We start from the raw sequence: 57,169 nt of genomic DNA on the forward strand, positions 1-57,169 counted from the left end.
AGCGTCATTGAACACTAAAGGACTACAATCTATAGTGTTCATTTTTGGTTCGAGGTAGCCCGTATGTTCGTGACCCATCCAGGCGCTGAGCTACGCGGTAACCTGCGATTCGCTGACGGCAGCAGGCAATGGGCGATCGTCGAGCAGGAGCTGGCCGTACCTTGGCTGTATGTGTGCATAACCCAGTTAGATGAGAGCTTCGATTTTCAGCGCATGATGCTAGTTTCGTGCGTGGAGCATTTTCGTCAGCTGCTGGAAGGGCTTCCGGCCAGCGCAACCGTGACGCGCATCATGAGCGTTTTGCCCAGCCAGGATGGCTCCGGAATGTGGTCCATGGTGCCTGTTCAGGCAATCGAATTGAGTGAGCAAGATGAACGACCAATGTTCATGATCAAGCTTGCCAACGACCTGCACTACGAGGAACCGGTCAGGATGCAGACGTCACTTCCCGATCAGCGGATAATATATCGCGCAGAATGACGTGACCGTCATCTATAACCGCGAATTGCAAAGCTACGCCCTAGCTTAACCTGTGAGCATGTACTAAATCGCAAAGGCGTTATGATCCACCAAAATCACTACTTATGCGGCCAACTTGGAACACCCAAGGATTATGATCTAGCGCGAAACTCTGCGAACATTTCGCTCTTGGCTTTAGCCTCCATTTCCTCAGTATAGCCATATCGTCGGGCTATTGGCATTGTGATCGAATCAAGTTTAGCTGCAGCCTCACGAAAAAGCTCAGTCGCCTCTTGCAATTCCTCTATCATGTCGGAGCGACCCGACTCATGCATGAATTCGATAGCTCTACTAGAAAAATAACTATGTGCAAGCCAGTTCCGCCTTTGCAACACCGACCCAAGTAGAGTCGAAACTTCTTCAGTGGGCTGCCCTTCGTTTTTGAGCTTTTGAAGCAGTCTCCCCATAGTTTTACCGAGTTCGACTTCCTCATACCTGTCGAAATCCGAAGCCCACTCAGCCGCGTTACTAAACCCCTTCAGCTTTTTAGGAAAAAACTCCAAAAACATGAGATGAATAAACATGGACTGCTCTACACATTGAGACCAGTACATGGCCAATCCATAGTAAGCATAAACATCGCGCACCTGCTCCTCTTCATTCATATTATTCGCACCCCATCAAATTCCTCATGATCTACAAGAAGTCAGGAAGCGCCCACCTAAATTCTCAAGTGTTCGGAGCTTCTCATCTTCCACGCTGGCGATGAATAGTTGAAAAAAAATCCTTAAGCCGCTGCGATTTATTAAATGTTTTCTTCTCCGGCGCGGACTGGAATCCTGACAACCAGCTTTCGTAGTCCTCGTCCTTCGGCAACAAACCTTCCTGCTCCGCCTTTTCCCAGGCGAAGCTACTAACACCTAGAGACTCTTCCCGAAACTCTTTCTTGTATTTCTTGGCTACGTGAATGCCGTGTTTTCGAAGGTCGTCACAAAGCTTCATGCTGAAAAAAATTGCATCATTTGTATACAATGATAGCGCCTGAACATAGCATCCATACTCTAGATTAGCCTTACCTTTCGCATAAGGAATGCCAAAGTAAAAGTGATGTATTTCTGCTCCCGCTGGCAGCCTATCCTCTTTGATTATTAAGATAAGCTCGTTCCGCCCCTTTAGGGCGTCATTCAAATTTTTCACAGCATCAGCTAATGCTGTAACCGACGCGATAGCTCGTCCTGTAGTGGATATTTTTCCCATTACGATATCTTGAAGGGCTGAGATGGGTGGCGTGATCTCATCCAGCCGATTAAGATTAGGCGCCATCTGAAAAGCAGTTGGTCCGTTGCCCATAGCCACTTTTTGCTTGTAAAGCTCGAAGGCTTTGCAGTCTTCATCGTACGATTCTTTCATTGCCTTGATATGCTGCTTCTTGAGTGCGTAAGCAAGATTAGCAATCGTATGCGCCAGCATAATACCAGTATTGGTGCTCCGCAGCTCTTTCTGTAATTCGTCGCGAAGTTTGCTCCTACCCGCAATTCGCTGAGCTGCCCAAGCACCAAGCCACGCACCGATCAACGCTGTAATGAGGGCTGCCGTAGCTGTCATAATGAACGGGAACCATTCGAATTTATCCCAAAAATCCGATTTCGTTCCCCACGATGCAGAGGCTGTAAACACACCGTTGACTGGTTCCCACAACCCCGCCATTGAAACTCCCTCATGCTATTCGCGACATATAGCCAACAATCATAGTAGTAGCCCATTAAATGTGATAGAGCTGGTGAGAACAAGCGGGTGCCCTACCGGCATTGGGCAACCTTTACTCTCAAAATAGCAACTAGGAGGAGCCACCATAATGCGTACTTCAGTTGGTGTGGTGGCCCCGTCAACTAAGCGTAAACAACAGAGCTCTGGCTAGACGCTCTCGCTTTGCAAACTATATCGCGGCCCGCTGACGTGCCTCCTCTCTTGTCTGCAACTGCAGAGCCAGGGTGGCTTGAATCTCGGTGTATAATTGTGCCTGCTCGTTATCGCGGTCTGACACCGTCACTACAAGCGCGTAGGGCTCTTCAACCAGCACATCCGGATGATTCCACTCCCGATCCTGGCGAATTACCACCACGAACCACTTCTCGTCCGGATTGCGCTGCTTAAAGGTCCATTTTGAGGACTGCACAGTGCCTCTGCTTCTCAGCTGCGCAGAGATATCCCGATTGGTCGCTGCATCGTCATTTCGTGTCTCTGCTTCGTCCTGGTTTTCCTTGTTGAAGTGAGCCTGCACTTCATCAAGCGACTTACCTTTGACCAACCTGTAGCTAATCTGCGTGGCAAGATAATCCAACCGCGTGGTTCTCACAGCTGGCGAATAAGCGAGAGTCACGCTCAATTCCCTCAGCCCTCTCGCTTTGCGCAGATAAGACGCTGGCAGTGGCAACTCGAAGAACTGACAGGCGTCTTTTTCAATCGTCTCCTCGCACATTAGCACGACGCAGTGATCCGAGGATCGGAACAAATCGCTTTCGTTCACCTGCCCATAGCCGGCAACGTCGCGAGAAATCTCACGGTTATAGGTGGCTTTGTTGACCTTGTATCCCTTCCTCATTTCGTCAGAGAAAGTGGTCTCAATCTCGCTCGGCAGCGAGGCATGATTCACCAGCATCGCTCGAAGCAAGTTAGCCGAGGCGTCCGGATATTCATTGAGTAAACGGCCGGAAAGGTAGGTGATGTAGGGGGCAGAGAAGCTCGTACCGCAGATTTCTTTGAACAGCGTATTGCCCTGAAACTGGTAGTTCAAGGTCAGAACACCCAGGCCGCGCATTTCCGTCTTCCACTGGCTATTCCTGAAATGCACCGGGCACGCCAGGTTTCCTCCATGAGCCACCAGCTCCGGCTTCAACGCGCCTTTAACCGACGGGCCATGACGCGTGAATGGCGATGGCTGATTCTCACAGGAAGGAGATAGCTGATGAATTTCAGGATAACGCTGACTGTCCACGGTAGCATCGTGTCGAGCAATACTCCCGACCGTTAGCACGTTCATTGCCGGTGCTGGATCAATGATGACGCTGGTCTCGTGCAACAGGTACTCGGGGTACTCTTCGCGCCAGCTATTGATAGGTACAGCAGGGTCAGATGACCCCATGAAATTACCGGTCGAGACTACGAACAGGACGTTGTGCTTACGCGCAAGCACATCCAGGATGTAAGCCAACCCGCGAACGTGGCTGCCGTCATAGGGAGCATTACTGTTCCCCAATGAAAGGTTGAAAATTCTGCACCCTAAACCTACGAAGTGCTCAACAGCCTCCGTCAGAGTGGCCTCAACGGTGTGCTCGTCGTAAATAGGATTCTCGGTATCTGGGCATTTCCGCATGACCTTGCCGTTATAGAGCCAAAACTCCGGCCGCCAGTAGTTACTGCGGTCACAAGCTTCAACGTCACCATACAGAGCGATGCCGGCTACAGCGGTACCGTGCCCCACTTCATCGAATTCGTCTTGGCCTTCAACGAATGATTCACTCTCGGCAATTGCGGATCTAAGAAGTGGATGGTTGGTGTTGATCCCACTGTCGAGAATGCATACTCGTGCTGCTTCGAGGGCAGGTTGCGGAATGTTGCCTGGAAGCTCAGATATATCTCGGTTCAGCTGGGCATAAGTGATGCCGGTCTGCGGTATCCGATCGACCAGACGCACATCGCTGTGATTCAAAAGCAGGTCAGCCTGCGCCTGAGTAGTTTCAACGCGATACATGACCAAGCTGTCGTAATTCAGCTTGTGCACAGTCTGGATACCAGACTCTTCCAACCATTTCTCAAAACCCGTGACGAGGCGAATCCGCGCTGGATGATTCATGACGTAGTGAGGCCATAGCTCAACATCCAGCTTAAAGTTCTCGCCATCTGGGAGGCCAAGATTGCGCAGCGCCCAGCTCTTCCTATCCTCTGCAGACCAGGCATCAATACCCTCGATGGCTTCGAGAATCTGCTTATAGCTTACGGTTTGACCCAGGACGCCGAGCTTGTTCAGGTGGTCTTGGAAAACCGCTAAGCCCTGCTCGGTGGCGAACACGACGCACACCTGCTTGCCTTCCTGACTGATGAACTCCAAGCCATGCTTTTGGAGATTTTCGAAGGTCATCGCGCCGTCATACTGCAACTTAAGCACGAAAGGGGAGTTTTCTGCGGACTTAATTTGCTGGCGCGCAATGCCTGCGGCAGTGGCGAAGTAGCCGTTCAGCTTTTGACCATGCCCGCGCAAGTCACCTCGTTTGGCGAACTTTGGCGGATTTTTTGTCCGGCGGGCATTGTCGAGATTTTCGCGCTCAAAGCTCAGGTGCTTGTACGTTGCCATTCATCATCCTTGACTGCAGCGGATCAGTGTTTTCGAAGCCCCTCTCGCACCAATGCACTACGAAGCTCTTTGATGGTGAGGAACTCTTGGTTTCGCAATATCATACGCTTAATGGCACGCCGAACAACTCGTTCGACATCGGCACCACTTTTCCCTTCAAGCTCTGCCAGCAACTCGCCGTCATCTAGCTCAAATTGTCGGCGAATACCCCGCAACTTTAGCTGCAACAATGCGGTAAGCTGTTTTCTATCAGGAAGTGGAAATTCAATGGCGTCATCAAACCGGCGCCAAATTGCTGAGTCAAGAATACTTTCGTGGTTGGTCGCTGCCAAAATGAGGCTCTGGCCATCGTAAGCATCCATCATCTGCAATACAGCATTGACCACACGGCGGAGCTCACCGTGATCAGAACTATCACCACGCTCTTTGCCAATCGCATCAAACTCGTCAAACAAAACAACCAACTGATGCTTCGAAATGAACTCAAACACCTTTCGCAGGTTGGCGGCAGTTTCTCCGAGGAACGACGACACCAGTGCGTCGAGCCGCACGATAGCCAATGGCCGGTCCAGCTCGAAGGCGATCACTTCGGCCGCAAGAGTCTTACCGCAACCTGGTGGACCGAAGAAAATGACCTTGCCTGAGGGCTTCATACCGTAGCTGCGAAGGACCTCAGAGCGGCGATGCTCCTCAAGCATCTCCTCGATCATGACGGCACTGCTTTCAGGTAGGATGATCTCTTCGAGCGATCGCTTGGGCGGCCTAATATCGAGAAGCGGAAGTCCACGCTCCTTATCTACAGGAATGTCAGCGGTAAATTGCGGTTTACGTGCAGACTGAACATGCATGTCGCCGCCGTAAAGAATCTGTTCCAGATCATTGGCCAGAAGGTGGTGCTGTTTTTGCCGCTCTTCTTCGATAATAGCTTCCGAAGCACGACGGAAGGCCGCCTGATCCCCGAGTGTTCCGGCCTTGAAGAGCTGCCGTAGTATTTTTCCGTTAGCCATTTGATAGGTCCTGCAATTAGGTTGTTTCTCAGAGTCGTCAACTCATGAAACCAATTCTTGCCCTAAGCAGTACAACTAACAGGCTGAATCAATGAGAGCTAACATGAACGGACTCCTTTCCAATAATCACTATAGTGCAAACTCTAAAAACTCTTACACTAAGCCTACTGCAAGAGTATCGCCTAGGGTGGCTATTTGTCCAGTATTTCCAAAGCCTCAGCTCGGATTTTCAATGACAGTCGACGAGCGGCTTTGCTTGCGAGGACGATGAGCCGCCCTCTGTAAAAACGCCACTCCAAGGATAGTCAGATACCCGCACACCCAGCATGCTGGCCGGGAGAACCTGCAAGCATCTGCAACTAGATAACTTTCTCGCTAAAACTAGAACGTCGAACACTAAGCATGATCCATGCGTGCACCACAACACCTAAAAATTCTGCAATCTTATACCGTTATCAAACTTCTCAGCTGTTTGTTCAGCCTGCAGGGTGCTTAAGACCTGTAATTGAAGAGATTGGAGTTGCGCTACACATGCGATGACCGGCGAAGCGGGCTTGGTGCCAGATGAAAAAGTTAAGTTTCGAGGCTACATCTGGCCCGAAAAGCGCCAAAAGTTTACTAAAAAATTATACAAAGCAACGTTTTTACATTTCTTGCCGTTGCCGACAGGCTGGAGCCCAGAATTCTAGGGGGGAAAATTCTCAATCACAAAACGCAACCAAAAACTAATAGCGCAGATCGGGGTATTGAGCCAAAACCAAGCCCTCTAAATAGATAGATAAAGACATCGACGATCGCCCCGGCAAGTGGCCCGGGCGATGTGTTTACGGGGTGTGATTGAACAAAGGCGACCATTCTACGCCAACCTGCGGCGTTTCACAGGGTGGTCGGATGGTGGGGCGGGTTGGGGCCGCTTCGCGGCCCATTCGCCGGCAAGCCGGCTCCCACAGAAGGCCTGTGGCGAACCTGTGGCTGCCGGCTGCCACAGAAGGCCCTTGGCGAACCCGTGGGAGCCGGCTTGCCGGCGATGAGGCCAGCACAGCCTCACATGAATCAGACGTGACGCTGCTTGGCCTTGCCCCGCGGCAACCGGCAACGGTCACCCTGCTCGGCCAGGCGCGCGGCATAGGCGGCCTTGACGCTGAAGCCGCCGCTGCGGGCAGGCTGTTCAACGGCCTTGGCCGGCTTGGCGGCGGGCGCGCTGGCGGCCTTGGCCGCAGGTTTGGCCGCGGCCACGACCTCGGCCGGTGCTGCAGCCGCCTTGGCGGTCTTGCGCAGTTCGGCCAGCGACGGCGTCTTGTTTTTCGCGGCAGCTGCCGCTTCAGGCTTGACCAGCGAGCGCTGGCACGACTTGCACGATACGTCCTCGGTCACGGCAGTGCTGACAAGGGTCTGACTGCTGCGCCCACAGGCGGAATCGAGGCCATTGGTGGAAAAGTGAGTAACCAAAAGCGAACATCTCCGAAGCGTTGTCATTGAAGCGGCCGGCATTCTCGCACAGGAAGCAGGGTCTTGCCGAACCCAGCGCCGGCACCACGACTACCGGCAATCGATGACCGGGCTGGCACTTTGCCATAATGCCAGGCATGCTAGCCCGTTTCGGGTGTCCGGCCTTATAGTGCGCCACCACGGTCCCGGCCCCTGTAGGCACCGGCATGCACCGTGCATAACAAAACCTGCCATCGCCAGCCCAATCGCAGGACCAACGCTTGACCAATCTCAATCATCCGTCGTCGCTGTGCCCTGCAACCTCGGCTCCGGTCGCGTCCCTGCGCGGTTCGGTAAAGGGTGCGTTGGCCCTGCTCGCGCTGGTGTTGCTGGGCCTGCTGCTGTGGCAACTGTTCGCCCAGTTCAGCCATACCCAGGACGACCAGCGCCAGCAGAACCTGGAAGCCAGCGCCGAGCTTGCCGACCACCTGACCCTGAACATGGCGCTCAAGGCCCAGCAGGCGCTGAATGTGGTACAGCCCTACGTCAAGGCGCCGACACCGGCCGCCCTACCGAGCCTGGTCGCCACCTTGCGCGAACGCCTGCCGAGCCTGCGCGAGCTGGCCTGGATCGACCACAGCGGGCAGCTGCGCGGCGACAGCCTGGCCGGCAGCCCCGACCGCCAACTGATTGACGAGCTGCTGACGCTGAACCAGGGCCAGGGCTTCTTCTTCTCCAACTCGCCCGACAACCGCACGATCTACCTGCTGCTGCGCCAAACCAGCGAACAGGACCGCGGCTACTGGCTGCTGCGCCTGTCCAGCGACTACTACCAGGCCCTCACCGTGCACCTGGACGGCCCCAGCCACCCACTGTGGCTGCTGGAAAACAGCCGCAGCGGCGAGGTGCTGCAGCGCCATGGCCCGGTGGCCACCAGCAACGAGCCGCTACAAAGCGTGATGCTGGCCTTCATCGACAACAGCACCTGGCAGCTGCGCGGCCTGTTCGACGCGGGCCTTGCGCGCCAGAAGCTGCTGCCGGCGCTGCTCGGCAAATGCCTGCTGGCGCTGTTCTGCGCGCTGCTGCCGGTACTGGCGCTGATCAACATGCGCCGCCGCCAACGCGCCTTGCAGGAAGACCGCCGGCGCTACCAGGAAATCTTCGAAGGCACAGGCGTGGCCCTGTGCGTGCTCGACCTGTCCAGCCTGCCCGGCCAGCTCGACCGCTACCACCTGCGCAACCTCGCCGCGCTCAAGCAGAGCCTGGCCCTGGACGGCAACCTGCGCCGCACGCTGCTGCAGGAGCTGAAGATCACCGAAATCAACCAGGTGGCGCGCCAGCTGCTCAACGTCGACTGCCACGAAGGCGCCTGGCAGCGGCTGATCGACGGCAGCGGCGATGGCCGCGACAGCGTGGGCATGCAGCTGATCGACGCGCTGATCGAACAGCGCCCTTCGCTGGAGCTGGAAGTGCGCCTGCCAGCGCCGCTGGGCGGCGAGTTACACCTGTGGCTGATGGCGCGCCTGCCGCAGCAGCGCCGCGACTACCAGGCAGTGATCCTGAGCATCAGCGACATCACCAGCCGCAAGCAGGTGGAGCTGTCGCTGCTGGAGCGCGAAAGCTTCTGGTCGGACGTGGTGCGAACCGTGCCCGACCAGCTGTACGTCCAGGACGTGCTCAACCAGCGGATGATCTTCAGCAACCGCCACCTCGGCGAAACCCTGGGCTACAACCGCATCGAGCTGGCGCAGATGGGCGAGCGCTTCTGGGAGCTGCTGCTGCACCCCGAAGACGCCGCCAGCTACCAGGCCATGCGCCAGCAGCAGCGCGACACCGGCCACAGCCAGGCGCTGCACACCCAGCTGCGCTTCCGCCACCGCGACGGCGGCTGGCGCTGCTACGACATCCGCGAACAAGTGCTGACCCGCGACAGCGACGGCCTGGTCACGCGCATCATCGGCGTGGGCAAGGACGTCACCGTGCAGATCGAGGCCAGCCAGTCGCTGCGCGACAGCGAACAGCGCTACCGCATGCTCGCCGAAAGCATCAGCGACGTGATCTTCTCCACCGACAGCAAGCTGCAGCTCAACTACGTCAGCCCCTCGGTGCAGGCCGTGCTGGGCTACCCGGCCGACTGGATCTTCGACAACGGCTGGCAGTCGATCATCGCCAACCCCGCCCAGCTCACCGGCATCTACAGCCTGATGGAACGGGTCAGCCGGGCCATGGGCGACAGCGAAGAGCTGGCGCAGTTGCGCCAGCGCCTGCCGACCCAGCTGTTCCTGTTCGACTGCCTGCGCGCCGATGGCCGCAAGATCCCCATCGAACTGCGCCTGGTGCTGATCTGGGACGACCACGAGCGCTTCGAAGGCGTGCTCGGCGTGGGCCGCGACATCAGCCAGCAGCGCCGCGCGGAAAAAGACCTGCGCATGGCCGCCACGGTTTTCGAGCACTCCACCTCGGCCATCCTCATCACCGACCCGGCCGGCTACATCGTGCAGGCCAACGAAGCGTTCAGCCGGGTCAGCGGCTATGCGGTGAGCGAGGTGCTCGACCAACTGCCCGGCATGCTCACCGTCGACGAACAGCAGGAAGGCCACCTGCGCTACGTGGTCAAGCAACTGCACCAGCGCGGCAGCTGGGAAGGCGAAGTGTGGCTCAAGCGCCGCGACGGCGAGCGCTACCCGGCGTGGGTCGGCATTACCGCGGTGCTGGACGACGAAGGCGACCTGGCCAGCTACGTGTGCTTCTTCACCGACATCAGCGAGCGCAAGGCCAGCGAACAGCGCATCCACCGCCTGGCCTACTACGACGCCCTCACCCACCTGCCCAACCGCACGCTGTTCCAGGACCGCCTGCACACCGCCCTGCAACAGGCCGAGCGGCAGAAGGCGTGGGTGGTGCTGATGTTCCTCGACCTCGACCGCTTCAAGCCGATCAACGACTCCCTCGGCCACGCCGCGGGCGACCGCATGCTCAAGGACATGGCCCTGCGCCTGCTGGCCTGCGTCGACGACGACGACACCGTGGCGCGCATGGGCGGCGACGAGTTCACCCTGCTGCTGCAGCCGCGCGCCACCCGCGAGATGGCGCTGAACCGCGCCATCCACGTGGCCGAGAACATCCTCGGCAGCCTGGTGCGCCCGTTCGTGCTGGAGAACCGCGAGTTCTTCGTCACCGCCAGCATCGGCATCGCCCTCAGCCCGCAGGACGGCAGCGAGCTGAGCCAGCTGATGAAGAACGCCGACACCGCCATGTACCACGCCAAGGAGCGCGGCAAGAACAACTTCCAGTTCTACCAGGCCGAGATGAACGCCAGCGCCCTGGAGCGCCTGGAGCTGGAAAGCGACCTGCGCCATGCCCTGGAGCAGAACGAGTTCATCCTCTACTACCAGCCGCAGTTCAGCGGCGACGGCAAGCGCCTGACCGGTGCCGAGGCGCTGCTGCGCTGGCGCCACCCGACTCGCGGCCTGGTGCCACCGGGCGACTTCATCCCGGTGATCGAAGAGCTGGGCCTGGTGGTAGACGTCGGCGACTGGGTGCTGCGCGAAGCCAGCCGCCAGCTCAAGGCCTGGCACAAGGCCAAGGTGCGCGTGCCGAAGGTGTCAGTGAACATCTCGGCGCGGCAGTTCTCCGATGGCCAGCTAGGCAACCGCATCGCCACCATCCTCGAGGAAACCGGGCTGCCGCCGGCGTGCCTGGAGCTGGAGCTGACCGAAAGCATCCTGATGCGCGATGTGAACGAGGCGATGCAGATTCTCGACAGCCTGAAGGTGCTGGGCCTGAGCATCGCGGTCGACGACTTCGGCACCGGCTATTCATCGCTCAACTACCTCAAGCAGTTCCCCATCGACGTGCTGAAGATCGACCGCACCTTCGTCGACGGCCTGCCCGAAGGCGAGCAGGACGCGCAGATTGCCCGGGCGATCATCGCCATGGCCCACAGCCTGAACCTGGCGGTGATCGCCGAGGGCGTGGAAACCCACGAGCAGCTGGAGTTCTTGCGCGAGCATGGCTGCGACGAGGTGCAGGGCTACCTGTTCGGCCGGCCGATGCCGGCCAACCAGTTCGAGGCGCAGTTCTCCAACGAGACGCTGTTCATGTTCCATTGAGGGAGCCTGCTCAGCGGAGCGGGAGGGGGCTTTGAGGCGGGCGCGGTCCTTGTGGGAGCCGGCTTGCCGGCGATGGGGGCAAAGCCCCCCAAAACCGGACCTCAGAGTCAACTCCCGCCCCCACGCCAGCCCAGGCGCGGCGCGGGATGCAACATGAAGCCCATTGGTCCGCGACTTGACGCCAGTTCATATGCCAGGCGCGAATCAATCGGTTAGAATGCCCCCCCAATCCCGCCCGATCCTTGAGGACCGTTATGTTCAGCCGTGATTTGACCATTGCCAAGTACGACGCCGAGCTCTTCGAAGCCATGCAGCAAGAAGCTCTGCGCCAGGAAGAGCATATCGAGCTGATCGCTTCGGAAAACTACACCAGCCCCGCCGTCATGGAAGCCCAGGGTTCGGTGCTGACCAACAAGTACGCCGAAGGCTACCCAGGCAAGCGCTACTACGGTGGTTGCGAGTACGTCGACGTGGTCGAGCAACTGGCCATCGACCGCGCCAAGGAGCTGTTCGGCGCCGACTACGCCAACGTCCAGCCGCACGCCGGCTCCCAGGCCAACGCTGCCGTCTACCTGGCCCTGCTGTCGGCCGGTGACACCATCCTGGGCATGAGCCTGGCCCACGGTGGCCACCTGACCCACGGCGCTTCCGTCAGCTCCTCGGGCAAGCTGTACAACGCCATCCAGTACGGCATCGACGCCAACGGCCTGATCGACTACGACGAAGTCGAGCGCCTGGCTGTGGAACACAAGCCGAAGATGATCGTTGCCGGCTTCTCGGCCTACTCGCAGGTGCTGGACTTCCCGCGCTTCCGCGCCATCGCCGACAAGGTAGGCGCCTACCTGTTCGTCGACATGGCCCACGTCGCCGGCCTGGTTGCCGCTGGCGTGTACCCGAACCCGGTGCCGTTCGCCGACGTGGTCACCACCACCACCCACAAGACCCTGCGCGGCCCGCGTGGCGGCCTGATCCTGGCCCGTGCCAACGCCGACATCGAGAAGAAGCTGAACTCCGCTGTCTTCCCAGGCGCCCAGGGCGGCCCGCTGGAGCACGTGATCGCCGCCAAGGCCATCTGCTTCAAAGAAGCCCTGCAGCCTGAGTTCAAGGCTTACCAGCAGCAAGTGGTGAAGAACGCCCAGGCCATGGCCAGCGTGTTCATCGAGCGCGGTTTCGACGTGGTTTCCGGCGGTACCGAGAACCACCTGTTCCTGCTGTCGCTGATCAAGCAGGAAATCTCCGGTAAAGACGCCGACGCCGCCCTGGGCAAGGCCTTCATCACCGTCAACAAGAACTCGGTACCGAACGACCCACGTTCGCCGTTCGTCACCTCGGGCCTGCGTTTCGGCACCCCAGCCGTCACCACCCGTGGTTTCAAGGAAGCCGAGTGCAAGGAACTGGCCGGCTGGATCTGCGACATCCTCGCCGACCTGAACAACGACGCCGTCATCGACGCCGTGCGTGAAAAGGTCAAGGCCATCTGCAAGAAGCTGCCGGTTTACGGCAACTGATCGGCAACCGCCTGATGTGAAAAAGCCCGGCCTAGTGCCGGGCTTTTTCGTACCTGGGCGCGGAAGCCGTTCCGCATGGGCTGCCCCGCCTGGGCCGCCTAGCCTTGGCGCTCCTTCAACCTGGAGCACGCCCATGAGCACCGATATCGACCGCTCGTTCATCGCTACCCTGCAACACGACGGATCGCCGATCAACGTCTTCGACACCATGACCACCGGCCCTGTGATACTCGCAAGCCCGTACCAGGCCCCGGCCTTCACCCTCGACGGCACACGCACACTGGGCTTGCTCAATGGCAACGAGGATGACTGGCAACATGGCCGGGAGATGGGGCTGGTCACCTTCGACAAAGGCCCGACACCTGACCCCTTGATGCTCTACTTCCGCTACAGCCAGGCGGGCTACCGGCTCTACGTGCGCAGTGGCAGGCACCTGGGCGAAGGCGTGTTCTGCGATGCCTATGGCGTGGTGAACAGCCAACCGATCGAAGCGCCCGATCCCGCTTTGTGGCACGTGACCCTTGAACAAAACGGCGAGCCTTTCGACCTGACTGAAACCGAGGGCGACAGCCACGATATTCAACTGACCAATCTCCACGGCCACCCACTGCAGGTTCACGGCCTGTATCCCGTAGGTGGTTACCTGACTTGCTACCCTGCGGCGCGCAAGAGCACGCTGCGGCTGATCATCCTGGCGCGCAACATCGATTGGCTGAACGCCGATTGACCGCCCCCAAGCCCAGCCCTGCAGGCGCGTGGTGCGCCTGCAGGGCCTCCACATTTGACGCGCCCCTGCCGCCTTTTCGTATTAACCTGTGCCGTTTCAGCCCCCTATGCACAGGCCCCGCTTTGACCAGAGAGCAACTCGAAACCCAGCAGATCCCGATCTACTTCGCCGCCGTGCTCGCCGCCGTCGCCTTCGGCCTGCTGGCCCCCGGCAGCGCACAGCACCTCGAAGCCCTGGTCACCCCCGCCATTGCCGTGCTGATGTATGCGATGTTCCTGCAGATCCCCTTCCTCGACCTGCGCCAGGGCCTGGGCAACCGCCGCTTCATGGCCGCCCTGCTGCTCGCCAACTTCATCCTCGTGCCACTGCTGGTCTGGGCCATTACCCGCGGCCTGGTGGCCCACCCGGCGATCCTCATCGGCGCCCTGCTGGTGTTGCTGACCCCGTGCATCGACTACGTGGTGGTGTTCACCCACATCGGCAAAGGCGAATCCCGCCTGACCCTCGCCGCCACGCCCGTGCTGCTGTTGGTGCAGCTGGTGCTGCTGCCGGTGTACCTGGCGCTGATGCTCGGCGACGGCAGCGAGGTGACGATTGCCATCGCACCGTTCGTGGAAGCCTTCGTGTTGCTGATCGTGTTGCCGATGGTCCTCGCCGTGCTCACCAGCGCCGGCGCTCGGCGTTCGCACGCGGTGTCGGCGTGGAATGATGGCTGGGCGTGGATGCCGGTGCCGGCGATGGCACTGGTGCTGGTGGCGGTGATCGGCTCGCAGATTGCCGTGGTGTGGCGTGATTTCGACCGGTTGTTGCCGGTGATTCCGGTGTATGTCGGCTTCATGTTGCTGGCGCCGGTGCTGGGCTTTATCGCCGCGCGGCTGTTGCGCTTGCCGGTGGCCGAAGCGCGCTCGGTCACCTTCAGTGCCTCCACCCGCAACTCGCTGGTGGTGTTGCCACTGGCCCTGGCCCTGCCGGAAGACCTGCGCGGCCTAGCCGCAGCGGCAGTAATTACCCAGACGCTGGTGGAGTTGGTGAGTGAGCTGATCTACGTGCGCGTAGCACCAACACTAATCCGCTAGCCCCTCTGTGTGCCCCTGTTGGCTCCTGCTGGCTTCTGTGGGAGCGGGCTTGTCCCGCGAACACCGGCAAAGCCGGTGCCATCCAACACCTTGCTCGTACCTAAGGCCCGCTGTCACAGCAAAGCCACTTTCAAGGTAGCGGCGATGAACATGTGAAAGCGGGCCACCCTGATTATCCCTCCCCTTCTTCCTCCATCAACGAGCTCACCTTCCCACACTGCTCACTGGCCAACCGGCTGATGATCCGAATCGCCTGGTGGATGCCAGCGGTGTTGCGAAAACTCAGATGAGGGTTGTGCTCGCACTCGAGCATCTCGTCGTGCTGCACCAAGGCTTCGCCTAGCAGCTCGAGCGTCCAGGCGTAGCTTTGGATGGTGGATAAGCGTTCGTGGTCAGTCATGGGGCACCTGCCTTGGGCTTGGGCGCGATGTGTTGCAGATGGGGTAGAAACGGTGGGGTTTGGGAGGCGCCGGAGGGGTGCGGCGGCGGAGAACGAATGCGAGGTTCCTGGATAGATTTAAGGTGAGCATGCATGAGGTCCTTTTCGGTTAAAGAACCACGCTGACCGTCGCCAAACGGTTAGGGTGGCAGCTGTACGCAGGTTGGCGAACCGAGGAAAAGGAACCCGGCAGACCCGAAGGTCTCCCACGCACAGCCGCCATTACACGAAACTGCGAACGCAAAAAAAGCGCCTGCAATCGTGATCGGGGCGCCGTTGCGCCTTTTCGTACGGGTCGCCAAACCCGGTCGCGGAGTTTGCCGCGGCCTCGGCAATCTATCCCTGTGTGGCTGTTTACGCAAGTTCCTCGGGACACCAAAACGCTACACGCATCGTGGGAAATTACGGCGTTTAGTATTGGCTCTCACGCACCTTGCAGGTATAAAGCACTTTGCCACTAGCCAAACCAGCTTTAGGAGAGGGGTCTTCATGAGAACAGCCCTCACCTTCCGCGATGCATCTCCACGCAACATGGCGTGAAGACTCTGAGAAGAAGATCATGAGCGATAATGGAAAATCAATTTTGGATCTCAGCAACCTCACCCAACCAGCCTCAATATTGATTGAGAAAATATCAAACGCGATAGGCGTATTATACGAACCAAAAAAAATAATTAAACTTGCGCAAGCACAAGCCCATGCTGACCTAATAAAATTCAACAGCAAAGCGCAACTTTCGGAACTAGAACAAAGAGCAATACACAACTTAATACAGCGCGAAACAATAAAACAGGACAACATCGAAAAAATCACTGCAAATGCGATCTTGTCGTTGCCCCCAGACGCCAATCCAGAGGACATCAGCAAGGACTGGCTGAGCTATTTTTTTAATCACTGCGACTCTGTGAGCGAACCAGAAATGCAGCGCGTATGGGGAGAGATTCTTGCAAGAAAATCCTCTGACCCTTCAAGCTACTCAAAAAAAACGATTAGCACTCTCGGCATATTAGAAAGCGATGACGCAGAAATTTTCACCAGATTTTGCTCCTTTGCTTTAACTCAAGAGGGCTCACCGGAGCTTTATATCCTAGACACTGACGACAGCTACTTCCGCGACCAAAATATAAATTACGGCTCAGCGTTGCATTTGGAGTTCTTAGGACTCATTCACTACTCATCTGAGGGGTTTGCGCTGTCCCTTGCCCCTGAAAACAATGAAAACACACCAGAAGACTGTCATACAGTCTCCATGAAATATTTTGAAAGGGAACTTGAAATAATAGTCCCTCGAACGAATATGGATAACTTATCTGAAGACAGGATTCAAATCTCCACAGGCCAAGTAAATTTCACTACCGTTGGCCAAGAGCTATTCACTCTCTGCCGTGCCGTCCCTTCTGCCACTTTTATTGATTACCTGAGAAAAAAACTTAAAGCGCAAAAGACTCAGATAGTTGAAATAATCTAACCCCATTCTCAGGCGCTTACACCGCGCAGCCTGACGGAAAAGCGAGCTCTCGTAGAAACTCTGCTGCGTCAGGGCTTTGCGAAGCGGATGGCATATTCCGTGACGTCGCTTCGCGGCTAAACCCGTTCCTACGGGCCATGAAACGCGTTGTTCATATCTGTTTTCCATCCATCACGGCTTATCAAGGGGCTCAGGAATAAAGCCCTGTTCTCTCAACGCTTTGATCACCCCACGTATCAGGTAATTGTTGGAGAAACCGATCGTGTACTGCCTTGAACCTGGGCTAACCGGTACAAGCATACCCTGGTCCACCAGCTTCCTGATCTGGTAGGTCCGTTGACTGGACGTGAGCTTGGGCAAAACCTCGGCAATGTCGGCAGATTTAACGACCTTCATTTTTATCGCACTCGTCAGAATCTGCTCCTCTACTTCAGTGATCCACTCCCGACTGCGCGCAAAGCTCACCGCTGGAAACAAGATACTTTTCGTGAGATAGCCATAGTTGGTGAGCTTATCCACCTTTTCCAGCTCGTCGCGAATGCCCTGCAGAACGTAGATACACCACGACTCCAAGCCCGCCGTGGTACCGGTGTGGGCCATCCCCAGCATGGTGTAGTAGTTCTCCCGATCATTGCAGAACACCGCCGTGGGGTTCAGCACCCTTCCGCCCACATTCACATTGAAGCCGTACTTCATCAGCAGCGCGTAAGTGAGCAGCCTCACCACGCGCCCGTTGCCATTCCCGAAGGGGTGGATCCAGCCGAAACGGTGGTGCGCCAACGCGACTTTCATTAACGCATATTTCGGGGAGTCGTCACGATTGATGAAACTGACCAGTTCCTGCATGTATTGAGGCACCAGCACGGCATCCGGCCGGGTGTGTTCCGACTGGGAGATCCTGACCGGGCCTTCACGGTAGGCCCCGGGGGTCTTGTCTCCCTCGCGGCGCAAACCGAGCACGGTCATGGCATGCAGCTCTCGGATGGTGTGCTCCGTCAGGGCTACATCAGGCTTCATCACCTCTTCGATGTAGTCCATGGCTTTCTCGATATTGGCGATCTCCAGCAACTGGTCGGTGCTTTCGGCCTTGCCTTCGACCTTGCTGTCGATGTAGTCCGCCAGTGTGGTGTGGTTACCCTCGATTCGAGCGGATCCCAAGCTCTCCAGCGTGTGGAACAAGTCCTTGAGCTGGAAGAAAACCTGCGGTGGCGTATCGCCCTCCAGCCTCAGCCTGCGCAGGAATTCAAGCTCGCTCAGCACGTCAACCAGAGGCGAGTCGAAGGACGGGTTCAGCAGCTGGAGATCGTGATGAGAAAACGTGGCCATCTAGACATTATCTCTAAACAGGAAAACAACTATCATTAAAATTTTCGCAAAACACCCCGAAAATATTGGGTGAAAGCTGAGCTCAAGGTAAGCATTATCTTGAAAGCCGTGCAACCGGAAGTGAAAAGCGGCCTACCGTTAACTCGAAACTAGTCGTGAGCTGGAGCGGCCAGAAGGGGAATGATAGAGACAAAAAAACCCGCACAAGGCGGGCTTTTTTGGAGGGGCCGGAAACAAGGAAAGCTGCATCGGGCCAACTGAATATGGTGCGGAGACAGGAGTCGGATAAGGGCCCAAGGGCCCAAGGGCCCAAGGGCATGATTTCAAACATTATTATTATTGAAGATATCTGATTCTATCCCTAAAACTACCTCAAACAATCTGTACGGCTGCTCGCAGGGAAAAATCGAAAAAGCAGGAAAAAACACAGCTTAAAGTCCGAACTTATGGCATATAGACATAAACTGAAAAGTGATCCACCGAACGCGTAACAACGGCCCGACAATATCTTGCCACATATTCGAATACATGGCTTCGACCACAGCCACCAATCGCAACTAGCAGCTGTGGACTATGTAAACTCTATTAAAATCCGCTACCTGGCTCAGACTACTCACTGCCAATAGATGATCACAATTACAACCTATGAAACTATGAGAGAAGTTGAGCACTATACTTAATTCGGCATCAGATCAGCTCAAATTTTCCGAGCTTCGATACCACACAAGTCTGCCCCATCTACTATCTCAAAATACTCCACATCACTACCAATGAATTCACTAACAAGATTTCTGTAGTGCTGCTTCCGATCATTACTCATCCTCATCCCAAACACAACCTGACTCAAAGCACCAGGGAAGTCAAACAACCCATGACTCTCCTCTACGTATCGCCACTCCTTCTCATACTCCCAGACAGGGGTCTTAGTACTTATTGCCGCTCTAAACACATCATCTTCAAATGACACTCTCTGAACATTAGGCATACCGCTCCCGGGAGCCATAATTTGCACTTCATTTTTAAAGCCATTTTTGAACATAGGTTTTTCTCTAGCATAACTCACAGGCAAGCAATGCCTAGAACTTGCCAACTTGGAGCCTGGTGTGATTGAAAACCCAAGCGCTATGCCTTGATGGCAAGCACCATAGTGCGCCCACATCAACTCACTACAGCAAGTCTCACTAAGACTGAATATACCAACTGCAGAAATTCGGGTGCGCATATCCTTGAATACACTTTCAGGTCTAGATAGCTGTATCCCATGCTCGGAATACAGTTCTCGCATGGCCTTCATCTTCCTAGGATGATCTAATTTTTTTAGGCGCTTCAACCATTGTTTGGTTTCTCGCTCACTCAGAGAAAGGATATTTTTAGGAGGTTCAAAAAATGGCGGACGAGCTATCATACCCATTAACTGGGCCCCTTCCATGGCTCGGATATTACTAGCTTCCCACTCCTTAGGAATTTCACCAATTCGGCATTCTAGAGGATCATTCAGCTGAGCCGCTGATGATAACCAAATTTTCTTTTCTTTAAAAATACTCTCTGTGCGCCCAGAGTCATCCCTGTACTTGAATAAAACATTAGGGATGGGTTTTTCACCGCTAGCCATCGATAACACCCGTACACTCCATGAGAATTCATAAAATTTCTAACCACTAACTAGCCGAGCCGGCACTGCAGAACAACATAAAACAGAATTATTATAACCCAACAAATTCCGTTACGCATAGCATTATAATGCCATACCAAAACTTATCTCTCGCGATATCTATAGCCCCTTCAAAAGCATCGGTTTTTCTTAACTGGCGACAGCTATCTCCCTAGCACGTTACCAACTTTTGCTCATTGGGGCCGACCGTGAAAACAATATGGGCATCCTTATCCACCCGAACACCCATGACTTTTCCAACCGACTAGCGAGCAGCCGCACAGTCAGTAAGTAGTAGTACCGCGTCGCCTCACTCCGCCCGTTTAGACGACGATCGAGAAACCAAGACAAATGCTTTCTCTGCCAAGCCCAAGGTGTTTCTCGTTGCCAGCGCTTTGCGATTTCAGTCTGGATAGTTTTCGCCTGGCGCAAATGGCGTTGCCGGGTCGCGTGCGATCCGTTCAGCACGCCAGACAGGAACAGTTCCATGTCGAAATGTCTGCTCATGGCCGGCCACCAATGTAGGCCGCGACAACATTGATCCGACCATGCCCCAGTTCATAGCTAATTTGTCGTCGGGCCTCACGATCAAGGTCCCTTACCACCTGGTAGCGTTGGCCGCCGTAGATAGGTGCGTGGTGTTGGGTGATTTGCTCATAACGCTCGCATGCGTACGCCGCACGTAGCTCGTGGAAGCCCTTGAGGTTGAGTGCATGCAGGATGTCCCGCGCCGGGCGGATAATTTGTTGCAGAAGACTTAGGTAGCTTTCGTATGGCGCAATCATGTTGCGGCTACCCGCAGGCAAAACCTGCTGTGCAAACCCAAGCGCCTCGCGAACATGGTCGTTCACCGCAATCCACCGTGGCGCCGATGCGCCGGCGCGGCCGCCTTTGGTGCCATCCTGAATGTTAATCCTACCTAGATCGTTAGCCTCACGGCTTAGTCGTGGCAGATCCGCCAAGATGGCCTCCCGCAAACGCATGCCGGTGGCTCGCGTTAACAGAACAATTGCGGCGGCCCGTTGCTGATGATGGAGGCAAAGCGCATGGGCGATCTGCTGAACCTGTTCGCGGTCTTGGCCTTGCGGCACCGATTGGCGAACGCCAGTGCGCTTCATGCCCAACGCCTTGCTCAGGCTGGACAATTTCACGCACTGATCACCGCGAAGCGCCGCCATGGTTCTGTTAACGCTGGATAGCCGGTTTTGTGCGGTGCTGACGGCGAGGTCACCGCGCCCAACTAGGTCACGCAGATACGCCGCATAGTCGGCCAACACTTTTCGATCAATGTGCCGCGCATCATTGATACCGGGCCCTTGTTCGGAGCGGCACCATTTCACGAATGCCTGCCACCGATCAGTGTGCGCCTTGACCGTGCCGTAATGACCGCCGCCGAACATGTCTTTCAGCGCCTGCCGCCCTGCGTAGCTCAACTGCCTGCCATAGCCGAAATTACGACCATCGCGTCTACCCACCAATGCCATATTGGTCACCTCATCTGCCGTTCTCCGATCCTCGCCCCACGTCATCCCGCCAAGAATGTTGAGTGTTATCAGGGATCAAGGCCCCTGCGACCTGTGGGGAATGTCCACTACGCGGGACTGACGGCTCCTTACAACCGGGAGCAAGGGCATCTCATGATCTGGCCTCCTTAACACCGTTGCCGGTGGGCGGGTGGAGGCAGTGCTGGCTGACTAAATCAGCGCCTGAAGATCCTGAGCCGGGTGAATGCAGCAATGCGATGACTGGGGCATGCCTGATTGTCAGTCAGGTGCAGTCCATTCCCTGGTCTGCGGCACCATCATCTACAAGGCTGTTGCTGGTGACATCGGCGTTTGTCACGCCGATTGTCACGAGGGGGATTGCCGCAAAGCCATGTGCGATCAGGGCTGCAGCAGTGTTAGAAGTGCCCGTCTCTTTCCAGAAAAAGAGACGGGCACAGGTTGGCGCAAGATTCGGCCAAGCGGATAGGCTGCTGCAGCGCAGCGAGATACGGTGTTTCTAGCGCACGAGGGCCACATGTGTAAGAGCATCCATCACCGGGGAGGCGACCGGGCGAGCTGCCGAATGCGAATCGCCCTTGGGGAGAACCACCGCGAGAGCGGCGTGACCTTGAAGGCTCGGGTCACCTGGGGGGCTGTCAACGACAGCCTTTGCACTGTCTTTTCTACGCCCGCAATCCGAGAGGGTCAAGCGACTCGCCGGCTGGATTTTGCGGTTGAAAATTGCATTGGGCGTGTACGGAATCCCGTGACTTCCAGTGGCCGATTGGGTGCTTTTGATTTTTTAGGTGAGGTCCATCCAAACAGGGCGGCTGTGCAGCCCTGTTTGGATGGACCCGCATGGAAAGCAGATCATCGAAACCTCAAAGCCGTGCGTTGGATCGTGCGCTCACTGCCAGCGTCCGGGCACCCCGTCTTGCGGAGATGACCCGGATGCCGATCTCAAGAATGTGCCGACGCAGCGGGCCTGCCGGCGCCGGCACGCATATCCGCGGACTCGGTCGCAGCCAAATGGTGTCGATGCGGACCAACGTATCAGCTCTCAGAAAATGCTGGTACGAGCAGGAGCATTGTCGGCGGGCCAACTCACGTTGATGGGCGTGCATGGATGCTGGATTTCAATGCAAATGCTGGGAGGTTGAGCTTGTGATCCAGGCGAGAGCATCTGACTATGTGGGTGACCAAGCAGATGGCGCATAGCGATTGGGCTATGATTGCGAAGGTTTTTGGTAGGTGGATGCCTTCCGATGTAGATGCCGCAGCATCCAAGGCTGTCTACCAGTTCGAAGAACAAGCAAACGGCAAAAACCTCCGAGCGGTTGAAGGCGAAATGCCATGCTTGAGGTATAGTGCGCACCTGACGTATGGATGGGATGCCTATGAGCCACCGTGTAGTAGAATTGCACTGCATCATGCCAATCGAGAATCTTCCATCAGTGTTCCAGCACGGAATTCTCTGCCACGACCGAGCTGCAGCGCTTCCGCATTCATCGGTAGCCGCCCAAGCAATTCAGGATCGTAGGGTAGGCAAGACAGTCCCAAACGGAATGCGTCTGCATCAGTATGCGAATCTTTATTTTTGCGCCCGCAATCCAATGCTATACCTCAGGAAAAATGCTCATCCAGACCTTTGTGTTGTCAGGGTCAGCCGTGGAGTGCTAGAGCTCCCCAATGTAGTAGTGAGCGACCAGAATGCTGCCTCGGACTACGTAAGGTTTCATTCCTATCCTGACGGTATGGCAAGAATCAATTTCGACTACGTGTTCGCGGACTCCTGGAAAGATCAGGAACAGATTGTCGAATGGCAAAAAAAGGCTGCGAAATGTGCTGAAACCCTTGTTCCTGGGGCTGTGGCCCCTGGCTACATCACAGGGTTCTACACTTGTGACGACCCAACGAAGCAAAAAGTTGAGACTGTACTCGCTGGGTTGAACTGGCGAATCCCAGTAACGTCCAACCCTCATCTTTTCTTCAGGTGAACAGCGTGATCAGAGTTCTTATAGGCGACATGTTCCAAAGCAACGCGCAGACGTTGGTCAATACCGTGAACTGCGTCGGCGTGATGGGCAAGGGCGTAGCATTAGAATTCAAAAAACGCTGGCCGGGCCTAATGCAAGACTACGTGGAAAGATGCTCACAAAAGCTTGTCAAACCCGGCATACCTTACATTTACACGGACATCCTCGGAACTTCAATTATAAATTTTCCAACCAAAGACCACTGGCGCTCCCCCTCCAAACTGGTGGACATACAAAACGGGCTAGTGATTTTTGTTGAAAACTATAAAACATGGAATATCACATCCGTAGCCTTTCCTCCTTTGGGTTGTGGAAATGGCGGACTGGAGTGGGAACTGATAGGGCCAATCATGTATAAGATGCTTTCGAAGATTGACATTCCGGTGGAAATGTACGCACCATTTGGTACTCCAGTGAGCCAACTCACTACCGACTTTCTTAGCCCGTCACAGCAAAATCTTTTCGAAGTATCTTCGCACAAAGGCTCGAAAAACCAGAAGATAAATCCAAACTGGATTGTGCTATTAGAAGTTCTACACCAACTTGAGTCTCAACCATACGCACCTAAAGTTGGACGTACCATTTTTCAAAAAATTTGTCATGCCATCACAGCTTTGGGCGTTGACACCAATCTAGACTTCAAAAAAGCAAGCTACGGTCCTTTCTCTGAAGAAGTACAAAAGCTTTTGAGCACCTTAGCGAACGCGAATCTCATAAGTGAAGTTCAATTAGGACGAATGAATTCACTAAGAACTGGGCCAGAATATAAATCTGCGCGCGATAAATTTAAAGATGTACTACAACGCAACGATAGTAAAATATCAAAAACCGTTGATCTTTTTAGTAGAATTAAAAACACAGAACAAGCTGAAGAAGTGGCGACCGTTTTTTATGCGGTAAGCAAGCTCAAAGAAGACCAGAAAGTTACAATTGTGCCTGAGCGAGAGGTTTTTGATTTCGTCCTGTCGTGGAAGAAGGCTTGGAATACCGAATCCAAACGAGAAGCTATCGCCTCTGCGATCCGTAGTCTTGCGATCCTTGGATGGATTCGAGTCAGCTCCAGTGACTGCCTACCAGTAGCGAAGATCAGCTGTGACGAGTTTAGTTTCTGCTAAATGACAGCATTTCACCGCAAGCCCTCCCATTTTTAATTGGTTCGGGCTCAAAGAGTGAGGGGGTGCACAATCAAGATTTTGTTGCCCCCTACCTCAGTTAAACACGAGCTGCAATGGCTGCGATCTGGGTAGTGAACTCGTGTATTTCACCAATAACCGACTGCAAGTGATGACTAGTGTCATAAGCGATCCAATCAGTTGGGCTACCTACTATCTTACCTAAACTACATTGCTTGATCATGGCATCGCCCCAGCTGAAGTTGGGCTGCCTGTAGTGAAGTGAGCTCACAATTGTTTTCGCAAGGGTTTGACTTTGAGCAAAGCCGCCCTCGCCTTTCACAGAGTGACCGCGAACTACAAAGAATGCATTATTTACTGTATATCTAATCTTAGCATTCATATTTGGCGCAATATTATCTGAAGACCGAGGACTCCTGACTCCATAATCACCAAAATAGAGAGAGGCTCGCGGATTAGCGGATAGAAAACCTTTCCATACAATCATTTCCTTTCGCTGAACCAAGCCACTTGAGTCGCGATCTTTTACTGCTTTATCAATAGTGTCTGGTATCGAACTTGCGTTTATGATGATTTTCTCAAAACCTAGGCCTTTCATGTGCCCGTAAGCAGACTCTATGACTTCCATCAGTTCCTGCATTGGCAACCTGGTCACATCGCCGATATCAATGATTACTGGAGTGCTGGACTCATTCAGCCCCGCACTCAGTATCATATCTTCAATTATCTCGTTGAGGTGATCAGGGTCTCCAAGGTCCTCAATAGCCAAGTTATCCAGCCTGATACAGAAAAATGCGTCATTCGGCAAATCCATAGCCTTGATGGTTTCTCGGTACTCTACCGCATCCCATCTGTCATATCCGATCACAGGGCAAACAACAACCCCCACGTCGTTCAGCCTATTGCAAACATAACTCAATACTTGTTCACCACCTTCGGTAGTGAACTCGGTAGGCCATTGCGAGACATCGAGCATTACGCGCTTACCCCTAAATACCTCAGCGATCTCATGCGCACGCTTATCTAGATAGTACTCATAAGGGGTAACGCTTTTCTTACATGCGACTTCAAGATCTCTACCTTCAAGCTTGGTGATCTCAAATATAGGCGTACAACGCTCAAACGAAGACTTGTCCAACTTTTTCAAGTAAGACAGCGCCTCCATCTCACCAGATTTAGCTCGAACGATGGGGAAATACTGATTATTCATATTTCATACCTCATAGATTTTCGAGTTGAGCCCTAACCATTCCTTGGCCTATTAGATCGGTAAACTGGTTATAATTACCCGCTTCTTTTCTAAGGCGACCAGCTATAATCGCTGGGTGTATCTTAAGCTCTTTAGCTAAGTTAATAATCGTCTCTCTGCTTGGTTTCAAATATGCATCGGTACGCTTCCACATCGCCCGGGGTATGAATGCATCTCGTGCTATTCTATTAGCCTCTGACTCTCTTTTGTCGGTGCTGCCGTGCTCCAAATCATCTAGGATAGCTTCACTGGCGTCATCGATATGTTTCCAAACGTGGACCATTTCATGCACCAGAGTAAACCAGAAATTGTCGACCCTGTCATACCTCAAGGTCAGCGCAATAATAGGGGTACCGTCTACCTCTTTAAGAGCAGCACCATCAAGCATTGTACCTTTTAGCTGAGGCTCAATAATTACTGCTATACCATGTTTTTTAAGCAACTCCACTGCCATTCGAGGCCCTTCCTCAAAACGACTGAGCTGAACGACCTCTTTGATTAAGGCTTCACCGACTTTTGTCTTATCGTACTCCGGAAGCTCACTTTTCATCTGCCGCGTTCTTTGTATAACCCTAGCCAGCCATGCATAAAGCGCATAAGTTGTCGTTGGAGTAGGTGAGTCACCTGAAAGCGTACGCCGGAAAGAAGCTCCACTTTCTTGCAGCCCCATTTCCGCTATAAATCCCTGAACGATGTCCTCTACAGCTTTCTTTGTTTTACTAGTGATGGTGTCAATCCAGCCCCTAGCAACCATTTCCTTAACAGGGAACTTTGACCAGTCTACATTAGACTTATTTTGGCTGCTCCCAACTTCATCAAGCCCAACCAAGGTGTCAGCTGAAATACCAAGCCCTACTGCCAGAGCTCTAATCATAGGCACTGTGAGAGGTCGTTTCCTCGCTAATACTTCTGACACTCTACTTCTGGTCCCAAAATATGGAACCAAATCGGCTTGCTTCAATCCCTTTTCGGTCATACGAAAAAGAATAGCGTCAATTGGATCAGGAGCCTCTACTGGATATTTTTGCTTCTCATAGTCCTCTATGAGCATCGAAAGCAGTTCGAGCCTATCACTTTCCTCCGAACCAAGTCTCGGAGAAGAAATTATCAGAGAATGCACCTCATGAAAGTATTCGAGGTATTGTTCCTCTGTTTTGATAATTTTAGGGCTCAAGATTTTCATAATTTTTTCACTATTGCAGTGATTATTGCAATTCCTTGGGCAAAAGCGATCTTCAACTCTAAGAATGTGTTGGACTCACAGATAGAGAAGAGAAAGGTATCTTCGGAAGTTGAAAGGGCATTAGGGTACTGTTCGAGTAGCTCGGCTGGAACCTTCCACTTTGCGTGACCGATCTCACTCACCCATACACAAATCCATTTGCGGATATGCTCGCTTTCCCCCTGAAGAGGAGGCAGTTTCTCTCTACCAAGCAATCTCATGATCGTCGCTTTGTTCCCAATTTGGGAACAAGCTACCTCAACCCCTACCACACGTCAAGGGAGTGTTCCCAAATTGCGAACAAAAGCCGGCTGCCACACGCACCTCGTTACGCTCACGAGAAAAGACGAGCTGACTTACACGCTGAATTTCTATCTTCCCCAGGAGATACTGGCGATAAACCTGCCTCTTTACGCTAGCGGGTCAGGGCAGATAAATCTGCAAGGAATTGGCGGCACACGCTCAACCGGCGTAATTTAAGCAATTGATTCATAAGGTTTTTGTTGTGAAATCACCAATCAAATACATGCACGGGCGTGTTTTCTTACCTGCTATCCGATAAATAAGCTCACTCGACTGCGCCACGCCTCGCTCTGAGGCGAGAAACGTTTGCCCCGGTCTGATTCGCGAACTCATGCGGCGAGATATGCTCCTGCCGGTTCGCTTCGAGGTAACGGCTCCACCAGCTCATGATCATTCGCCGTTCCTCCAGGAACTCAGCCTTGTGGATATACGCCGCCCGAACATTGTTGCGCTCCCTGTGGCTCATCTGCCGCTCGATAGCCGTCTCTGACCACAGCCCGGATTCGACCAAGGCACTGCACGCTATGGAGCGAAAGCCATGCCCGCAAATTTCGGTCTTGGTGTCGTAGCCCATGTTCCGCAAAGCGCTATTGACCGTGTTCTCGGACATTGGCTTCCACGAGCGAGCGTCACTGGTGAACACCAGATCGAAGTACCCCGTGATCCCATGAATCTGTTCGAGCAACGCCACCGCTTGCGGTGAAAGCGGGACCAGATGGATGTCGCCCGCCATCTTCGTGCCTCTGGTCGAATACGGGACGCCATCCAAAGCGGGCCGCGTGTCAGGTATCTCCCATATGCCGCGCTTAAGAGCGAACTCACTCCAACGTGCGAAGCGCAATTCGCTGGACCGGACAAACACATGCAGGGACAGCATGACGGTCAGCCGAGTCAGCGTACGTCCCTTGTAGTTCTCGATGCGGTCCATCAACTCAGGCAGACGTGACAGCGGGAGTGCAGGCCGGTGCGTAACCCGTGGCGCGCTGATGAAGCCCTCAAGGTCATATGCAGGGTTCACGGTGATCAACCTCAGTCGCTTCGCCTCACGCATGATGCTCTGAAGGTAGTTTTGTACCCTTAAGGCCACATCGATCGTGCCGCGCTTCTTGATCGCCTCAAGCGGCTGCATGAGGTCGAAGGTATCCAGATCAACGATGGCGCGTGCGCCTAGCAGCGGGAATACGTGAGTCTTCAAACGACTCAGAACGGTCCTCGAATGGCCAGGCGCCCACTTCACGGACATTTCCTTATGCCAGTCCAAGGCAACGCGCTCGAATGTGTGGCCTCTGACAACCGCCTCGGCCTTGGCCTGTTGCTTGGACTCAATCGGATCAATGCCCTCAGCCAGCATCCGCTTGGTCTCCAGACGCTTCTGCCGAGCATCTGCGAGACCAATAACGGGATAGTTGCCAAACGAGGTCAGCCCCTCTCGCCCATCCGGTTTCACATACCGGAAGCGCCAGCCTTTGCGGCCATTGGGGTAAACGAGGAGGTAAAGACCGTCGCCATCGAAAAGCTTGTAGCCGCGGTCAGTAGGTTTGGCCGAACGGCAGGCGGTGTCGGTCAGGGGAGCAGTAGTACGAGCCATAAGGGTAAACCCCTTTATCGAATCGACTTTATCCCAAACGTTACCCCTAAATCGGCTGGCAGCTGTCGGATTCCGACGGAATGCCATAACGAAAAAACCCGCCAGAAGGCGGGTTTTACGGGGGTTCCAGAGATTTTGGTAGCCTTCGCTGGAACCTGAACTGGTGCCGGAGACAGGAATCGAACCTGCGACCTTCGCGTTACGAGTGCGCTGCTCTACCGACTGAGCTACACCGGCGTGTAGCGCAACGTACCACTGCCGCAGCCGTTACGCAAACCCCTGTTTCCCCTCGCTAATTCCCCTGCCCTCAAGCTCCCTTGCAGCCCGTCGGCGCAAGGTCTTCCTCGATGTTGGTCGCGCAGCTCCAGCCGGTGGCCGAGCGGGTCAGGGTGAGGGTCTTGCCGAGCACGATGGCCGGTGCATCGGCCAGGGTGCAGCCGATGGTGGCGCTGCCATTGGCGGCGCTGCCCTGGGCGGTGATGGCGCAATGGGACGTGGCCGCCTGGCCGCCCAGGGCGGCGACGTCGGCCACGTCCTTGCCTTCGTTCAGGCGCAGGTCCATCGCGGTCTTCAGCGCGGAGATTTCCAGCAGGCCGGCGGACGCTTTGGCGCGGGCCTGGTGGTTGGTGTACATCGGGATGGCGATGGTCGCCAGAATGCCGATGATCGCCACGACGATCATCAGTTCGATCAGGGTGATACCGCGTTGCCCTTTCATGAACGTTTTCCTTTTTGATTCGCATACTCGGTGGGGTCAGGCTCGACCCCAGACTCGCAGCGGCGCAGTAGGCCTGAACGGACACCTTTTGTCACCCCTGCCCGTCTGGGCGTCATGCTCGCTGAACTACTCTAGTGAGCCTCAGGGAAGCGTGCCCCTCCAAGGACGCGGCAAGCTGTTTCCAGGCTTGTCGCAACGGCAAAAAGGACCTTTGCATGAAGCATTCGACTCAGCGATACGCCTGGCACGGCACCGATGCCAGTGGCGCAGCCGTCAGTGGCCAAACGCGTGGGCGCAGCCCGGCGTATGTGCGCGCCGGGCTGTTGCATCAGGGGATTCACGTTGCGCATTTACGCGCCGTTGGCGAGTGGGCCTGGCGCTGGCCGAAGGGGCGGGGCAAATGCGACCCGGCGGGCTTCAGCCGGCAGTTGGCGACATTGCTGAAAGCGGGTGTGCCGCTGCTGCAGGCGTTCGAGGTGATGGGCCGCAGCGGCTGCGATGCCGGGCAGGCGGCGTTGCTGCAGCGCTTGCAACAGGATGTGGGCGCGGGGCTTGGGCTGGCGGATGCCTTGCAGCGTCACCCGGCCTGGTTCGATGCGTTGTACTGCAACCTGGTGCGGGTGGGCGAGCAGTCCGGCACGCTGGACCGGCAACTCGAACAGCTGGCGGCGATGCTGGAGCAGCGTCAGGCGCTGCACAAGAAACTGCGCAAGGCGATGCTCTATCCGCTGCTGCTGTTGCTGACAGGCCTGGGGGTGTCGGCAATCTTGTTGCTGGAAGTGATTCCGCGTTTCCAGGCGCTGTTCGCGGGCTTTGATGCGCCGCTGCCTGCCTTCACGCAGTGGGTCATCGACTTGTCCACAGGGCTGGGGCGTGTGGCGCCGCTGTTGTTGATAACTGCCGTTGTGCTCTGCCTGGGTGGGCGTGCGCTGTATCGCAAGCATGTGCCGGCCCGCCTGTGGATATCTCGGCAGGCGCTGCGTGTGCCGGTATTCGGCACGCTGCTCGGGCAAGCCGCCCTGGCGCGCTTCGCCCGCAGCCTGGGCACGGCGTATACCGCCGGGGTGCCGTTGCTGGATGCACTGGGCACGGTGGCCGGGGCCTGCGGGGGCGACTTGCAGCAACGGGCCGTACTGCGCCTGCGCCAGGGCATGGCCAATGGGCAGGGGCTGCACCAGGCGATGACGGCCGAGCCGATGTTTCCACCCCTGCTGATACAACTCACCGCCATCGGCGAATCCAGCGGCACGCTGGAGCAGATGCTGGATAAAGCCGCCAGCCATTACGAGGAACAGGTCAGCCAGGCGCTGGAGCAGTTGACCAGCCTGCTCGAGCCGGCCATCGTGGCGGTCCTGGGCGTGCTGGTAGGCGGCCTGGTGGTGGCGATGTACCTGCCGATCTTTCAGTTGGGTAGCTTGATCTGAACATGACTTTATGGACTTTGCTGGCTGAACAGCCGGCGTACTTCATCACCTTGGCGACCTTGCTCGGCCTATTGGTGGGCAGCTTCATCAATGTGCTGGCGTATCGCCTGCCGATCATGCTGGAGCGCCAATGGCAGCGGGAGGCCCAGGAGGTACTGGGGCTTGAACCTCACCGGCACGAGCGCTTCGACTTGTGCCTGCCTGCATCCCACTGCCCGCATTGTGCGCATCGCATTCGGGCGTGGGAGAACATCCCCCTGCTGAGTTACCTGATGCTGCGCGGGCGCTGCTCGGCCTGCAAAGGCGCCATCAGTGCCAGGTATCCGCTGGTGGAAACCGTTTGTGCGGCGCTATCGCTGGTGGTGGCCTGGCACTTCGGCCCCTCGCTCGCGGCGTTGTTCGCACTGCTTTTGACCTGGAGCCTGCTGGCCCTGAGCCTGATCGATGCCGACCACGGCCTGCTGCCGGATGTGCTGGTGCTGCCGGTGCTGTGGCTGGGGCTGATCGTCAACGCCTGCGGCATCTTCGTGCCGCTGAGCCATGCCTTGTGGGGCGCGGTGGCCGGGTATCTGAGCCTGTGGACGGTGTACTGGCTGTTCAAGCTGGTGACCGGCAAGGAAGGCATGGGCTATGGCGACTTCAAGCTGCTGGCCCTGATCGGCGCCTGGGCGGGCTGGCAGGTACTGCCCCTGACCCTGCTGCTGTCGTCGGTGCTGGGGGCGGTAATCGGCCTGAGTTTGCTGCGCCTGCGCCAACGCCCGGTGAGCATGGCGATACCCTTTGGCCCTTATCTGGCCATTGCGGGGTGGATTGCTGTGCTCTGGGGTGATGAAATATACGCTTCCTACCTGCAACTGCTTGGATTCTGATGACCACTGCGGCCTTCACACCTTGGATTCTCGGCCTTACCGGCGGCATCGGCAGCGGCAAGAGCGCAGCCGCCGAACGCTTCGTCGAACTTGGCGTGCACCTGGTCGATGCCGACCAGGCGGCGCGTTGGGTCGTCGAACCCGGCCGCCCGGCCCTGGCCAGCATCGTCGAGCGCTTCGGCCCCGGCGTGTTGCTGGAAGATGGCCAGCTCGATCGCGCCGCCCTGCGCCAGTTGATCTTCGCCGACCCGGCGCAGCGCAAATGGCTGGAGCAGCTGCTGCACCCGCTGATCGGGCAGGAGATTTTCAGTTACCTGGCCAAGGCGCAGTCGCCTTATGCGGTGTATGTGTCGCCGCTGCTGATCGAGTCTGGCCAGCACTTGAAGACCCAGCGTGTGCTGGTGATCGATGCGCCCCAGGCATTGCAGGTGGCGCGCACCTTGCAGCGTGACAACACCAGCGCCGAGCAGGTGCAGGCGATTCTCGACGCCCAACTGGCCCGCGAGGAGCGCCTGCGCCATGCCGATGATGTGGTGGTGAATGACGGCGACCTGGCGGCTTTGCACCAGCAGATCGACCGTTTGCACCACTTTTACCTGACTTTACGAGGAGGCCAGCCATGAGCAAGCCATTGACCGTCGATTGCCCGACCTGTGGCGCACCTGTGGAATGGAACGAGAAGAGCGCGTTCCGGCCGTTCTGTTCCGATCGCTGCAAATTGATCGACCTGGGGGCCTGGGCGGCCGAGGAGCACAAGATTCCGGGGGCTGAAGAGTCCGAGGATGAGCTGTATTCAGGGGATCTGGAGCCTCGGCACTAAGCCTGTAGGAGCGGCCTTGTGTCGCGAAAGGGCCGCGCAGCGGCCCCCAAGATTTCCCCGCAATGTCAAAGATCCGGGGGCCGCTTTGCGGCCCTTTCGCGGCACAAGGCCGCTCCTACACGCGGCTTCATACCGCGTAGATCACCGCTCATCCTCCTTCCACGGCGCCTGCAGATACCGGGTGCGGTTGAACGTCTCCAGCCATTCTGGGCAAAACACCACCAGCGCACTGATCACCATGCCGTTGATGAACGCCTCCGGGAACATCATCAGCCACAGGTAGCCCACAAAGTCGCTCAACCACTCCGGCATGGCGAAACGCCCATCCAGCCACAGCAAACCCAGCGCCGCCAACACGCAGACCAGCACCGTGAGCGCAGCCGGGAAAAACCCCGAGCAGAAGATGTACACGAACAGGTTGCGCGGCTGCGCCCGCTCGACCAGCAGGGCACACACCTCGGTAATCAGCACCGGCAAACCCACCAGCAACAACCCGTTCACCCCCAGCGCGGCCAGGTCCTGCCGCCCCAGCGCCAGCAACCCGAGCTGGGCGAAGAAGCCCCCCAGAATCGCCAGCGGCCAATCCAGCAGCAGGGTCACGGCCGTCATGCCGATGAAGTGGTACGACACCCCGGTATCGAAGTCGCGCCGCACCAGCCACAGGGCAAACAGGCAGAACACCGTGCCAAACAGCAGGTGCTGCCGGCGCCGGTCGGTGAACAGCTCCACCCAGCGGGTACGGCTGGCCGCCCACACCAACAAAGGCACATAACCCAGCCAGCCAAGGCTTAGGCTGGTATCGGACAACACCTGCGCGCTGATCACCTGAGGCATACCCCTTGCCGGCCTGTGGATAAGCTTGAGTCTACACCCATTGAAAACAGCATCTTATCGTCATGGATTAGCGACTAAGCTTGTGGCATGGATGACTCAGACTACCTGCGCCTGCTCACCATCCAGGCCGAACAAGCCAATGCCTTCCTCTCCAATGCACGCAAGTGGGAGCGGGAGCGTTGGGTATGCCAGCGCCTGCTGCAGGGGCTGAACATCCCCTATCGCAGCGAGGATTTCACCCCGGCTGGCCAGGAGCCGCCGGACGTGCTGTTCCGCGATGCGGCCTTCGAGGTGTTTTTCGTGCTCGATGAAGGGCGCCGGCTCAATGACGAATGGCGCGAAGAATTGCAGCGCAGGCGCAGCGCCTTCTCCCTGGCCCAGCTGGTGCGCCGCGAAGCGCGGCCCCGGCGCATCGCCGCCAGCGAGCTGCTGGCGCGCCTGGCCCCGACCTTGCGCAAGAAGGCGCACAACTACCGCGAACGCGGGCTGGAGCTCAACGAGCTGGACATCATCGCCTTCGCCAGCCTCAAGCGCGAGGTGCTCGACCTCAACACCCACTTCCCGCCGCCCACCGAATACCTGCGCCAGGGCTGGCGGTCGCTGTCGCTGGTGGGGCCGACCTTCGCCCGGGTGCTGTTCGCCCACCCCGATGCGCCGGATTTCTTGCGCGGCAACCTGGGGCGCAGCATCGTGTTCGACGTGGGCATCAGTCTTTGATCCAGTGCCGAGAGTCTTTGCGATGGCGTACACTCGGCGCCAGGGATAGAAAGCATTATCATTTGTTTCAAGCGCTTGCATGAACGCTGTAGCGTGCATGCAGTCACAAACGTCTACCTGACGAGGCCCACCATGACCAGCCGCCTGAATCCTGAAGATCAGCGTCGTGTCGATGAGTATCTGCGAGCCCCCCAGCATCAAGTCGAGCGCAGGCCCTTCCGGCCTTGGTTGCTCCTTGCGCTGGTGCTGGCGGTGACCATCGGGTTGGGCCTCATCAGCCGCCTGCTGAGTGGACTGGTGCTATGAGCTGCCTTGCGCTCGCCCTCCCCTCGTGCAGTTTGCGGCCGGCCGGCACGGCCACGGATTCCGTAAACCTTATGAGATATTCCCATGACTCATCGCATCGTGATTGTCGGCGGCGGCGCCGGCGGCCTGGAACTGGCGACCCGCCTGGGTAAAAGCCTGGGCAAGCGCAAGCAGGCCGAGATCACCCTGGTCGACGCCAACCTCACGCACATCTGGAAGCCGCTGCTGCACGAAGTGGCCGCCGGCTCGCTCAACTCCTCGGAAGACGAACTGAACTACGTGGCCCAGGCCAAGTGGAACCACTTCAACTTCCAGCTGGGGCGCATGAGCGGCCTGGACCGTGAAGGCAAGCAGATTCAACTGGCCGCCACCCTCGACGAAGAGGGCCGCGAGCTGCTGCCTGCGCGCACCCTGGCCTACGACACCCTGGTGATCGCCGTGGGCAGCAACACCAACGACTTCGGCACCCTGGGCGCGGCGCAGCACTGCCTGTTCCTGGACACCCGCAAGCAGGCCGAGCGCTTCCACCAGCAACTGCTCAACCACTACCTGCGTGCCCACGCAGGCGACGTGGCCAGCGAGCAGATCAGCGTGGCAATCGTCGGCGCCGGTGCCACCGGTGTCGAGTTGGCGGCCGAACTGCACCACGCGGCCCACGAGCTGGCAGCCTATGGCCTGGACCGCATCCAGCCCAAGGACATGCACATCACCCTGATCGAAGCCGGCCCGCGGGTCCTGCCTGCCCTGCCCGAGCGCATCAGCGTGCCGGTGCACAAGACGCTGGAAAAACTCGGCGTGAAAGTGCTGACCAATGCCGCGGTCAGCGAAGTGACCGAGGACGGGCTGAAAACCAAGGATGGCGAAGTGATCCAGGCCAGCCTGAAGGTGTGGGCGGCGGGTATCCGTGCGCCGGGCTTCCTCAAGGACATCGATGGCCTGGAAACCAACCGCATCAACCAGCTGGTGGTCAAGCCAACCCTGCAGACCACCCGCGACGACAACATCTTCGCCTTCGGTGACTGCGCCGCCTGCCCGCAACCGGGTAGCGACCGCAACGTACCGCCTCGGGCGCAGGCGGCACACCAGCAGGCTTCGATGCTGGCGCAGAGCCTGAAGGCGCGGCTGGAGAACAAAGCCCTGCCCACTTACGAGTACAAGGATTACGGCTCGCTGGTGTCGCTGTCGCGCTTCTCGGCGGTGGGCAACCTGATGGGTAACCTGATGGGCAGCGTGAAACTGGAAGGCTGGCTGGCGCGGATGTTCTATGTGTCGCTGTACCGCATGCACCAGATGGCGCTGTTTGGGTTCTTCCGCACGGCGCTGATGATGCTGGGCAGCAAGATTGGGCGCGGCACCGAGCCGCGGTTGAAGCTGCACTGATGTAGCGAGCGGCATGAGGCCAGGTTGTCTGCACTGGCCTCATCGCCGGCAAGCCGGCTCCCACAGGGGCATGCGAACTGCACCGAAAGGTGCATTTTTTTTGCGTGGGATAAATTCTAGGCAAAAGAAAAAGGGCATCTCTTTCGAGATGCCCTCTTTACATGGTGGGTCGTGTAGGATTCGAACCTACGACCAATTGGTTAAAAGCCAACTGCTCTACCAACTGAGCTAACGACCCTGAAAATGGTCGGGGTGAGGGGATTCGAACTCCTGACATCCTGCTCCCAAAGCAGGCGCGCTACCGGACTGCGCTACACCCCGAGATTGGCTCCGCGACCTGGACTCGAACCAGGGACCCAATGATTAACAGTCATTTGCTCTACCGACTGAGCTATCGCGGAACTGAACTTCGGTACAACTTCGAAGGCTGTGTTAGCTTCGAACTCTTTAGCTTCTTCGCTTTCGCTTTGTCGCTGCTGAGGCCGGCTATTCTACATTCTTCGTTTTGCTTGTCAACCCCTTTTTTTCATTCAACTTACTGATTTGTAAGTTGTTTTGCGATCACCGTTGTTGCTGGTGATTCGCTTAGTGGCTGACAACGCGGCGTATATTAGGGGCACTCGATTTTAGATGCAAGCAAAAATTTCAAAATTTTCAGCAAGTTATCAAAAAAGGTTGGGAGGCCCAGGTTTTGCGGGGTTTGGGCGGACCCCTTCGCCGGCAAGCCGGCTCCCACACTGACCGCAGCTCGGCTTCGAAAGCATGTGGGAGCTGGCTTGCCGGCGATGGGGCCCGGCCCATTCAGGCAAAAAAAAGCCCCGCAGAAGCGGGGCTAGTTTTTTCAAGCAGCGTTATCAGGCAAACACGATGTCCTCGCCTTGCACCGTGGCAGTGATCGCCGAACCCGGCAGGAACTTGCCAGACAGGATCAGTTGCGCCAACGGGTTCTCGATCCAGCGCTGGATTGCCCGCTTCAGCGGCCGTGCGCCGTACACCGGGTCGTAACCTACGGCAATCAGCTTGTCCAACGCCTCCGGGCTCAGGCTCAGCGACAGTTCGCGCTCCAGCAAACGGCTGCGCAGGCGGCCCAGCTGGATCTCGGTGATACCGGCGATCTGCTCGCGGCCCAGTGGCTCGAACACCACCACTTCGTCGATACGGTTGATGAACTCCGGACGGAAGTGCGCACCCACCGCATCCATCACCGCCGCACGCTGTGCCTCGCGGTCGCCTGCCAGTTCCTGGATCTGCGCCGAGCCCAGGTTGGACGTCATCACGATCACCGTGTTGCGGAAGTCCACCGTGCGCCCGTGGCTGTCGGTCAGGCGGCCGTCTTCCAGCACCTGCAGCAGCACGTTGAACACATCCGGGTGGGCTTTTTCCACCTCGTCCAGCAGCACCACCGAGTAAGGCTTGCGCCGTACCGCTTCGGTCAGGTAACCGCCCTCTTCATAACCTACATACCCTGGTGGGGCGCCGATCAGGCGAGCCACGGAGTGTTTCTCCATGAACTCGGACATGTCGATGCGCACCATGGCCTCTTCGGTGTCGAACAGGAACTCGGCCAGCGCCTTGCACAGCTCGGTCTTGCCCACCCCGGTCGGGCCGAGGAACAGGAACGAGCCACTGGGCCGGTTCGGGTCGGACAGGCCGGCACGCGAACGGCGCACGGCGTTGGCCACGGCAGTCACGGCTTCGTTCTGGCCGATCACGCGCTGGTGCAGCAGGTCTTCCATCTTCAGCAGCTTCTCGCGCTCGCCTTCGAGCATCTTGGCCACCGGGATGCCGGTCCATTTGGAAACCACTTCGGCGATTTCTTCCTCGGTCACCTTGTTGCGCAGCAGCTGGTTTTCCGTCTTGCCGTGCTGGTCGACCATCTGCAGGCTGCGCTCCAGGTCCGGGATCACCCCGTACTGCAGCTCGGCCATGCGGTTCAGGTCGCCTTTGCGGCGGGCGGCGTCCAGCTCCTGGCGGGCCTGCTCGATCTTTTGCTGGATCTGCGCCGAGCCCTGCACTTCGGCTTTCTCCGAGGCCCAGATTTCTTCCAGGTCGGAGTATTCACGCTCGAGCCGCTCGATTTCCTCGGTGAGCTTCTCCAGGCGTTTTTTCGCGGCCTCGTCTTCTTCCTTCTTCAGCGCCTGGGATTCCACCTTCAGCTGAATCAGGCGACGGTCGAGGCGGTCGAGCACTTCCGGCTTGGAGTCGATCTCCATGCGGATGCGGCTGGCCGCTTCGTCGATCAGGTCGATGGCCTTGTCCGGCAGCTGGCGGTCGGTGATGTAGCGATGGCTGAGCTTGGCCGCAGCAATGATCGCGCCGTCGGTGATGGCCACCTTGTGGTGCACTTCATAGCGCTCTTTAAGGCCACGCAGGATGGCGATGGTGTCTTCCTCGCTCGGCTCTTCCACCAGCACCTTCTGGAAGCGGCGCTCCAGGGCTGCGTCCTTCTCGATGAACTGGCGGTACTCGTTGAGCGTGGTGGCACCGACGCAGTGCAGCTCGCCACGGGCCAGGGCCGGCTTGAGCATGTTGCCGGCGTCCATGGCGCCTTCGCCTTTACCGGCGCCGACCATGGTGTGCAGCTCGTCGATGAACAGGATGATCTGGCCTTCCTGCTTGGACAGCTCGTTGAGCAAGCCTTTGAGGCGCTCTTCGAACTCGCCGCGGTACTTGGCACCGGCGATCAGCGCACCCATGTCCAGCGCCAGCAGGCGCTTGCCCTTGAGGCCGTCGGGTACTTCGCCGTTGATGATGCGCTGGGCCAGGCCCTCGGCGATGGCGGTCTTGCCCACGCCGGGCTCACCGATCAACACCGGGTTGTTCTTGGTACGGCGCTGCAGCACCTGCACGGTGCGGCGGATTTCGTCGTCACGGCCGATCACCGGGTCCAGCTTGCCCTCTTCGGCGCGCTTGGTCAGGTCGACGGTGTACTTGTCCAGCGCCTGGCGCGATTCCTCGGCGTTGGCGTCATTCACCGCCGCGCCGCCGCGCAGGTTGTTGATGGCGTTTTCCAGGGCCTTCTTGGTCACGCCCTGGCTCAGCAGCAGTTTGCCGAGCTTGCTGTTTTCATCCATGGCAGCCAGCACCACCAGTTCGCTGGAGATGAACTGGTCGCCCTTCTGCTGGGCCAGGCGGTCGGCCTGGTTGAGCAGGCGCGCCAGGTCCTGCGACATGTTCACGTCGCCGGTGGGGTTCTGGATTTTCGGTAGTTGGTCGAGTTCTTTGACCAATGCCTGGCGCAGGCCGTTGATGTCGAAACCGACTTGCATCAACAGGGGCTTGATGGAGCCACCCTGCTGCTCGATCAGCGCCTGCAGCAGGTGCACCGGTTCGATGGCTGGGTGGTCCATGCCAACGGCCAGGGATTGGGCATCGGATATTGCAAGTTGCAGCTTGCTGGTCAAACGGTCTATTCGCATGGGGATACCTTCCTGTAAGGGCAGGTCGGAGCGATGGACAGCACCTTTAATGAAGAAACCTGCCTGAGATGACCTTATAGATAAGGTTGATTCTGGAAGATTCAAGCGTAGCGGGGTTGACTGGGGTCAGCTTGATGGATTAGCGGGGGCTTCATCGCGGATAAATCCGCTCCTACAGTACCGTGGTGTTTGTAGGAGCGGATTTATCCGCGATAAGGCCGGTACAGGCTAGCGAGGATCCAGCCAGACGAGCGAAGCAAAACGCCCGCCCTGCGGGGTACGGCGATAGGAAAAGAACCGTTCATCCGAAACCGTGCAATAACCACCACCATAAACGGCAGTCACCCCACACGCCGCCAGGCGAATGCGCGCCAGCTCATAGATGTCGGCCATCAGCTTGCCCGGCCGCTCGCCGTCGACAAACGCCCTGGCCGCCTCGGGGTGCACCGCTGTGAAGGCATCGCGCACTTCCAGCCCCACCTCGAACGCCTGCGGGCCGATGGCCGGGCCCAGCCAGACCAGCACCTCTTCAGGCGCCACGCCCAGGCGATCGAAGGTGGCTTCCAGCACGCCACCGGCCAACCCGCGCCAGCCGGCATGGGCGGCTGCCACACGGGTACCGGCGCGGTCGCAGAACAGCGCAGGCAGGCAATCGGCAGTCATCACGGTGCAGGCAATGCCAGGCTGGTCGGTCCAGCTGGCATCGGCTTCGGCCACAACGGCAGGGTTGGCGTCCGCCACCACCAGCCCATGCACCTGCTTGAGCCAGGCGGGCTGGATGGCGAACTCGCCACTCAGGCGCTGGCGGTTCTCGGCGACCGCGGCCGGGTCATCGCCCACGTGGTCGCCGAGGTTGAAGGTTTCGTAGGGCGGCAGGCTGATGCCGCCCTGGCGGGTGGTGACACAGGCGCGTACCGAGGCCGGGGCCGGCCAGTCGGGGAACAGCAGCGACTGCGTCAGGCCACTCATCCGATAAACGCCTCGCGGTCCTGGTTCAGCAGCGACAACAGCCAGGTGAAGTCGTCCGGCAGGGGCGAGGCCCATTCCATGCGTTCACCGGTGGTCGGGTGGTCCAGTGCCAGGAAACGTGCGTGCAGAGCCTGGCGCGGGAAGTTCTTCACCGCCTCGACCATGGCCACGCTGGCCGCCGGCGGAATGCGGAAGCGCACGCCGTACGTCTGGTCGCCGACCAGCGGATACCCCACATGCGCCATGTGCACACGAATCTGGTGGGTACGCCCGGTTTCCAGCTTCACCCGCACATGGGTGTGCGAACGGAAGCGCTTGAGCACGCGGTAGTGGCTGACCGCAGGCTTGCCGCCTTCAGTCACCGCCATGCGCTGGCGCACGCCACCGTGACGGCCGATCGGGGCATCGATCTTGCCCCCGGCGATCACCACGCCCACCACGATGCACTCGTAGATCCGGCTGACCGTGCGGCTTTGCAGCTGCTCGACCAGCTTGGTCTGCGCCTGCAGGGTCTTGGCCACCACCATCAGGCCGGTGGTGTCCTTGTCCAGGCGGTGGACAATGCCCGCGCGCGGCACGTTGATGATATCCGGCACATGGTGCAGCAGCGCATTGAGCAAGGTGCCACTGGCATGCCCGGCAGCCGGGTGCACGACCAGGCCGGCCGGCTTGTTGATCACCATGATCTGGTCGTCTTCGTAGACGATGTCCAGCTCGATGTCTTCGGCCACCCACTCGCCCTGGGCCTCTTGTTCGGCCTGCAGAACGAGCAGCGAGCCGCCATGGACGGTATCTCGAGGGCGCACGACCGCACCATCGACCGTCAGGCGGCCCTCTTTGATCCACGAAGTAAGCCGCGAACGCGAGTACTCGGCGAACAATTGGGCGGCGACCTGGTCGAGGCGTTGACCGCCCAGTTCGGACGGTACCTCTGCGCTAAGTTGAATGATCTCGGACATGCTCGATTCGGCGGGCGTACAGCCTTTGGTTTCGGCTGCACGCTTGTGGTTAAATACGGCTTCTTTTGTCCCGGGGTTGGCCGGGGCGCTCATCATAACAGGACGGCACCGCCCAAGACAGCGGCCGTCAAAGGGACGCAAGCCGCCATGCAAGTGAAACACCTGCTGCTGATCGCCATCCTCGGGCTCACCGCGGCCTGTTCCTCCAATAAGGAAGTCATCGACGAGAACCTCAGCGAGGCCGAGCTGTACCAGCAGGCCCAGGCTGACCTGGACAACTCCAGCTACACCAGTGCGGTGAACAAGCTGAAGGCCCTGGAGTCGCGCTACCCGTTCGGCCGCTACGCCGACCAGGCGCAGCTCGAGCTGATCTACGCCAACTACAAGAACTCCGAGCCCGAGGCTGCCAAGTCGGCTGCCGAGCGCTTCATCCGCCTGCACCCGCAGCACCCGAACGTCGACTACGCCTACTACCTCAAGGGCCTGACCTCGTTCGACCAGGACCGTGGCCTGCTGGCGCGCTTCCTGCCGCTGGACATGACCAAGCGTGACCCAGGTGCCGCCCGCGACTCGTACAACGAGTTCGCCCAGCTCACCAGCCGCTTCCCCAACAGCCGCTACGCGCCCGATGCCAAGCAGCGCATGATCTACCTGCGCAACCTGCTGGCCGCCTACGAAATCCACGTGGCCGACTACTACCTGGGCCGCCAGGCCTACGTTGCCGCCGCCAACCGTGGCCGCTACGTGGTCGAGAACTTCCAGGAAACCCCATCGGTCGGCGACGGCCTGGCAGTGATGGTCGAGGCCTACCAGAAGATGCACCTGGACGAGCTGGCCAACACCAGCCTGGAAACCCTCAAGCTCAACTACCCCGACCACCCGAGCCTGGTCGATGGCCAGTTCCAGCCCAAGCAGACCGAGTCCGATGGCCGCAGCTGGCTGTCCAAGGCCACCCTGGGCCTGATCGAGACCGACGCACCGCTGCCGCCGGGCGAAACCCGCGCCAACCAGGACGTGGTCAAGCAGTTCCAGGACGCCCGCTCGGAAATGCCTGAATCGCTGCTGCCCAAGGACGAGAATGGCGACCCGATCCTGCCGGAAGGCCCGAAAGAGGCCGAGAAGGACCGTTCGTGGTTCAGCTACATGACCTTTGGCCTGTTCGACTGAGCCATGCGTCACTAGAAAGGGAGGCCCCAGGCCTCCCTTTTTTATTGGCGGCGTCCTAGACTGACGCCTTCATCACTCGACAAGCTGGACACCATGGTTCGCCTACTTTTCTGGATCGCCCTGATCGCCGCCGCGTTCTGGCTGTGGCGCAAGTTCAAGATCAGCCAGCAGTCGCACGCCGAGCCCAAACTCGACGCGCCCTTGCAGATGGTGCGCTGCGCCCATTGCGGCGTGCACCTGCCCAATGACCGGGCGCTGCACCGCGGTAACGAGTGGTACTGCAGCCCCGCGCACCTTGAGCAAGGGCCCGGGCGCCACTAAGCCTCCCCTCACTCGCTGTAGGAGCGGCCTCGTGTCGCGAAAGGGCTGCGCAGCAGCCCCAGAATCTATGCACCACCGCAAAATCCTGGGGCTGCTACGCAGCCCTTTCGCGACACAAGGCCGCTCCTACACGTTTGCGACCTAATCGTTCCATTTACGACCCCTCCCCCGCGCCAGCATTGACCCACCCCGGCAAAATTCGCTAAATCCTATTTATCCGCATAAATATGAAAAATAGCGAAATGCTCAAACCCAAACGCAAGCGCCAGAAGCTTTCAGACATGATCGTCGAATCGGTCAAGCGCTCGATCGTCACCGAAGCCTTGCACCCCGGCGACCGCCTGCCCACCGAGCGCGAGCTGATGGAGCACTTCGAATGCTCCAAGGGCACCGCCCGCGAGGCGCTCAAAGCCCTGGAAGTCGAAGGCCTGGTCAGTACCCGCACCGGCCCCAGCGGCGGCGCCTACCTCGCCGAAGTCGGCACGGAACCGGCCAGCCGCGCACTGCGCAACTACCTGCACTTCCAGCACCTGGACGGCGAGCAGGTGTACCAGCTGCGCAAGGTCATCGAAGTGGAGCTGGCGGTATCGGTGATGGGCCAGCTCAGCGAGGCGGACTACGCCGCGCTGCAGGCCAACATCGACTTCTGCAGCACCCCGGAAGACAGCGAGCAAGGCCAGCGCGAACAGCGCCTGGCGGAGCTGGAGTTCCATACCCTGCTGGCGCACCGCTGCCCCAACCCACTGCTGCGCTTCATGGCGGTGTTCCTCAACGACCTGCTGCGCGACCTGGTGGTGCTGAAAAAGGCCTACCTGCCCAAGCGCCAGCAGTTCGCCGCCGCCAACATCGACTACCACAAGCAACTGATGCTGGCCCTGCGCGCCAGCGACGAGCCCGCTGTACGCCGGCTGATGCACGAGCACATGTGCGACGCCGAGCACCACATGACCGCCCTTGAAGGCGAGGTCGCCCGCCACTTCCTGCTGGAGTTCGAACACAACCACTGATCCGCCTGTACAGAGGCCTGCACACAGGCCCGGCCGTACCCGCTTTGTCATTGCCACTCCTGCCTAATAACCACAACCAAGGAGTTACCCATGCAAAGACGTACCCTGCTCAAGGCAGGCCTTGCCCTGGGTGCCTTAGGTAGCCTCCCCTTCGGAGCGCACCGGGCATTCGCCAACGAACCGCTGACCTTCTACGGGCTCAAGTCCATGTCCGGTGCCTTCGCCAGCTATGGCAAGTATGCCGACATGGGCTCGCGCCTGGCCATCGCCGAATACCCACAGCTGCTCGGCCGCCCGCTCAAGTACAAAGTCATCGACACCGAAGGCAACGCCGGCAAGGCGGTGCGCAAGGTACAGGAAGCCATTGGCCAGGATGGCGCGCGCTTCTTCCAGGGCTGCACCCTGTCGTCCTCGGCGCTGGCGGTGTCGAAGGAAATCCACAAGGCCGGCGGCGTGTTCATGACCCCGGTCGGCGCCGACGAAATCACCGGCAAGGACTGCAACGCCTCGACCTTCCGCTGGTCGGTGCCCACCTACGGCGCCATCCGCGAGACCCTGGTGCCGATGATTCGCCAGCTGCCCCAGGCCAAGCGCTGGTACACCATCACCCCGCAATACGTGTTCGGCGACGCCCTGCTGGACAACGCGCGCAAGGTGTTCGCCGAGTTCGGCGTGGAACACATCGGCAACAGCTACCACTCGCTGCAGGAGCAGGAGTTCTCCGGCTACCTGACCAACGCCATCGCCGCCAAGCCCGACGTGCTGGTGCTGCTCAACTTCGGCAGCCAGTCGTCCAACGCCCTGCGCCAGGCGGTGAACTTCGGCATCAAGGAGCGCATGAAAGTGCTGCTGGTGTGGTCGGCCGGGCTCGACCAGTTCCAGGAGCTGGGCAGCGACGTGCTCGAGGGCGTGTACCTGGGCGCGCAGTACTGGCACCAGGTCGACACGCCGCTGAACAAGCAGTTGGTGGCGGCCACCCGCAAGGCCTACGGCATCAACCCCAACTACCCGCTGGCGGCCGACTACATCGGCACCAAGGTCATGCTCGAGGCCATCGGCAAGGCTGGCAGCTTCGAGGGCGCCGCCGTTTCCGCCGCCTTGCAGGGCATGCACTTCCAGGGCCCGACCGGCGATGAGCTGATCCGCCCCGGCGACCACCAGGTGATGAAGGATTACTACCTGCTGCGCGGCAAGCCCCAGGGGCAGATGCGCGACGAAGACGACCTGGCCGAAGTGATCAGCGCCGGCCGCTCGTTCGTCGAGGTCGACCACACCGGTTGCGCCCTGGCCTGAAGCCGCGGCGTTAGTCAAACACACCCGTACAGGCAGCCGCACCGCGCGCTGTCGAGGGCACGCTCATGCTCGATTTGTACCTGTTCCAACTGCTCAACGGCCTGGGGCTGGGGATGATCTACTTCCTCATCGCCGTGGGCCTGACGATCATTTTCGGCCTGCTCAACTTCGTCAACTTCGCCCATGGCGCGTTCTTTTTGCTCGGCGCCTACCTGTGCTACACCGCCGTGGCCATCACCGGCAACTTCTGGCTGGCGCTGCTGATCGCGCCGCTGGCCGTGGCGGCACTGGCCTGGGCGGTGGAGCGCCTGTTGATCAAACGCATCTACCACCTGCCGCACACCTTCCAGATCCTCGTCACCCTGGGCATAGCGCTGATCATCCAGGAGGCCTCGGTGCTGATCTGGGGCCCGGTGGGCAAGAACATCGCCGTGCCGCCCGAGCTGCGCGGGGTGCTGATCATCGGCGACTTCATCTACCCCTACTACCGGCTGTTCCTGATCGGCTTCGCCGCGCTGATCGGCGTGGGCCTGTGGTTGCTGCTCGAGCGCACCCGCTTCGGGGCCCTGGTGCGTGCCGGCAGTGAAAGCACCGAAACCGTGTCGCTGCTGGGCACCAACATCTTCCGCCTGTTCTCCCTGACCTTCGCCCTGGGCGTGGGCCTGGCCGGAGTCGCCGGGGTGCTGTTCGCCCCGCTGCGCGGCGCCCAGCCGTTCGTCGGCCCGGAAATCCTCGGCATCGCCTTCGTGGTGGTGGTGATCGGCGGCATGGGCTCGTTCGGTGGCGCCCTGGTGGGTGGCCTGCTGGTGGGCGTGGTGCAAAGCATGATGACCAGCCTCTGGCCGCAAGGCGCCAGCCTGATGATCTACGGCGCCATGGCGGCGGTGATCCTGGTACGTCCCTACGGCCTGTTCGGGAGAGCATGACAATGAGCGAGAAAAATCCATTGCCCGTGGCCAAGGGCCGCGCGCCAGCCCTGCTGTTGCTGGTGGTCGCAAGCCTAGTGGCGCTGCCGCTGGTGCTGCCGTCGGCCACCCTGGCCACCGAGATCCTGATCTTTGCCCTGGCGGCGCTGGCCTGCAACCTGCTGCTGGGCTACACCGGCCTGCTGTCGTTCGGCCAGGGCATCTTCTTCGGCGTGGGCGCCTATGGCGCGGCGCTGCTGATGATCCACCTCAAATGGGGGATGTTCGGCGCGTTGCTGGGCGCAGCACTGTTCGGCGCCTTCCTCGCCTTGCTGGTGGGGGCCTTGGCGATCCGCCGCAAGGGCATCTACTTCGTCATGCTGACCCTGGCCTTCAGCCAGATGGCCTACTTCCTGGCCTACACCCTGAGCAGCTGGACCGGCGGTGACAACGGCCTGCTCGACGTGCCGCGGCCGAACATCGAGATCGCCGGCCACGTGCTGGTCGACCTGGGCGACCCTCGGCACTTCTACGTGTTCGTCGCGGTGCTGTTCCTGCTGATCTTCGCCGGCGCCCTGCGGGTGATCCGCTCGCCCTTCGGCAGCACCCTGCTGGCCATTCGCGAGAACGAAACCCGCGCCGCCGCCATCGGCTACGACACCCGCCACTTCAAGATCCTGGTGTTCATGCTGTCCGGCGCCATCACCGGTATCGCCGGGGCGCTCTACGCGATGCTGCTGCACTTTGCGCCGCTGTCGAACATCGACCTGATGATGAGCGAGAACATTCTGATCATGACCATCGTCGGCGGCACCGGCTCGCTGTTCGGCTCGTTGCTCGGTGCCGGCGCCATCGTGGTGCTGGGCGATGTGCTGTCGGAGCTGTGGCCACGCTGGCTGATGCTGCTGGGGGCGATCCTGATCCTGGTGGTGGTGTTCATGCGCGGTGGCCTGTGGGGCGGCCTGGCCGACCTGGGCAAACGCCTGCAACCCTCGCGCCGGGCCGCCGCCAAAGCGCCCGCCAAGAGCAAGGAGACCCTGTGATGAGCGACTACCTCCTGCAAACCCGCAACCTCGAGCTGGCCTACGGGCCGTTCAAGGCCGTGGCCGGCGTCGACCTGAACGTGCGCGCCGGCACCATCCACACGGTCATCGGCCCCAATGGCGCCGGCAAGACCAGCCTGTTCCACTGCCTGACCGGTGAACGCCAGGCCACCGCCGGCAAGATCCTGCTCAACGGCCAGGACATCATCCGCAAGCCGTCCCACGGCCGGGTGGCGCTGGGCATGGCCCGCTCGTTCCAGCTCACCAGCCTGTTCCAGAACCTCTCGGTGCGCGAGAACCTGCGCCTGGCCGCCCAGGGCCGCGACGGCCTGGGCGCGCTGAACTTCTGGCGCAGCGTGGAGCACAAGCGCAGCCACTGGGACACCGCCGACCAGGTGCTCGAACGCCTGAAACTGACTGCCCGCGCCGACACCCTGGCCGGCGAGCTGTCGCACGGCCAGCAACGGGTGCTGGAGGTGGGCATGTCGATCTGCGCCAAGCCCACCTTGCTGATGCTCGACGAGCCCACCTCGGGCATGGGCATCGACGACATCCCGGTGATGACCGCGCTGATCAGCGACCTGGGCCGCGACCACACGGTGCTGCTGATCGAGCACAACATGAGCATCGTCATGTCGATCAGCCAGCGCATCACCGTCATGAGCCACGGCCAGATCCTGGTCGAGGGCACCCCGGAACAGGTGCGCAACGACGAGCGCGTGCGCACCGCCTACCTTGGAGAGGCCGCCTGATGCTCAACGTCGAATCGATCCATTCCTACTACGACAAGAGCCATGTGCTCGAAGGGGTTTCGCTGCAGGTGGGCGATGGCGAGCTGGTGACCCTGCTGGGGCGCAACGGCGCCGGCAAGACCACCACCCTGCGCAGCATCCTCGGCATCGTCCGGCCGCGCCAGGGGCAGATCAGCTTCAACGGCCAGCAGCTGGTCGGCCGCGAGATCTTCGATATCGCCCGCCAAGGCATCGCCCTGGTGCCCGAGCATCGCGGCATCTTTCGCCAGCTCAGTGTCGAGGAAAACCTGAAGATTGCCGTGCGCAAGGACAGCCGCTGGCAGCTGGAGGATGTGTACGGCATGTTCCCGCGGCTCAAGGAACGCCGGCGCAACGGCGGCTTCGCCCTCTCCGGCGGCGAGCAGCAGATGCTGGCCATCGCCCGCGCGCTGCTCAACGACCCCAAGCTGCTGATTCTCGACGAGCCCACCGAAGGCCTGGCGCCGGTGATCGTCGACGAGCTGGTGAAGATTTTGCGGCGGATCAAGGGCGAAGGCCTGTCGATCTTGCTGGTGGAGCAGAACCTGATGGTCTGCGACGCCCTCGCCGACCGCCATTACGTGCTCGAACAAGGCCGCGTCGCCTACCAGGGCAGCGCCGCCCAGTTCCGCGAAGACCCGAGCATCAAGAACCGCTACCTGGCCCTGAGTGCCTGAAAGGAGAATGCCCATGAACACCCGCATCGATCCCTCGCAGCACCTGCTCGGCCAGGGCGCGCTGGCCAACCGCGAACGCCTCTGGCAATCGCTGATGGACCTGGCCCAGCTCGGCGCCACCGCCAAGGGCGGCGTGTGCCGCCTGGCCCTGACCGACCTCGACCGCCAGGCCCGCGACCTGTTCGTGCGCTGGTGCAGCGAGGCCGGCTGCACGGTCAGCGTCGACGCCATCGGTAACATCTTCGCCCGCCGCCCGGGGCGCAACCCGGCCTTGCCACCGGTGATGACCGGCAGCCATATCGACACCCAGCCCACTGGCGGCAAGTTCGATGGCTGCTACGGGGTGATGGCCGGGCTGGAGGTGATGCGCACCCTCAACGACCTGAACCTGACCACCGAAGCGCCGCTGGAGGTGGTGGTGTGGACCAACGAGGAAGGCTCGCGCTTCCCGCCGTGCATGATGGGCTCGGGGGTGTTCGCCGGTAAGTTCGGCCTGCAGGAAACCCTCGACAAGGTCGATGACCAGGGCCTGTCGGTGGGCGCCGAGCTGGCGCGTATCGGCTATGCCGGCCCGCGCGTGCCGACCGGGCACCCGGTAGGGGCGTACTTCGAGGCGCATATCGAGCAGGGCCCGGTGCTGGAAGACCAGCGCACCACCATCGGCGTGGTCCAGGGTTGCCTGGGGCAGAAGTGGTTCGACCTGGTGCTCACCGGCGTCGAGGCCCACGCCGGCCCCACGCCGATGCACCTGCGCAAGGATGCGCTGGTCGGCGCCGCCGAAGTGGTGGCGGCGGTCAACCGCGTGGCCCATGCCCACCAGCCGCATGCCTGTGGCACGGTCGGCTGCCTGAGCCTGCACCCGGGCTCGCGCAACGTCATCCCCGGCCAGGTGAACATGACAATCGACCTGCGCCACCTCGACCCCGGCCACCTGCAGGCGATGGTCGATGAGGTGCGCGCGGCCATCGAAAGCAGCGCGGCCAGGCACGGCCTGCGCTTCGAGCTGACCCCCACCGCCGACTTCCCGCCGCTGTACTTTGCCGAGCAGTGCGTCGATGCCGTGCGCCAGGGCGCGCGCGAGCTGGGCCTGAGCCACATGGACATCGTCAGCGGCGCCGGCCACGACGCGATCTTCCTCGCCGAACTCGGCCCGGCCGGGATGATCTTCGTGCCGTGCGAAGGCGGCATCAGCCACAACGAAATCGAAAACGCCGCGCCACAGGACCTGGCCGACGGCTGTGATGTACTGCTGCGCGCCATGTTCCAGGCCGCCAACCAGGGAGCCCGTTGAGATGACCAGCAAGACCGCAATCGGAGCATTCACCGCCACCGAGCTGCTCGACCTGTACCAGCGCCGGCAACTGTCGCCGGTCGAGGTGGTCGACGACGTGCTGACGCGCATCGACCAGCACAACCCGGCGGTCAACGCCTACTGCCATGTCGACGCCGAAGGCGCCCGCACCGCTGCCCGCGCCAGCGAGCAGCGCTGGCAGCGCGGCGAGCCCTGCGGCCGGCTGGACGGCGTACCGGCCTCGATCAAGGACCTGACGCTGACCTGCGGCATGCCCACGCGCAAGGGCTCGCACACCACCTCGGCGGCCGGCCCGTGGGACGTGGATGCCCCGTTCAGCGCGTTCATGCGGGGCGCGGGCGCGGTGCTGGTGGGCAAGACCACCACCCCCGAGTTCGGCTGGAAGGGCGTGACCGACAACCCGCTGTACGGCATTACCCGCAACCCCTGGGACACCCGCCTGACCGCCGGCGGCTCGTCCGGTGGCGCGGCCGCTGCCGCCGCGCTGAACCTGGGCGTGCTGCACCAGGGCAGTGATGCCGGGGGGTCGATCCGCATCCCCTGCGCGTTCACCGGCACCTTCGGCATCAAGCCCACCTTTGGCTACGTGCCGCAGTGGCCAGCCAGCGCCATGACCGTGCTCTCGCACCTGGGGCCGATGACGCGCACGGTCGACGATGCGGTGCTGATGCTCGACTGCGTGGCCCGCCCCGATGCCCGCGACGGGCTGGCCGGCGCCGCCCGGCAGGCGCCCTGGCTGGGCCAGGAACAGAACCTCAGCGGCGTGCGCATCGCCTACAGCGCCGACTTTGGCTACATCCAGGTCGACCCGCAGATCCAGGCGCTGGTGGCGCAAGCGGTACAGCGCCTGGCGCGCCTGGGGGCGCAGGTGGAGGAAGTGGACCCGGGCTTCAACGACCCGCTGGAAGTGTTCAATACCCTGTGGTTCGCTGGCGCGGCGCGGTTGGCCAGCAGTTTCAGCGAACAACAGCGGGCGCAGCTCGACCCCGGGCTGCGCTGGATTGCCGAACAGGGCGCACGCATCAGCCTGAGCGAATACACATTGGCGCTGGAGGCGCGGGCCGAGCTGATTGCCAAGATGAATGCGTTCCACCAGCGGTATGACGTGCTGGTTTCACCGATGATGCCGTTGGTGGCGTTCGAGGCGGGGCACAACGTGCCGCCGGGGTCGGGGATGGCGCAGTGGATGGAGTGGACGCCGTTCAGCTACCCGTTCAACCTGACCCAGCAGCCGGCGGCGTCGGTGCCGTGCGGGTTTACCCGCGAGGGGTTGCCGGTGGGCTTGCAGGTGGTGGCCGGGCGCTTTGCCGATGAGCAGGTGCTGCGGGTGTGCAAGGTGTATGAGCAGCATTATCCGAGCCGGCATTTGCAGGTGCCGATTACGGCCTGAGGCCACGTTGGCCCCATCGCCGGCAAGCCGGCTCCCACAGGTGCAACGCAGGCTTTGAGAGCGGTGCTATCCCTGTGGGAGCCGGCTTGCCGGCGAATGGCCCGCACAGCGGGCCCGGCTGTTTCAGCCCAAGCGCCCTTCAGGTGTATAAGGCGCCGGCTCGATAATCGGCTCAGCCCCCGTCAGCAAATCAGCGAACAACTGGCACGAAGCCGGCGCCAGCACCAACCCATTACGGTAATGCCCGCAGTTCAACCACAGCCCCTCATGCCCCGGCACCCGCCCAATATAAGGCACACCTTCAGGCGACCCAGGCCGCAACCCGGCCCAGTGCCCAACCACTTCAGCACCCTCGAGCTCCGGCAGCAATTCGATCGCCGACGCCTTCAGGCTGGCCAACGCCTCCTCGGTCGGGGTCTTGTCGTAGCCGGCGTGCTCCAGGGTACTGCCGACCAGAACATGCCCATCCCGCCGCGGGATCGCATAACGCCCCTTGGCCAGCACCATGCTCGGCAGGAAGTCCTCGGCGCACTTGAACAGAATCATCTGGCCCTTCACCGGCTCCACCGGCAACTCAAGGCCAAGCGTGCGCAGCAGGTCACCACTCCAGGCGCCAGCACTGAGCACCACGTCATCGGCCGGCAGCACACCCTCTTCTGTCTGCACGCCGGTGACACGCCCACTCTCCTGAACAAAACCGGTGATCTGGCAGTGCTCGCGCAAGGTCACGTTGGGCAACGCCTGCAGCGCGGCCTTGAGCGACTTGACCAACCGCGGGTTGCGCACGTTGGCCACACCCGCCATGAAAATCGCCCGCTTGAAGCCCGGGCCCAGCACCGGCACGGCATCGTACGCTGCCGAGATATCCACGGCGCTCAGCGGCCGCCCCTCGCGCTTGGCCCAGGCCAGGGCCTCGGCTTCGTCGTCCAGGTCGAGCCAGTACAGGCCGGTGGTGTGCACCTCGGGGTCGAGGCCGGTGCTGGCGAACAGGCGCTCGCCCAGCTGCGGATAAAAGTCCTGCGACCAGTGCGCCAGGGCGGTCACCGCCGGGCTGTAGCGCCAAGGGTACAGGGGCGAGACGATACCGCCACCGGCCCAGGACGACTCGCGGCCGACCTCGCCCTGGTCGCACACCACCACCTGCCCGACTTTCGCCGCCAGGTTGAACGCCGTCAGCAGGCCGATCACCCCGCCACCGACCACCACTACTTGCTTGCTCATCTGTCGATCCAACACCTGAAGTAAAACCGCGATGCACGGGCATCATTGAGCCTTCAGCTTCCCCAGCAGCGTTCAGCAGCCTCGACGCCGCCCGGATTGCTGCGCACCAGCGCCTGGTCGAGCTGGTAGTCGCCACAGCGGTCATCGGCCATCAGGCCATGCGGCAAGCGTTGGGCGAGCAGCGTGAAGGTGTCGCTGCCGCGAATGGCCTGCAGGCGGTAATGGCGGTTGGCGACCGGCAATGCCGGGTCGCCCTCGGCGTACTGGCCGGTGCGCACGCGATGCTGCTCAAGGCGCAGGGCGGCGTCATGCAGCAGGCCGACCGCTTCGTTGCGTCCGGCTCGCCGCAGCTGTTCGCTGTAACTGGGGTAGGCAATGGCTGCCAGAATGCCGATGACGGCCATGACAATCAACAACTCGATCAGGCTCAGGCCTTGCTGCATGTCAGTCTTCCCTCAGTCGCTGGCGCCAGAGGATGCGCCGGGGGGCCTGGGCTTGCGCGGTTGGCACGGCATAGACGGCTTCCAGCACCTGCCTGGCTGGCAGTTGCCGGCTGACTGCCGTTACCCGGTACAGGGTGACGTGTTCACCTGCCGGCGTATGCGCGGCCTTATCCGTAACTCCCAGGTTCTGTAGTTGGTAATAGCCGCTCGACGTGCTTAGCCACGTGCCTCGCAGTTCGTGCGGATGCGACGGCGGCGGGCATGCCTGGCATATCGCGGGCGGCGCACGTCGGACGTGATCCACACCCACCAACAGCACCGCTTCAGCCGCTTCTAGCGCCTGCAGGCTGTCACGCAGAGAACTGCTCATTCGGGTTTCCTGCAACGCGGCGCGCAAGGATGAAACCGCCAGCAAACCGAGCAGCAGGCTCAACACCAGGGCCAGCAGCAGGGCCACACCTCGCTGGCGGCTCATGGGAAGACCAACGTATTACGCAGCGCCACGCTCAAAGCATGCTGCTGTTCAAGCTTCAGAGTTGGCTCATACAACGTCAGTAGCAGATCGACCCGCTCGCCAAGTGGCGTGCGCACATGGGTCACCCGCATCTCTCGCACATGGTCGACCAAGGGCTGAGGATTGTTGCGTCGGGTGAGCCTCAGCGTGGTGCCGTCGAGCGCATAGCGATGGCGGCTGATAGGGATCGCCATCAGCGCGTTCGTATGCTGACGGCGCCCGCTGTAGACCTGCGCCTCGCTGCTGCAGTCGGTCAGCAAGGTCCAGTCCGGTGCACCGGCAAAACCGGGTAACTCGGCAACCACCAGGTCCAGGCTGGACGGGCCAATGTGCAGCGGCCGGGTCATCGAAATCATCAGGCGCCAGACGCAGACACCCGAACATGCCGGCCATGCGCAGATCCTGAGCCATGCGCAGCAAGGCCAGGCGGGCATCATCCTGCAGGCGCAGCGCTGCGTCTTGCAGGCGCCAGGCGTGATAGACAGAGGCGAACAACTGGCTGCCCGCCGCCAGCACCATCAGCCCGATGGCCAGCGCCAATAGGGCTTCAAATAAACCGAAACCGCTCTGCAGGCGCCTCATGGCTGGCGCCGCTCATGCTCGCTGTGCGCCGCAAGCGCCACCTGCGCCTCGAGCGTTGCAGCACCGGTGGCCTGCAAAGCCTTCACCTGCAAAGCTGCTGCAGCGAGTACTGCCACTGCCACCACCAGCATGGCCAACAGCACTTCCAACAATGTCATGCCGTGTTGATCGTTGTGCATCCTTGCACCTCCTGCGATTTTTCCTGCATTTACCTTCAACGCTGCCGACTGGACCGACTTCCCTACCAGCATGAAGCTTCAGCGAAGCACTTGCTGGGGAGGACTGCACGGTGAAGCAACAGGGCGTAACACTGCTTCAAATGATGTTGGCGCTGGGGCTGGCCACATTGCTGACACAACTGGGCATGCCGGCCTACACCCGATTTAGCGATGACCTGCACAGAGCAGCCGCCGCGCGGGATTTGGCACAGGCACTGCGTAGCGCACGCAGCCACGCACTGCTGCAAAGCCAGCCAGTGATGGTGCAATCTTTGGAAAACGATTGGGGCAAAGGTTGGCGAGTGCTGCTGGAACATAACCAGCAAGTACTGCGCGAGCATCGCCTGCCACGGCCGATGAACATCGCCGTGAATATCGATGAGCAGGTGAGGTTCAGTGCGCTGGGTGTGCCGCTAGGAAGAAACAACGGGCTGCTGGGCGGCAGACTGGAGCTTTGCGAAAAGCCTTTCGCGCCGAGCCAATATCGGGTGGTGCTGGCTACCAGCGGCCGGGTCAGCCTGCGCACCGATGAGCTCGAGAACTCCCTGTGCGCAGGCCGCTGATCAGATCAGCGAGCGAACCCGCAGCTCTTTGGGCATGGAGAACGTGATGTTCTCCGGGCGCCCATCGAGCTCTTCGGCGCCAGTGGCGCCCCAGGCCTTGAGCTGGTCGATCACCCCACGCACCAGCACTTCGGGCGCCGAAGCACCGGCGGTAATGCCGATCCGCGCGGCCTCGTCGAACCAGCTGCGCTGCATGTCCTCGGCACCATCGATCAGGTAGGCCGGGGTGCCCATGCGCTCGGCCAGCTCGCGCAGGCGGTTGGAGTTGGAGCTGTTCGGGCTGCCCACCACCAGCACCACATCGCACTCGTCAGCCAGTTGCTTGACCGCATCCTGGCGGTTCTGGGTGGCGTAGCAGATGTCGTCCTTGCGCGGGCCACCGATGTTCGGGAAGCGCGCACGCAGGGCATCGATGACGCGGCTGGTGTCGTCCATCGACAACGTGGTCTGGGTGACGAAGGCCAGGTGGTCCGGGTCGTTCACCTGCAGCCTGGCGACATCCTCTTCGTCTTCGACGAGGTAGATGGCGCCGCCGTTGCTGGCGTCGTACTGGCCCATGGTGCCTTCGACTTCCGGGTGCCCTTCGTGGCCGATCAGGATGGTTTCGCGGCCATCGCGGCTGTACTTGGCCACTTCGATATGCACCTTGGTGACCAGCGGGCAGGTCGCGTCGAACACCTTCAGGCCACGGCCGGCGGCTTCCTGGCGCACGGCCTGGGAAACGCCATGGGCACTGAAGATGACGATGACATCGTCCGGCACCTGGTCCAGCTCTTCGACGAAGATGGCGCCGCGGTTGCGCAGGTCTTCCACCACGAACTTGTTGTGCACCACTTCATGGCGCACATAGATCGGCGGGCCGAAGACTTCCAGCGCGCGGTTGACGATCTCGATCGCCCGGTCGACCCCCGCGCAGAAGCCGCGTGGGTTGGCGAGTTTGATTTGCATGCTCGGCTCCAGGCTTACAGGGCCTTCACCTCGAGGATCTCCACCTCGAAGGTCAGGGTCTTGCCAGCCAGTGGGTGATTGAAGTCGATGGTCACCTGGTCGTCATCGAACGCTTTGACCACACCCGGCAGCTCGGTGTTGGCGGCGTCGTTGAAGATGATCAGCAGCCCTTCGGACAACTCCATGCCCTCGAAGTTGGACCGTGGCATGACCTGCACGTTCTGCGGGTTGGGCTGGCCGAAGGCATTCTCCGGCGCCACCACCACGGTGCGCTTGTCGCCGGCCTTGAAGCCGAACAGCGCGCTCTCGAAGCCAGGCAGCAGGTTGCCGTCACCGACCTTGAAGGTGGCCGGGGCCTTGTCGAACGTGCTGTCGACGGTGTCGCCGTTTTCCAGGTGCAGCGCGAAGTGCAGGGTGACTTCGGTGTTCTGGCCGATACGGGTGTCAGTCATGGACCGGATCCTCGGACTTCTTGCTCTTGAACATATCCAGCGCCAGCATCACCGCACCAACGGTGATGGCGCTGTCGGCCAGGTTGAAGGCCGGGAAGTAATGGGTGTTCTTCCAGTGCACCAGGATGAAGTCGACCACGTGGCCAAGCACGATGCGGTCGTACAGGTTGCCCAGCGCACCGCCCAGCACCAATGCCAGGGCCACCGCCAGCCAGGTCTCGCCACGCCCCAGGCGCTTGAGCCAGACCACCAGCACGCCACTGACCACCACGGCGATCAGGGCGAACAGCCAGCGCTGCCAGCCGGCACCGTCGGCCAGGAAGCTGAATGCCGCGCCAGTGTTGTAGGCCAAGGTCCAGCTGAAGTAGTCGGGAATGACCACGATCTGCTGGTACATGCTCAGGGCGTTGTTGAAGTACAGCTTGCTGGCCTGGTCGAGGACCAGGACCAGCAGGCTGAGCCAGAGCCAGGCAAGGCGCCCGAAGCGCCCCGCTGCAGGGTTAGGCATAGTGGCGCACCTCGCCCGAGCCGCTCAGGTTGTCGACGCAACGGCTGCAGATTTCCGGATGCTCCGGGTGGCTGCCGACGTCGGCGCGGAAGTGCCAGCAACGGCCGCACTTGGCGTGGCCGGACTTGACCACTTTGAGCTTCAGGCCTTCGACTTCGGTGGCCACGGCATCGGCCGGGGCCTGGGCGAACGGCACCACGCTGGCGGCGGAGGTGATCAGCACGAAGCGCAGCTCATCGCCCAGCTTGCCCAGGTCGGCGCTCAGGCCTTCTTCGGCGAACAGGGTGACTTCGGCCTGCAGGTTGCCGCCAATGACCTTGGCGGTACGCTGGTTTTCCAGCTCCTTGTTGACCGCCGCCTTGACGGCCATCACACGGTCCCAGTACGCACGGTCCAGCTCGGTGCCTGCGGGCAGCTCGCTCAGGCCCTGGTACCAGCCGTTGAGCATCACCGACTCGTTGCGCTCGCCTGGCAGGTACTGCCAGATTTCGTCGGCGGTGAAGGCCAGGATCGGCGCGATCCAGCGCACCAGCGCTTCGCTGATGTGGTACAGCGCGGTCTGGCAGGAACGGCGGGCGACACTGTTGGCGCCGGTGGTGTACTGGCGGTCCTTGATGATGTCGAGGTAGAAGCCACCCAGCTCCTGCACGCAGAAGTTGTGGATCTTCGAGTAGACGTTCCAGAAGCGGTATTCGCCATAGTGCTCTTCCAGCTCGCGCTGCAGCAGCAGGGTGCGGTCAACCGCCCAGCGGTCCAGCGCCAGCATGTCCTCTGGGGCCAGCAGGTCGCGGGCCGGGTCGAAGCCAGACAGGTTGGAGAGCAGGAAGCGCGCGGTGTTGCGGATACGCCGGTA

52 protein-coding genes, 4 tRNA genes and 1 pseudogene (1 of these 57 running past the window's edge) are annotated in these 57,169 nt (G+C 59.8%); 26 read left to right on the top strand and 31 right to left on the bottom strand.

Annotation, left to right across the window (positions count from 1 at the left end; translation table 11 throughout):
* The first annotated feature begins 63 nt into the window (after positions 1–63).
* Positions 64–480: a hypothetical protein gene (locus L6D75_RS09745; protein WP_176513914.1), complete on the top strand. Its 417-nt coding sequence runs from the start codon at positions 64–66 to the stop codon at positions 478–480.
* A 131-nt stretch (positions 481–611) separates the two neighbouring features.
* Here L6D75_RS09745 and L6D75_RS09750 read toward each other — a convergent pair whose 3' ends face one another.
* The 5 genes from L6D75_RS09750 to L6D75_RS09770 form a co-directional block, all read right to left on the bottom strand.
* Complete coding sequence (locus L6D75_RS09750) at positions 612–1,124, bottom strand: hypothetical protein (RefSeq protein ID WP_176513912.1); 513 nt, start codon at positions 1,122–1,124, stop codon at positions 612–614.
* Between the two features lie 82 nt (positions 1,125–1,206).
* On the bottom strand, positions 1,207–2,166 hold the full coding sequence (locus L6D75_RS09755) for a hypothetical protein (protein ID WP_176513911.1): 960 nt from the start codon (positions 2,164–2,166) through the stop codon (positions 1,207–1,209).
* A gap of 229 nt (positions 2,167–2,395) precedes the next feature.
* Entirely contained in the window at positions 2,396–4,810 is a 2,415-nt protein-coding gene (locus L6D75_RS09760; protein ID WP_176513908.1) for a S8 family peptidase, read from the bottom strand.
* Between the two features lie 23 nt (positions 4,811–4,833).
* Entirely contained in the window at positions 4,834–5,817 is a 984-nt protein-coding gene (locus tag L6D75_RS09765; RefSeq protein WP_176513906.1) for an AAA family ATPase, read from the bottom strand.
* Between the two features lie 1,053 nt (positions 5,818–6,870).
* The gene (locus L6D75_RS09770; protein WP_176513903.1) at positions 6,871–7,266 is read right to left on the bottom strand and encodes a hypothetical protein; all 396 of its coding nucleotides are present in this window, start codon (positions 7,264–7,266) and stop codon (positions 6,871–6,873) included.
* A 260-nt stretch (positions 7,267–7,526) separates the two neighbouring features.
* Between L6D75_RS09770 and L6D75_RS09775 the strand changes: the two genes are divergently transcribed.
* The 4 genes from L6D75_RS09775 (at position 7,527) to L6D75_RS09790 (ending at position 14,668) form a co-directional block, all read left to right on the top strand.
* A complete protein-coding gene (locus L6D75_RS09775; protein WP_176513902.1) occupies positions 7,527–11,357 on the top strand; it encodes a sensor domain-containing protein in 3,831 nt (1,276 codons plus the stop codon).
* A gap of 254 nt (positions 11,358–11,611) precedes the next feature.
* Entirely contained in the window at positions 11,612–12,865 is a 1,254-nt protein-coding gene (gene glyA, locus L6D75_RS09780; protein ID WP_176513900.1) for a serine hydroxymethyltransferase, read from the top strand.
* Between the two features lie 133 nt (positions 12,866–12,998).
* A complete protein-coding gene (locus tag L6D75_RS09785; RefSeq protein WP_176513898.1) occupies positions 12,999–13,592 on the top strand; it encodes a hypothetical protein in 594 nt (197 codons plus the stop codon).
* Between the two features lie 122 nt (positions 13,593–13,714).
* Complete coding sequence (locus tag L6D75_RS09790; protein WP_176513897.1) at positions 13,715–14,668, top strand: arsenic resistance protein; 954 nt, start codon at positions 13,715–13,717, stop codon at positions 14,666–14,668.
* Positions 14,669–14,840: 172 nt separating this feature from the next.
* Here the strand turns inward: L6D75_RS09790 and L6D75_RS09795 are convergent, their stop codons facing one another.
* Positions 14,841–15,068 carry a hypothetical protein gene (locus tag L6D75_RS09795; protein ID WP_176513895.1) on the bottom strand — a complete coding sequence of 76 codons (228 nt, stop codon included), beginning with the start codon at positions 15,066–15,068 and terminating at the stop codon, positions 14,841–14,843.
* A gap of 598 nt (positions 15,069–15,666) precedes the next feature.
* Here L6D75_RS09795 and L6D75_RS09800 point away from each other — a divergent pair.
* Positions 15,667–16,575, top strand: coding sequence for a DUF2806 domain-containing protein (locus L6D75_RS09800; protein ID WP_176513893.1), 909 nt, complete (start codon positions 15,667–15,669; stop codon positions 16,573–16,575).
* A gap of 171 nt (positions 16,576–16,746) precedes the next feature.
* On the opposite strand, the gene L6D75_RS09805 is transcribed toward L6D75_RS09800, so the two are convergent.
* The 4 genes from L6D75_RS09805 to L6D75_RS09820 form a co-directional block, all read right to left on the bottom strand.
* Entirely contained in the window at positions 16,747–17,901 is a 1,155-nt protein-coding gene (locus L6D75_RS09805) for a Fic family protein (protein ID WP_176513891.1), read from the bottom strand.
* A gap of 697 nt (positions 17,902–18,598) precedes the next feature.
* Positions 18,599–19,513 carry a DUF2971 domain-containing protein gene (locus L6D75_RS09810; RefSeq protein WP_176513888.1) on the bottom strand — a complete coding sequence of 305 codons (915 nt, stop codon included), beginning with the start codon at positions 19,511–19,513 and terminating at the stop codon, positions 18,599–18,601.
* A gap of 219 nt (positions 19,514–19,732) precedes the next feature.
* Positions 19,733–20,059 (bottom strand): hypothetical protein, encoded by a 327-nt coding sequence (locus L6D75_RS09815; RefSeq protein ID WP_236193514.1) that lies wholly within the window; start codon positions 20,057–20,059, stop codon positions 19,733–19,735.
* Complete coding sequence (locus L6D75_RS09820) at positions 20,056–21,036, bottom strand: integrase domain-containing protein (protein ID WP_176513886.1); 981 nt, start codon at positions 21,034–21,036, stop codon at positions 20,056–20,058. Before L6D75_RS09820 ends, L6D75_RS09815 begins: the two co-directional genes overlap by 4 nt.
* A gap of 1,397 nt (positions 21,037–22,433) precedes the next feature.
* On the opposite strand from L6D75_RS09820, the gene L6D75_RS09825 reads away from it, so the two are divergent.
* A complete protein-coding gene (locus tag L6D75_RS09825; protein WP_176513884.1) occupies positions 22,434–23,033 on the top strand; it encodes a DUF4433 domain-containing protein in 600 nt (199 codons plus the stop codon).
* Between the two features lie 5 nt (positions 23,034–23,038).
* A complete protein-coding gene (gene darG / locus L6D75_RS09830) occupies positions 23,039–24,187 on the top strand; it encodes a type II toxin-antitoxin system antitoxin DNA ADP-ribosyl glycohydrolase DarG (RefSeq protein WP_181019394.1) in 1,149 nt (382 codons plus the stop codon).
* A 97-nt stretch (positions 24,188–24,284) separates the two neighbouring features.
* Here the strand turns inward: darG and L6D75_RS09835 are convergent, their stop codons facing one another.
* The 5 genes from L6D75_RS09835 to L6D75_RS09855 form a co-directional block, all read right to left on the bottom strand.
* Positions 24,285–25,415: a beta family protein gene (locus L6D75_RS09835; protein ID WP_176513882.1), complete on the bottom strand. Its 1,131-nt coding sequence runs from the start codon at positions 25,413–25,415 to the stop codon at positions 24,285–24,287.
* 10 nt (positions 25,416–25,425) lie between these two features.
* Complete coding sequence (locus L6D75_RS09840) at positions 25,426–26,637, bottom strand: ImmA/IrrE family metallo-endopeptidase (RefSeq protein WP_236193515.1); 1,212 nt, start codon at positions 26,635–26,637, stop codon at positions 25,426–25,428.
* A 607-nt stretch (positions 26,638–27,244) separates the two neighbouring features.
* Entirely contained in the window at positions 27,245–28,567 is a 1,323-nt protein-coding gene (locus tag L6D75_RS09845; RefSeq protein WP_176513879.1) for a tyrosine-type recombinase/integrase, read from the bottom strand.
* A gap of 161 nt (positions 28,568–28,728) precedes the next feature.
* Positions 28,729–28,804: transfer RNA gene (locus L6D75_RS09850), tRNA-Thr, on the bottom strand.
* A gap of 70 nt (positions 28,805–28,874) precedes the next feature.
* Positions 28,875–29,285: a pilin gene (locus tag L6D75_RS09855; RefSeq protein ID WP_176513877.1), complete on the bottom strand. Its 411-nt coding sequence runs from the start codon at positions 29,283–29,285 to the stop codon at positions 28,875–28,877.
* A 215-nt stretch (positions 29,286–29,500) separates the two neighbouring features.
* On the opposite strand from L6D75_RS09855, the gene L6D75_RS09860 reads away from it, so the two are divergent.
* The 4 genes from L6D75_RS09860 to yacG are packed head-to-tail and all read left to right on the top strand — an operon-like array spanning position 29,501 to position 32,398.
* Positions 29,501–30,709, top strand: coding sequence for a type II secretion system F family protein (locus L6D75_RS09860; RefSeq protein ID WP_176513875.1), 1,209 nt, complete (start codon positions 29,501–29,503; stop codon positions 30,707–30,709).
* Positions 30,710–30,711: 2 nt separating this feature from the next.
* On the top strand, positions 30,712–31,578 hold the full coding sequence (locus tag L6D75_RS09865) for a prepilin peptidase (RefSeq protein WP_176513874.1): 867 nt from the start codon (positions 30,712–30,714) through the stop codon (positions 31,576–31,578).
* The gene (gene coaE / locus L6D75_RS09870) at positions 31,578–32,201 is read left to right on the top strand and encodes a dephospho-CoA kinase (protein ID WP_176513872.1); all 624 of its coding nucleotides are present in this window, start codon (positions 31,578–31,580) and stop codon (positions 32,199–32,201) included. Before L6D75_RS09865 ends, coaE begins: the two co-directional genes overlap by 1 nt.
* A complete protein-coding gene (yacG, locus tag L6D75_RS09875; protein ID WP_176513869.1) occupies positions 32,198–32,398 on the top strand; it encodes a DNA gyrase inhibitor YacG in 201 nt (66 codons plus the stop codon). Before coaE ends, yacG begins: the two co-directional genes overlap by 4 nt.
* A gap of 141 nt (positions 32,399–32,539) precedes the next feature.
* Here the strand turns inward: yacG and L6D75_RS09880 are convergent, their stop codons facing one another.
* On the bottom strand, positions 32,540–33,232 hold the full coding sequence (locus L6D75_RS09880) for an energy-coupling factor ABC transporter permease (protein WP_176513867.1): 693 nt from the start codon (positions 33,230–33,232) through the stop codon (positions 32,540–32,542).
* 87 nt (positions 33,233–33,319) lie between these two features.
* Here L6D75_RS09880 and L6D75_RS09885 point away from each other — a divergent pair, with 87 nt between their 5' ends.
* The 3 genes from L6D75_RS09885 to L6D75_RS09895 all read left to right on the top strand — a co-directional run bounded on the left by L6D75_RS09885 (position 33,320) and on the right by L6D75_RS09895 (position 35,635).
* Positions 33,320–33,949, top strand: coding sequence for a DUF1780 domain-containing protein (locus tag L6D75_RS09885; protein WP_176513865.1), 630 nt, complete (start codon positions 33,320–33,322; stop codon positions 33,947–33,949).
* 132 nt (positions 33,950–34,081) lie between these two features.
* Positions 34,082–34,255 (top strand): DUF3094 family protein, encoded by a 174-nt coding sequence (locus L6D75_RS09890; RefSeq protein ID WP_003247547.1) that lies wholly within the window; start codon positions 34,082–34,084, stop codon positions 34,253–34,255.
* Between the two features lie 84 nt (positions 34,256–34,339).
* On the top strand, positions 34,340–35,635 hold the full coding sequence (locus L6D75_RS09895; protein ID WP_176513864.1) for an NAD(P)/FAD-dependent oxidoreductase: 1,296 nt from the start codon (positions 34,340–34,342) through the stop codon (positions 35,633–35,635).
* 162 nt (positions 35,636–35,797) lie between these two features.
* Here L6D75_RS09895 and L6D75_RS09900 read toward each other — a convergent pair.
* From L6D75_RS09900 to rluD, 6 genes are all read right to left on the bottom strand, one after another.
* Positions 35,798–35,873: transfer RNA gene (locus tag L6D75_RS09900), tRNA-Lys, on the bottom strand.
* Positions 35,874–35,879: 6 nt separating this feature from the next.
* A tRNA-Pro gene (locus L6D75_RS09905) sits at positions 35,880–35,956 on the bottom strand.
* A 4-nt stretch (positions 35,957–35,960) separates the two neighbouring features.
* Positions 35,961–36,036: transfer RNA gene (locus L6D75_RS09910), tRNA-Asn, on the bottom strand.
* A 453-nt stretch (positions 36,037–36,489) separates the two neighbouring features.
* A complete protein-coding gene (gene clpB, locus L6D75_RS09915; protein WP_176513862.1) occupies positions 36,490–39,054 on the bottom strand; it encodes an ATP-dependent chaperone ClpB in 2,565 nt (854 codons plus the stop codon).
* A gap of 228 nt (positions 39,055–39,282) precedes the next feature.
* Positions 39,283–40,023: a peptidoglycan editing factor PgeF gene (pgeF, locus tag L6D75_RS09920; RefSeq protein WP_176513860.1), complete on the bottom strand. Its 741-nt coding sequence runs from the start codon at positions 40,021–40,023 to the stop codon at positions 39,283–39,285.
* A complete protein-coding gene (gene rluD, locus L6D75_RS09925) occupies positions 40,020–40,982 on the bottom strand; it encodes a 23S rRNA pseudouridine(1911/1915/1917) synthase RluD (protein WP_176513858.1) in 963 nt (320 codons plus the stop codon). Before rluD ends, pgeF begins: the two co-directional genes overlap by 4 nt.
* Before the next feature lie 147 nt (positions 40,983–41,129).
* On the opposite strand from rluD, the gene L6D75_RS09930 reads away from it, so the two are divergent.
* The 10 genes from L6D75_RS09930 (at position 41,130) to L6D75_RS09975 (ending at position 50,867) form a co-directional block, all read left to right on the top strand.
* Positions 41,130–42,149, top strand: coding sequence for an outer membrane protein assembly factor BamD (locus L6D75_RS09930; protein WP_176513856.1), 1,020 nt, complete (start codon positions 41,130–41,132; stop codon positions 42,147–42,149).
* Between the two features lie 93 nt (positions 42,150–42,242).
* The gene (locus tag L6D75_RS09935; protein WP_176513854.1) at positions 42,243–42,470 is read left to right on the top strand and encodes a PP0621 family protein; all 228 of its coding nucleotides are present in this window, start codon (positions 42,243–42,245) and stop codon (positions 42,468–42,470) included.
* 242 nt (positions 42,471–42,712) lie between these two features.
* Complete coding sequence (locus L6D75_RS09940; protein WP_176513852.1) at positions 42,713–43,477, top strand: FadR/GntR family transcriptional regulator; 765 nt, start codon at positions 42,713–42,715, stop codon at positions 43,475–43,477.
* 90 nt (positions 43,478–43,567) lie between these two features.
* Complete coding sequence (locus L6D75_RS09945) at positions 43,568–44,770, top strand: ABC transporter substrate-binding protein (protein ID WP_176513850.1); 1,203 nt, start codon at positions 43,568–43,570, stop codon at positions 44,768–44,770.
* A 65-nt stretch (positions 44,771–44,835) separates the two neighbouring features.
* Positions 44,836–45,696 carry a branched-chain amino acid ABC transporter permease gene (locus tag L6D75_RS09950; RefSeq protein ID WP_176513848.1) on the top strand — a complete coding sequence of 287 codons (861 nt, stop codon included), beginning with the start codon at positions 44,836–44,838 and terminating at the stop codon, positions 45,694–45,696.
* A 2-nt stretch (positions 45,697–45,698) separates the two neighbouring features.
* The gene (locus L6D75_RS09955; protein WP_176513846.1) at positions 45,699–46,718 is read left to right on the top strand and encodes a branched-chain amino acid ABC transporter permease; all 1,020 of its coding nucleotides are present in this window, start codon (positions 45,699–45,701) and stop codon (positions 46,716–46,718) included.
* On the top strand, positions 46,718–47,470 hold the full coding sequence (locus L6D75_RS09960; RefSeq protein ID WP_176513844.1) for an ABC transporter ATP-binding protein: 753 nt from the start codon (positions 46,718–46,720) through the stop codon (positions 47,468–47,470). The genes L6D75_RS09955 and L6D75_RS09960 overlap by 1 nt, the downstream gene beginning before the upstream one ends.
* Entirely contained in the window at positions 47,470–48,165 is a 696-nt protein-coding gene (locus tag L6D75_RS09965; protein WP_176513842.1) for an ABC transporter ATP-binding protein, read from the top strand. Before L6D75_RS09960 ends, L6D75_RS09965 begins: the two co-directional genes overlap by 1 nt.
* 13 nt (positions 48,166–48,178) lie before the next feature.
* On the top strand, positions 48,179–49,456 hold the full coding sequence (locus L6D75_RS09970) for a Zn-dependent hydrolase (protein WP_236193516.1): 1,278 nt from the start codon (positions 48,179–48,181) through the stop codon (positions 49,454–49,456).
* 1 nt (position 49,457) lies between these two features.
* Entirely contained in the window at positions 49,458–50,867 is a 1,410-nt protein-coding gene (locus L6D75_RS09975; protein ID WP_176513840.1) for an amidase, read from the top strand.
* 123 nt (positions 50,868–50,990) lie between these two features.
* On the opposite strand, the gene thiO is transcribed toward L6D75_RS09975, so the two are convergent.
* The 5 genes and pseudogenes from thiO to L6D75_RS10000 all read right to left on the bottom strand — a co-directional run bounded on the left by thiO (position 50,991) and on the right by L6D75_RS10000 (position 53,806).
* Positions 50,991–52,088, bottom strand: coding sequence for a glycine oxidase ThiO (thiO, locus tag L6D75_RS09980; protein WP_176513838.1), 1,098 nt, complete (start codon positions 52,086–52,088; stop codon positions 50,991–50,993).
* A gap of 53 nt (positions 52,089–52,141) precedes the next feature.
* Positions 52,142–52,531, bottom strand: a complete 390-nt coding sequence (locus L6D75_RS09985; protein WP_176513836.1) for a type IV pilin protein — start codon at positions 52,529–52,531, stop codon at positions 52,142–52,144.
* A 1-nt stretch (position 52,532) separates the two neighbouring features.
* Positions 52,533–53,006, bottom strand: coding sequence for a PilX N-terminal domain-containing pilus assembly protein (locus L6D75_RS09990; RefSeq protein WP_176513834.1), 474 nt, complete (start codon positions 53,004–53,006; stop codon positions 52,533–52,535).
* Positions 53,003–53,627: pseudogene (locus L6D75_RS09995) on the bottom strand (PilW family protein). The gene L6D75_RS09990 and the pseudogene L6D75_RS09995 overlap by 4 nt, the downstream one beginning before the upstream one ends.
* Positions 53,624–53,806, bottom strand: coding sequence for a prepilin-type N-terminal cleavage/methylation domain-containing protein (locus L6D75_RS10000; protein WP_176513832.1), 183 nt, complete (start codon positions 53,804–53,806; stop codon positions 53,624–53,626). Before L6D75_RS10000 ends, L6D75_RS09995 begins: the two are co-directional and overlap by 4 nt.
* A gap of 110 nt (positions 53,807–53,916) precedes the next feature.
* On the opposite strand from L6D75_RS10000, the gene L6D75_RS10005 reads away from it, so the two are divergent.
* Positions 53,917–54,408: a GspH/FimT family protein gene (locus tag L6D75_RS10005; protein ID WP_176513830.1), complete on the top strand. Its 492-nt coding sequence runs from the start codon at positions 53,917–53,919 to the stop codon at positions 54,406–54,408.
* On the opposite strand, the gene ispH is transcribed toward L6D75_RS10005, so the two are convergent.
* The 4 genes in view from ispH to ileS are tightly spaced (at most 14 nt apart) and all read right to left on the bottom strand, a layout consistent with a single transcriptional unit that may run on beyond the window.
* Positions 54,409–55,356, bottom strand: a complete 948-nt coding sequence (gene ispH, locus L6D75_RS10010) for a 4-hydroxy-3-methylbut-2-enyl diphosphate reductase (protein WP_176513817.1) — start codon at positions 55,354–55,356, stop codon at positions 54,409–54,411.
* Between the two features lie 14 nt (positions 55,357–55,370).
* Positions 55,371–55,808, bottom strand: a complete 438-nt coding sequence (gene fkpB, locus L6D75_RS10015; RefSeq protein ID WP_012270371.1) for an FKBP-type peptidyl-prolyl cis-trans isomerase — start codon at positions 55,806–55,808, stop codon at positions 55,371–55,373.
* Positions 55,801–56,316, bottom strand: coding sequence for a signal peptidase II (gene lspA, locus L6D75_RS10020; RefSeq protein WP_176513814.1), 516 nt, complete (start codon positions 56,314–56,316; stop codon positions 55,801–55,803). The genes fkpB and lspA overlap by 8 nt, the downstream gene beginning before the upstream one ends.
* On the bottom strand, positions 56,309–57,169 hold the 3' portion of the coding sequence (gene ileS / locus L6D75_RS10025) for an isoleucine--tRNA ligase (RefSeq protein WP_176513812.1). The gene runs 1,971 nt beyond the window's last position; only the last 861 of its 2,832 coding nucleotides appear in the window; its start codon lies off the right edge, out of view; it ends in the stop codon at positions 56,309–56,311. Before ileS ends, lspA begins: the two co-directional genes overlap by 8 nt.

It is taken from the genome of Pseudomonas faucium, from assembly GCF_021602585.1.
Classification (GTDB): domain Bacteria; phylum Pseudomonadota; class Gammaproteobacteria; order Pseudomonadales; family Pseudomonadaceae; genus Aquipseudomonas; species Aquipseudomonas faucium.

Bases quoted from the DNA above. Each gene is read 5' to 3' on its own strand.
- L6D75_RS09805 (WP_176513891.1), bottom strand. From the start codon at position 17,901: ATGGCCACGTTTTCTCATCACGATCTCCAGCTGCTGAACCCGTCCTTC.
- L6D75_RS09935 (WP_176513854.1), top strand. From the start codon at position 42,243: ATGGTTCGCCTACTTTTCTGGATCGCCCTGATCGCCGCCGCGTTCTGG.
- L6D75_RS09825 (WP_176513884.1), top strand. From the start codon at position 22,434: ATGAGCCACCGTGTAGTAGAATTGCACTGCATCATGCCAATCGAGAAT.
- glyA (WP_176513900.1), top strand. From the start codon at position 11,612: ATGTTCAGCCGTGATTTGACCATTGCCAAGTACGACGCCGAGCTCTTC.
- L6D75_RS09845 (WP_176513879.1), bottom strand. From the start codon at position 28,567: ATGGCTCGTACTACTGCTCCCCTGACCGACACCGCCTGCCGTTCGGCC.
- L6D75_RS09745 (WP_176513914.1), top strand. From the start codon at position 64: ATGTTCGTGACCCATCCAGGCGCTGAGCTACGCGGTAACCTGCGATTC.
- L6D75_RS09800 (WP_176513893.1), top strand. From the start codon at position 15,667: ATGAGCGATAATGGAAAATCAATTTTGGATCTCAGCAACCTCACCCAA.
- L6D75_RS09955 (WP_176513846.1), top strand. From the start codon at position 45,699: ATGAGCGAGAAAAATCCATTGCCCGTGGCCAAGGGCCGCGCGCCAGCC.
- L6D75_RS09945 (WP_176513850.1), top strand. From the start codon at position 43,568: ATGCAAAGACGTACCCTGCTCAAGGCAGGCCTTGCCCTGGGTGCCTTA.
- L6D75_RS09975 (WP_176513840.1), top strand. From the start codon at position 49,458: ATGACCAGCAAGACCGCAATCGGAGCATTCACCGCCACCGAGCTGCTC.
- L6D75_RS09950 (WP_176513848.1), top strand. From the start codon at position 44,836: ATGCTCGATTTGTACCTGTTCCAACTGCTCAACGGCCTGGGGCTGGGG.
- L6D75_RS09820 (WP_176513886.1), bottom strand. From the start codon at position 21,036: ATGGCATTGGTGGGTAGACGCGATGGTCGTAATTTCGGCTATGGCAGG.
- thiO (WP_176513838.1), bottom strand. From the start codon at position 52,088: ATGAGCAAGCAAGTAGTGGTGGTCGGTGGCGGGGTGATCGGCCTGCTG.
- L6D75_RS09840 (WP_236193515.1), bottom strand. From the start codon at position 26,637: ATGAAAATCTTGAGCCCTAAAATTATCAAAACAGAGGAACAATACCTC.
- L6D75_RS09810 (WP_176513888.1), bottom strand. From the start codon at position 19,513: ATGGCTAGCGGTGAAAAACCCATCCCTAATGTTTTATTCAAGTACAGG.
- L6D75_RS09985 (WP_176513836.1), bottom strand. From the start codon at position 52,531: ATGCAGCAAGGCCTGAGCCTGATCGAGTTGTTGATTGTCATGGCCGTC.
- fkpB (WP_012270371.1), bottom strand. From the start codon at position 55,808: ATGACTGACACCCGTATCGGCCAGAACACCGAAGTCACCCTGCACTTC.
- L6D75_RS09885 (WP_176513865.1), top strand. From the start codon at position 33,320: ATGGATGACTCAGACTACCTGCGCCTGCTCACCATCCAGGCCGAACAA.
- L6D75_RS09890 (WP_003247547.1), top strand. From the start codon at position 34,082: ATGACCAGCCGCCTGAATCCTGAAGATCAGCGTCGTGTCGATGAGTAT.
- L6D75_RS09970 (WP_236193516.1), top strand. From the start codon at position 48,179: ATGAACACCCGCATCGATCCCTCGCAGCACCTGCTCGGCCAGGGCGCG.
- L6D75_RS10000 (WP_176513832.1), bottom strand. From the start codon at position 53,806: ATGCACAACGATCAACACGGCATGACATTGTTGGAAGTGCTGTTGGCC.
- ispH (WP_176513817.1), bottom strand. From the start codon at position 55,356: ATGCAAATCAAACTCGCCAACCCACGCGGCTTCTGCGCGGGGGTCGAC.
- L6D75_RS09815 (WP_236193514.1), bottom strand. From the start codon at position 20,059: ATGAGCAGACATTTCGACATGGAACTGTTCCTGTCTGGCGTGCTGAAC.
- L6D75_RS09960 (WP_176513844.1), top strand. From the start codon at position 46,718: ATGAGCGACTACCTCCTGCAAACCCGCAACCTCGAGCTGGCCTACGGG.
- rluD (WP_176513858.1), bottom strand. From the start codon at position 40,982: ATGTCCGAGATCATTCAACTTAGCGCAGAGGTACCGTCCGAACTGGGC.
- L6D75_RS09765 (WP_176513906.1), bottom strand. From the start codon at position 5,817: ATGGCTAACGGAAAAATACTACGGCAGCTCTTCAAGGCCGGAACACTC.
- L6D75_RS09895 (WP_176513864.1), top strand. From the start codon at position 34,340: ATGACTCATCGCATCGTGATTGTCGGCGGCGGCGCCGGCGGCCTGGAA.
- L6D75_RS09750 (WP_176513912.1), bottom strand. From the start codon at position 1,124: ATGAATGAAGAGGAGCAGGTGCGCGATGTTTATGCTTACTATGGATTG.
- L6D75_RS09865 (WP_176513874.1), top strand. From the start codon at position 30,712: ATGACTTTATGGACTTTGCTGGCTGAACAGCCGGCGTACTTCATCACC.
- clpB (WP_176513862.1), bottom strand. From the start codon at position 39,054: ATGCGAATAGACCGTTTGACCAGCAAGCTGCAACTTGCAATATCCGAT.
- L6D75_RS09835 (WP_176513882.1), bottom strand. From the start codon at position 25,415: ATGAATAATCAGTATTTCCCCATCGTTCGAGCTAAATCTGGTGAGATG.
- pgeF (WP_176513860.1), bottom strand. From the start codon at position 40,023: ATGAGTGGCCTGACGCAGTCGCTGCTGTTCCCCGACTGGCCGGCCCCG.
- lspA (WP_176513814.1), bottom strand. From the start codon at position 56,316: ATGCCTAACCCTGCAGCGGGGCGCTTCGGGCGCCTTGCCTGGCTCTGG.
- L6D75_RS09880 (WP_176513867.1), bottom strand. From the start codon at position 33,232: ATGCCTCAGGTGATCAGCGCGCAGGTGTTGTCCGATACCAGCCTAAGC.
- L6D75_RS09965 (WP_176513842.1), top strand. From the start codon at position 47,470: ATGCTCAACGTCGAATCGATCCATTCCTACTACGACAAGAGCCATGTG.
- L6D75_RS09760 (WP_176513908.1), bottom strand. From the start codon at position 4,810: ATGGCAACGTACAAGCACCTGAGCTTTGAGCGCGAAAATCTCGACAAT.
- L6D75_RS09755 (WP_176513911.1), bottom strand. From the start codon at position 2,166: ATGGCGGGGTTGTGGGAACCAGTCAACGGTGTGTTTACAGCCTCTGCA.
- L6D75_RS09855 (WP_176513877.1), bottom strand. From the start codon at position 29,285: ATGAAAGGGCAACGCGGTATCACCCTGATCGAACTGATGATCGTCGTG.
- L6D75_RS09860 (WP_176513875.1), top strand. From the start codon at position 29,501: ATGAAGCATTCGACTCAGCGATACGCCTGGCACGGCACCGATGCCAGT.
- yacG (WP_176513869.1), top strand. From the start codon at position 32,198: ATGAGCAAGCCATTGACCGTCGATTGCCCGACCTGTGGCGCACCTGTG.
- L6D75_RS09990 (WP_176513834.1), bottom strand. From the start codon at position 53,006: ATGAGCCGCCAGCGAGGTGTGGCCCTGCTGCTGGCCCTGGTGTTGAGC.
- coaE (WP_176513872.1), top strand. From the start codon at position 31,578: ATGACCACTGCGGCCTTCACACCTTGGATTCTCGGCCTTACCGGCGGC.
- L6D75_RS09795 (WP_176513895.1), bottom strand. From the start codon at position 15,068: ATGACTGACCACGAACGCTTATCCACCATCCAAAGCTACGCCTGGACG.
- L6D75_RS09940 (WP_176513852.1), top strand. From the start codon at position 42,713: ATGCTCAAACCCAAACGCAAGCGCCAGAAGCTTTCAGACATGATCGTC.
- L6D75_RS09930 (WP_176513856.1), top strand. From the start codon at position 41,130: ATGCAAGTGAAACACCTGCTGCTGATCGCCATCCTCGGGCTCACCGCG.
- L6D75_RS09785 (WP_176513898.1), top strand. From the start codon at position 12,999: ATGAGCACCGATATCGACCGCTCGTTCATCGCTACCCTGCAACACGAC.